Annotated in this window: 43 protein-coding genes and 1 pseudogene (1 of these 44 running past the window's edge); 27 read left to right on the forward strand and 17 right to left on the reverse strand. The window is 71.2% G+C overall.

What is annotated here, in order from left to right; genetic code table 11:
• Positions 1-91: 91 nt before the first annotated feature.
• On the reverse strand, positions 92-742 hold the full coding sequence (locus AC067Z_RS28850) for a TetR/AcrR family transcriptional regulator (RefSeq protein WP_478792558.1): 651 nt from the start codon (positions 740-742) through the stop codon (positions 92-94).
• Between the two features lie 83 nt (positions 743-825).
• Between AC067Z_RS28850 and AC067Z_RS28855 the strand changes: the two genes are divergently transcribed.
• A complete protein-coding gene (locus AC067Z_RS28855) occupies positions 826-3,027 on the forward strand; it encodes an MMPL family transporter (RefSeq protein ID WP_478792559.1) in 2,202 nt (733 codons plus the stop codon).
• 126 nt (positions 3,028-3,153) lie between these two features.
• Here AC067Z_RS28855 and meaB read toward each other — a convergent pair whose 3' ends face one another.
• Genes meaB through mutA form a run of 3 tightly spaced genes read right to left on the reverse strand, consistent with a single transcriptional unit; the run spans position 3,154 to position 8,240 of the window.
• Positions 3,154-4,143, reverse strand: coding sequence for a methylmalonyl Co-A mutase-associated GTPase MeaB (gene meaB, locus AC067Z_RS28860; protein WP_478792560.1), 990 nt, complete (start codon positions 4,141-4,143; stop codon positions 3,154-3,156).
• Between the two features lie 6 nt (positions 4,144-4,149).
• Positions 4,150-6,357: a methylmalonyl-CoA mutase gene (gene scpA / locus AC067Z_RS28865; RefSeq protein WP_478792561.1), complete on the reverse strand. Its 2,208-nt coding sequence runs from the start codon at positions 6,355-6,357 to the stop codon at positions 4,150-4,152.
• Positions 6,357-8,240, reverse strand: a complete 1,884-nt coding sequence (mutA, locus tag AC067Z_RS28870) for a methylmalonyl-CoA mutase small subunit (protein WP_478792562.1) — start codon at positions 8,238-8,240, stop codon at positions 6,357-6,359. The genes scpA and mutA overlap by 1 nt, the downstream gene beginning before the upstream one ends.
• 182 nt (positions 8,241-8,422) lie before the next feature.
• Between mutA and AC067Z_RS28875 the strand changes: the two genes are divergently transcribed.
• From AC067Z_RS28875 to AC067Z_RS28890, 4 genes are all read left to right on the forward strand, one after another.
• Positions 8,423-8,647 carry a DUF6458 family protein gene (locus AC067Z_RS28875; protein WP_478792563.1) on the forward strand — a complete coding sequence of 75 codons (225 nt, stop codon included), beginning with the start codon at positions 8,423-8,425 and terminating at the stop codon, positions 8,645-8,647.
• Positions 8,648-8,786: 139 nt separating this feature from the next.
• Complete coding sequence (locus tag AC067Z_RS28880) at positions 8,787-10,649, forward strand: transketolase (RefSeq protein ID WP_478792564.1); 1,863 nt, start codon at positions 8,787-8,789, stop codon at positions 10,647-10,649.
• A gap of 61 nt (positions 10,650-10,710) precedes the next feature.
• Positions 10,711-11,205 (forward strand): DUF6328 family protein, encoded by a 495-nt coding sequence (locus AC067Z_RS28885; RefSeq protein WP_478792565.1) that lies wholly within the window; start codon positions 10,711-10,713, stop codon positions 11,203-11,205.
• A gap of 115 nt (positions 11,206-11,320) precedes the next feature.
• Entirely contained in the window at positions 11,321-11,956 is a 636-nt protein-coding gene (locus tag AC067Z_RS28890; RefSeq protein WP_478792566.1) for an LAETG motif-containing sortase-dependent surface protein, read from the forward strand.
• Positions 11,957-12,017: 61 nt separating this feature from the next.
• On the opposite strand, the gene AC067Z_RS28895 is transcribed toward AC067Z_RS28890, so the two are convergent.
• The 6 genes from AC067Z_RS28895 to AC067Z_RS28920 form a co-directional block, all read right to left on the reverse strand.
• The gene (locus AC067Z_RS28895; RefSeq protein ID WP_478792567.1) at positions 12,018-12,914 is read right to left on the reverse strand and encodes a TauD/TfdA dioxygenase family protein; all 897 of its coding nucleotides are present in this window, start codon (positions 12,912-12,914) and stop codon (positions 12,018-12,020) included.
• A 49-nt stretch (positions 12,915-12,963) separates the two neighbouring features.
• The gene (locus tag AC067Z_RS28900; RefSeq protein WP_478792568.1) at positions 12,964-14,298 is read right to left on the reverse strand and encodes an LLM class flavin-dependent oxidoreductase; all 1,335 of its coding nucleotides are present in this window, start codon (positions 14,296-14,298) and stop codon (positions 12,964-12,966) included.
• 10 nt (positions 14,299-14,308) lie between these two features.
• Positions 14,309-15,196: an ABC transporter permease gene (locus tag AC067Z_RS28905; RefSeq protein WP_478792569.1), complete on the reverse strand. Its 888-nt coding sequence runs from the start codon at positions 15,194-15,196 to the stop codon at positions 14,309-14,311.
• Entirely contained in the window at positions 15,193-16,002 is an 810-nt protein-coding gene (locus AC067Z_RS28910) for an ABC transporter ATP-binding protein (RefSeq protein ID WP_478792570.1), read from the reverse strand. The genes AC067Z_RS28905 and AC067Z_RS28910 overlap by 4 nt, the downstream gene beginning before the upstream one ends.
• A gap of 4 nt (positions 16,003-16,006) precedes the next feature.
• Positions 16,007-17,029, reverse strand: a complete 1,023-nt coding sequence (locus AC067Z_RS28915) for an ABC transporter substrate-binding protein (protein ID WP_478792571.1) — start codon at positions 17,027-17,029, stop codon at positions 16,007-16,009.
• A gap of 255 nt (positions 17,030-17,284) precedes the next feature.
• A complete protein-coding gene (locus AC067Z_RS28920) occupies positions 17,285-17,368 on the reverse strand; it encodes a putative leader peptide (protein WP_478792649.1) in 84 nt (27 codons plus the stop codon).
• 320 nt (positions 17,369-17,688) lie between these two features.
• Here AC067Z_RS28920 and AC067Z_RS28925 point away from each other — a divergent pair, with 320 nt between their 5' ends.
• Together AC067Z_RS28925 and AC067Z_RS28930 are read left to right on the forward strand one after the other, a co-directional pair.
• On the forward strand, positions 17,689-21,168 hold the full coding sequence (locus AC067Z_RS28925; protein WP_478792572.1) for a phosphodiester glycosidase family protein: 3,480 nt from the start codon (positions 17,689-17,691) through the stop codon (positions 21,166-21,168).
• Positions 21,169-21,721: 553 nt separating this feature from the next.
• Positions 21,722-23,875 (forward strand): SpoIIE family protein phosphatase, encoded by a 2,154-nt coding sequence (locus AC067Z_RS28930; RefSeq protein WP_478792573.1) that lies wholly within the window; start codon positions 21,722-21,724, stop codon positions 23,873-23,875.
• 7 nt (positions 23,876-23,882) lie between these two features.
• Here the strand turns inward: AC067Z_RS28930 and AC067Z_RS28935 are convergent, their stop codons facing one another.
• Positions 23,883-24,935: an enoyl-CoA hydratase/isomerase family protein gene (locus AC067Z_RS28935; RefSeq protein ID WP_478792574.1), complete on the reverse strand. Its 1,053-nt coding sequence runs from the start codon at positions 24,933-24,935 to the stop codon at positions 23,883-23,885.
• 163 nt (positions 24,936-25,098) lie between these two features.
• On the opposite strand from AC067Z_RS28935, the gene AC067Z_RS28940 reads away from it, so the two are divergent.
• From AC067Z_RS28940 to AC067Z_RS28970, 7 genes and pseudogenes are all read left to right on the forward strand, one after another.
• Positions 25,099-26,265 (forward strand): serine hydrolase domain-containing protein, encoded by a 1,167-nt coding sequence (locus tag AC067Z_RS28940; protein ID WP_478792575.1) that lies wholly within the window; start codon positions 25,099-25,101, stop codon positions 26,263-26,265.
• A gap of 109 nt (positions 26,266-26,374) precedes the next feature.
• Positions 26,375-27,565, forward strand: a complete 1,191-nt coding sequence (locus AC067Z_RS28945) for an acyl-CoA dehydrogenase family protein (RefSeq protein WP_478792576.1) — start codon at positions 26,375-26,377, stop codon at positions 27,563-27,565.
• A gap of 1 nt (position 27,566) precedes the next feature.
• A complete protein-coding gene (locus AC067Z_RS28950; RefSeq protein WP_478792577.1) occupies positions 27,567-28,430 on the forward strand; it encodes an oxygenase MpaB family protein in 864 nt (287 codons plus the stop codon).
• 25 nt (positions 28,431-28,455) lie between these two features.
• Positions 28,456-28,557: pseudogene (locus tag AC067Z_RS28955) on the forward strand (IS200/IS605 family transposase); the annotation flags it as partial.
• Between the two features lie 40 nt (positions 28,558-28,597).
• Positions 28,598-29,818, forward strand: a complete 1,221-nt coding sequence (locus AC067Z_RS28960; protein ID WP_478792578.1) for an RNA-guided endonuclease InsQ/TnpB family protein — start codon at positions 28,598-28,600, stop codon at positions 29,816-29,818.
• Positions 29,819-29,906: 88 nt separating this feature from the next.
• Positions 29,907-32,168, forward strand: a complete 2,262-nt coding sequence (locus AC067Z_RS28965) for a serine/threonine-protein kinase (protein WP_478792579.1) — start codon at positions 29,907-29,909, stop codon at positions 32,166-32,168.
• An 86-nt stretch (positions 32,169-32,254) separates the two neighbouring features.
• Positions 32,255-33,787: a phytoene desaturase family protein gene (locus AC067Z_RS28970; RefSeq protein WP_478792580.1), complete on the forward strand. Its 1,533-nt coding sequence runs from the start codon at positions 32,255-32,257 to the stop codon at positions 33,785-33,787.
• A 37-nt stretch (positions 33,788-33,824) separates the two neighbouring features.
• Here the strand turns inward: AC067Z_RS28970 and AC067Z_RS28975 are convergent, their stop codons facing one another.
• Positions 33,825-35,642, reverse strand: a complete 1,818-nt coding sequence (locus tag AC067Z_RS28975) for a serine hydrolase domain-containing protein (protein ID WP_478792581.1) — start codon at positions 35,640-35,642, stop codon at positions 33,825-33,827.
• Between the two features lie 149 nt (positions 35,643-35,791).
• On the opposite strand from AC067Z_RS28975, the gene AC067Z_RS28980 reads away from it, so the two are divergent.
• The 3 genes from AC067Z_RS28980 (at position 35,792) to AC067Z_RS28990 (ending at position 39,641) form a co-directional block, all read left to right on the forward strand.
• Positions 35,792-36,901 (forward strand): NAD(P)H-dependent flavin oxidoreductase, encoded by a 1,110-nt coding sequence (locus AC067Z_RS28980; RefSeq protein WP_478792582.1) that lies wholly within the window; start codon positions 35,792-35,794, stop codon positions 36,899-36,901.
• Positions 36,898-38,448 carry an acyl-CoA synthetase gene (locus AC067Z_RS28985; protein ID WP_478792583.1) on the forward strand — a complete coding sequence of 517 codons (1,551 nt, stop codon included), beginning with the start codon at positions 36,898-36,900 and terminating at the stop codon, positions 38,446-38,448. Before AC067Z_RS28980 ends, AC067Z_RS28985 begins: the two co-directional genes overlap by 4 nt.
• An 83-nt stretch (positions 38,449-38,531) precedes the next feature.
• Positions 38,532-39,641: a calcium:cation antiporter gene (locus AC067Z_RS28990; protein ID WP_478792584.1), complete on the forward strand. Its 1,110-nt coding sequence runs from the start codon at positions 38,532-38,534 to the stop codon at positions 39,639-39,641.
• Between the two features lie 88 nt (positions 39,642-39,729).
• On the opposite strand, the gene AC067Z_RS28995 is transcribed toward AC067Z_RS28990, so the two are convergent.
• A complete protein-coding gene (locus AC067Z_RS28995) occupies positions 39,730-42,102 on the reverse strand; it encodes a penicillin acylase family protein (protein ID WP_478792585.1) in 2,373 nt (790 codons plus the stop codon).
• 145 nt (positions 42,103-42,247) lie between these two features.
• On the opposite strand from AC067Z_RS28995, the gene AC067Z_RS29000 reads away from it, so the two are divergent.
• Both AC067Z_RS29000 and AC067Z_RS29005 read left to right on the forward strand, forming a co-directional pair.
• The gene (locus tag AC067Z_RS29000; protein ID WP_478792586.1) at positions 42,248-43,759 is read left to right on the forward strand and encodes an acyl-CoA synthetase; all 1,512 of its coding nucleotides are present in this window, start codon (positions 42,248-42,250) and stop codon (positions 43,757-43,759) included.
• Positions 43,760-43,814: 55 nt separating this feature from the next.
• Positions 43,815-45,092 carry a GDSL-type esterase/lipase family protein gene (locus tag AC067Z_RS29005; protein WP_478792587.1) on the forward strand — a complete coding sequence of 426 codons (1,278 nt, stop codon included), beginning with the start codon at positions 43,815-43,817 and terminating at the stop codon, positions 45,090-45,092.
• Here AC067Z_RS29005 and AC067Z_RS29010 read toward each other — a convergent pair.
• The 3 genes from AC067Z_RS29010 to AC067Z_RS29020 all read right to left on the reverse strand — a co-directional run bounded on the left by AC067Z_RS29010 (position 45,037) and on the right by AC067Z_RS29020 (position 48,164).
• The gene (locus AC067Z_RS29010; protein WP_478792588.1) at positions 45,037-45,654 is read right to left on the reverse strand and encodes a hypothetical protein; all 618 of its coding nucleotides are present in this window, start codon (positions 45,652-45,654) and stop codon (positions 45,037-45,039) included. The genes AC067Z_RS29005 and AC067Z_RS29010 overlap by 56 nt on opposite strands.
• 316 nt (positions 45,655-45,970) lie before the next feature.
• Positions 45,971-47,266, reverse strand: coding sequence for a phenylacetate--CoA ligase PaaK (gene paaK / locus AC067Z_RS29015; RefSeq protein ID WP_478792589.1), 1,296 nt, complete (start codon positions 47,264-47,266; stop codon positions 45,971-45,973).
• Between the two features lie 118 nt (positions 47,267-47,384).
• Positions 47,385-48,164 carry an alpha/beta fold hydrolase gene (locus AC067Z_RS29020; RefSeq protein ID WP_478792590.1) on the reverse strand — a complete coding sequence of 260 codons (780 nt, stop codon included), beginning with the start codon at positions 48,162-48,164 and terminating at the stop codon, positions 47,385-47,387.
• Between the two features lie 150 nt (positions 48,165-48,314).
• Here AC067Z_RS29020 and AC067Z_RS29025 point away from each other — a divergent pair, with 150 nt between their 5' ends.
• Together AC067Z_RS29025 and AC067Z_RS29030 are read left to right on the forward strand one after the other, a co-directional pair.
• Positions 48,315-49,835: an alpha/beta fold hydrolase gene (locus AC067Z_RS29025; RefSeq protein WP_478792591.1), complete on the forward strand. Its 1,521-nt coding sequence runs from the start codon at positions 48,315-48,317 to the stop codon at positions 49,833-49,835.
• 145 nt (positions 49,836-49,980) lie between these two features.
• A complete protein-coding gene (locus tag AC067Z_RS29030; protein ID WP_478792592.1) occupies positions 49,981-50,511 on the forward strand; it encodes a VOC family protein in 531 nt (176 codons plus the stop codon).
• Positions 50,512-50,597: 86 nt separating this feature from the next.
• Here AC067Z_RS29030 and AC067Z_RS29035 read toward each other — a convergent pair whose 3' ends face one another.
• The gene (locus tag AC067Z_RS29035; protein ID WP_478792593.1) at positions 50,598-52,232 is read right to left on the reverse strand and encodes an acyl-CoA synthetase; all 1,635 of its coding nucleotides are present in this window, start codon (positions 52,230-52,232) and stop codon (positions 50,598-50,600) included.
• Between the two features lie 189 nt (positions 52,233-52,421).
• On the opposite strand from AC067Z_RS29035, the gene AC067Z_RS29040 reads away from it, so the two are divergent.
• The 6 genes from AC067Z_RS29040 to AC067Z_RS29065 all read left to right on the forward strand — a co-directional run.
• A complete protein-coding gene (locus tag AC067Z_RS29040; RefSeq protein ID WP_478792594.1) occupies positions 52,422-53,231 on the forward strand; it encodes a crotonase/enoyl-CoA hydratase family protein in 810 nt (269 codons plus the stop codon).
• 321 nt (positions 53,232-53,552) lie between these two features.
• Entirely contained in the window at positions 53,553-54,512 is a 960-nt protein-coding gene (locus AC067Z_RS29045) for a Zn-ribbon domain-containing OB-fold protein (protein ID WP_478792595.1), read from the forward strand.
• Positions 54,512-55,663, forward strand: coding sequence for a thiolase domain-containing protein (locus AC067Z_RS29050; protein WP_478792596.1), 1,152 nt, complete (start codon positions 54,512-54,514; stop codon positions 55,661-55,663). The genes AC067Z_RS29045 and AC067Z_RS29050 overlap by 1 nt, the downstream gene beginning before the upstream one ends.
• The gene (locus tag AC067Z_RS29055) at positions 55,660-56,826 is read left to right on the forward strand and encodes a thiolase domain-containing protein (protein ID WP_478792597.1); all 1,167 of its coding nucleotides are present in this window, start codon (positions 55,660-55,662) and stop codon (positions 56,824-56,826) included. The genes AC067Z_RS29050 and AC067Z_RS29055 overlap by 4 nt, the downstream gene beginning before the upstream one ends.
• Positions 56,827-56,974: 148 nt before the next feature.
• On the forward strand, positions 56,975-57,190 hold the full coding sequence (locus AC067Z_RS29060; protein WP_478792650.1) for a DUF397 domain-containing protein: 216 nt from the start codon (positions 56,975-56,977) through the stop codon (positions 57,188-57,190).
• A 60-nt stretch (positions 57,191-57,250) separates the two neighbouring features.
• A protein-coding gene (locus AC067Z_RS29065; protein ID WP_478792598.1) for a CGNR zinc finger domain-containing protein crosses the window boundary here: on the forward strand, positions 57,251-57,671 show its 5' portion. It continues 182 nt past the right edge of the window; the window shows 421 of its 603 coding nt (coding positions 1-421); it begins with the start codon at positions 57,251-57,253; the stop codon falls past the right edge of the window.

Here is a 57,671-nt window from a genome sequence, read left to right on the forward strand (position 1 = left end):
CGACATCACTCAGCACCACCGGTGGGATCTTCGGCCCAGGACGACTCGCATCAGTCACACCAGACCAACGACGAATCTCCGACTCAGGTCACTAGCGGGTGAGGCCCGCGACGATCGTGGTGAGGGTGCGTTCGACGACCGCGTCGCGGGCGTCCGCGGGGAGGCGGGCGAGCGGGCCGTCGAGGATCAGCAGCGAGACGCCGTGGACGGCCGACCATGCGGCGACCTCGGCCGCAGGCCGGTTCTCCGGCCGCATCCGGCCCGCTGCCACCAGGGTGTCGAGTGCCTCCGAGAGGAGCACGAACGCGGCGAACTCCGGCCCGGCGTCGGGAGCCTCGAGGCCGGTGAAGTCGCTGCTGTCCACCCCGGGCGTCCGGCAGAAGGCGGTGCGGTAGAGCCCCGGGTGCTCGATCGCGAACCGGACGTACCCGCGCCCTATCGCCTCCGTCCTGCGTACGGCCTCCTCGCCGGGGTCGTCCAGTCCGGGGAGTATCCGCACGGCCTCGGTCATCGAGACGGCGAGTGCCTGCTGGCCGCGGACTTTGACGGCTTCGAGGAGATCTCCCTGGCCGGTGAAGTGGCGGTACGCGGCGGTGGGCGACACCCCGACACTGCGGGCCGCCTCGCGCAGGACGACCCGCTCGGGGCCGCCTTCCGCCGCGAGTTCGACGGCTGCCTCGATCAGCGCGTTGCGCAGGTCGCCGTGGTGGTAGCGGGACTTGCCGCCGGTGATCGATCCCATGTCCCCATCCTGCCCGATGTTGACGGCATTAACATCCTGTGTCATCGTCGATGTTAACGGCGTAAACATCGGAGGCGATCACCGTGTTCGACCGCATTGCCGAGCTGGCCCTTCACCGGGGCCGACTCGTACTGACACTGACCGTGGTGGCCGTGGTCGCCATGGGGGCCATCGGCTTCGGGGCGTTCGGCAAGCTCCTGGGCGGCGGCTTCGAGGATCCGGGCGCCCCCTCGGCCCGAGCCCAGACACTCATCGACGAGAAGTTCGGCGGCGAGAGCAACCTGGTCCTGCTGGTCCGCGCCGACGACGGCGACATCGCCTCCCCGGCCGCCGAGCGCGCCGGCCGCGCCCTCACCGCGGAGCTCAAGGGCGAACCCACCGTGGCCAACGTGATCTCGTACTGGGACACCGGCTCCGCCGCCCTGACCTCCCGGGACGGGAACGAGGCGCTGGTACTGGCCCACATCAAGGGCGACGAGACCGAGCAGGGCGAGAACGCCTCGGCGGTCATCGACGAGTACACCGGCGACCGGAACGGGCTGACCGTGCGGGCCGGCGGAGGGGCCGCGGTCGGCGACGAAGTACCCACCCAGGTCGCCAAGGACCTCATGGTGGCCGAGATGATCGCCGTACCGCTGATCCTGATCCTGCTCGTGATCGCCTTCGGCAGCGTCGTCGCCGCACTGCTGCCACTCGCCATCGGGCTGATCGCGATCGTCGGCACCTTCGCCGAGCTCTATCTGATCGGCAGCATGACCAGCGTGTCGGTGTTCTCGATCAACCTCACGACCGCCCTCGGTCTGGGCCTGGGCATCGACTACGCCCTGCTCATGATCAGCCGGTTCCGCGAGCACCTCGCGGAGGGCGCCGACGTCCCCGAAGCACTCCGGCACACGGTACGGACGGCCGGGCGGACCATCGTCTTCTCCGCGGCGACCGTCGCCGCCGCACTGGCCGCGCTCCTGGTCTTCCCCCAGTTCTTCCTGCGCTCCTTCGCCTACGCGGGCATCGGCGTCGTCGCCATCTCCGCCGTCAGCGCCCTGCTCGTCATCCCGGCACTGCTCGCTGTGCTCGGCCACCGGGTCAACAAGGGCCGGCTCCCCTGGGCGAAGACTGTGCGGAGTGCCGAGGCACCCTTCTGGGGGCGCCTGGCCCGCACGGTCATGCGAAGGCCCGCCCTGACCGCACTGCCGGTCCTCGCGATCCTGCTGCTCGCCGCGAGTCCGCTGCTCGGCGTCACCTTCGGCACGCCGGACGAGCGGGTGCTGCCGGAGACCGCGCAGAGCAGGCAGGTCGCCACTGCGGTGCAGCGCGACTTCGCCGGCAGCGACGAGTCGGCGGTGCAGATCGTCACGACCGGGCCCGTGGCCCCCGCCGAGCTGCGCTCGTACGCCACCGACCTCTCACAACTCGACGGCGCGGTACGGGTCGAGACGTCCGCCGGCACATTCAGCGACGGCACGTCCACCCCGCCCGGGCCCGCCAACGCCGCACTGGGCCGGCCCGACGCCGAGCGGATCACCGTCGTCACCGACCTCACCCCCAAGTCGGGCGAGGCCCAGGACCTGGTCGAGGACGTGCGGGCGGTGGATCCGCCCGCGGGGACCGAGGCACTGGTCGGCGGCACCGACGCGCGGCTCGTCGACTCCAAGGACTCGATCGCCGACCGGCTCCCTGCCGCCATCGGCCTGGTCGTGGGCACCACGTTCGTGCTCCTCTTCCTCTTCACCGGCAGCGTGGTCCAGCCGCTGCGCGCGCTGGTCCTCAACGCCATCAGCCTCACCGCGGCCATCGGCGTCATGGTGTGGATCTTCCAGGACGGCCACCTGTCCTCCCTGCTCGGCTTCACACCGCAGCCCATGGACACCTCGATGACGGTGCTCATGTTCTGCATCGCCTTCGGCCTGTCCATGGACTACGAGGTCTTCGTGACGAGCCGGATCAAGGAGCTGCACGACAAGGGCGCCGACACGGAGACCGCCGTCACCAGCGGGCTCTCGCACACCGGGCGGATCGTGACGATGGCAGCCGGGCTGCTCGCGGTCAGCTTCTTCGCCTTCGGCACGGCCGACGTCAGCTTCATCCAGATGTTCGGACTGGGCAGCGGTCTGGCGATCCTCATCGACGCGGTCGCCGTACGCGGCGTGCTCGTGCCGGCAGCCATGCGCCTGCTGGGCCGCACGGCCTGGTACGCGCCGAGGCAGCTGCGCGCGGTCCACGGGCGGCTGGGTCTCACCGACGCCGCACCCACGGAGAAGGAGGAGCGGATCCCCGCCAAGGTCTGAGCATTCCGGAACGGCGCCGACATGCCCGAGCAGCGGCACAGCTGCTCGGGCATGTCGGCGACCGGCGGTTCGGCACCGGAGGCCGCCGCCCCGCCCGCGAGGACGGCGCCCACGTGGGAACAGGCCCTACTCGGGACGCGCGAAGGCCTCCAGGATGCGCTCCGCGGCCAGCGTCGCGGTCAGCGTCCCCTCCCGGACCTGCTGCTCCACCGACGGCGCCAGCTCCCGGACCGCCGTGTGCCGGTGCAGCCGGTCCACCAACGTGTCCCTGACCATCGCCCAGGTCCAGCCGATCTGCTGGTCCCGCCGCTTCGCCGCGAGGCGGCCCGTCGCGTCCAGCACCGCGCGATGCTGATCCAGGCGCTCCCACACCACGTCCAGACCGGTCCCCTCGCGGGCGCTGCAGGACAGCACCGGGGGAGTCCACGCCGCATCCGCCGGATGCATGAGCCGCAGCGCACCGGCCAGTTCACGCGCCGCCGATCTGGCGTCGCGCTCGTGCGGGCCGTCAGCCTTGTTGACGGCGATGACGTCGGCGAGTTCCAGCACGCCCTTCTTGATGCCCTGAAGCTGGTCCCCGGTGCGGGCGAGGCTGAGCAGGAGGAACGAGTCCACCATGTCCGCGACCGCCGTCTCGGACTGGCCGACGCCGACGGTCTCCACCAGCACAACGTCGTGGCCGGCCGCCTCCATCACGATGATCGTCTCGCGGGTCGCCTTGGCGACGCCGCCCAGCGTGCCCGCGCTGGGCGAGGGGCGCACGAACGCGGCCGGGTCCACCGCAAGGCGCTCCATCCGGGTCTTGTCACCCAGGATGGACCCACCGGTACGGGTGGACGACGGGTCCACCGCGAGCACCGCGACCCGGTGGCCGAGTCCGGTCAGCATCGATCCGAGCGCATCGATGAACGTGGACTTGCCGACGCCGGGCACACCGCTGATGCCCACCCGCCGGGCGGCACCCGCGTACGGCAGCAGCTCGGTGAGCAACTGCTGTGCGAGCACCCTGTGGTCGGGGCGGGTGGACTCCACCAGCGTGACGGCACGGGCGACGTACGCCCGCGACCCGTCCCGCACGCCCTTGACATAGGCGTCGATGTCGATCTTCGGCGGCATGACGTCCTAGAGCTCGTGGCCGAGCGAACCGGCCAGCGTGTGCACCAGGTCCCGCGCGGCATCGGGGATCACCGTGCCCGGCGGGAACACCGCCGCCGCGCCCGCGTCGTGCAGCGCCTGCACGTCCTGGGGCGGGATCACACCGCCGACCACGATCATGATGTCCTCGCGTCCCTCGGCCGCCAGCTCCTCGCGCAGCGCGGGCACCAGCGTCAGATGCCCCGCGGCCAGCGACGAGACGCCGACGATGTGCACGTCCGCCTCGACCGCCTGCCGGGCCACCTCGGCCGGCGTCTGGAACAGCGGGCCGACATCCACGTCGAAGCCCAGGTCGGCAAAGGCGGTCGCGATCACCTTCTGGCCGCGGTCGTGCCCGTCCTGGCCCATCTTGGCGACCAGGATGCGCGGCCTGCGGCCCTCCTCCTCCTCGAAGCGGTCGACGAGGGCGCGGGTGCGGTCCACGGACGGCGACTCCCCTGCTTCGTTGCGGTACACGCCCGAGATCGTACGGATCTGGCCCGCGTGCCTGCCGTACACCTTCTCCAGGGCGTCGGAGATCTCCCCGACCGTCGCCATCGCGCGGGCCGCGTCCACGGCCAGCGCCAGCAGATTGCCCTCCAGGCCGCCGCCGCGCACCGGACCGGCCTCCGCGGCCGCGGTCAGCGCGCGCAGCGCGTCCTGACAGGCCGCCTCGTCGCGGTCCGCGCGCAGCCGGCGCAGCTTCTCCACCTGCTGCGCGCGCACCTGCGAATTCTCGACCTTGAGCACGTCGATCTGCTCGTCGGTCTCCACCCGGTACTTGTTGACACCGATCACCGGCTGCCGGCCCGAGTCGATGCGGGCCTGCGTACGGGCCGCGGCCTCCTCGACCCGAAGCTTCGGGATGCCCGCGTCGATGGCCTGGGCCATCCCGCCGGCGGCCTCGACCTCCTCGATGTGCTGCCAGGCCCGGCGCGCGAGATCGTGCGTCAGCTTCTCGACGTAGGCGCTGCCGCCCCACGGATCGATGACCCGGCACGTGCCCGACTCCTGCTGGAGCAACAACTGGGTGTTGCGGGCGATGCGCGCGGAGAAGTCCGTCGGCAGCGCCAGCGCCTCGTCCAGGGCATTGGTGTGCAGCGACTGGGTGTGCCCCTGTGTCGCGGCCATCGCCTCGATACAGGTGCGGGTGACGTTGTTGAACACGTCCTGCGCCGTCAGCGACCAGCCCGACGTCTGCGAATGGGTGCGCAGCGACAGCGACTTGGGGCTCTTCGGGTCGAACTTCTTCACCAGCTTCGCCCACAGCAGGCGCGCGGCGCGCAGCTTGGCGACCTCCATGAAGAAGTTCATGCCGATCGCCCAGAAGAACGACAGCCGCGGCGCGAACGCGTCCACGTCCAGACCCGCTTCGATACCGGCCCGCAGATACTCCATGCCGTCGGCCAGCGTGTAGGCGAGCTCCAGATCGGCCGTCGCCCCGGCCTCCTGGATGTGATAGCCGGAGATCGAGATCGAGTTGTAGCGCGGCATCTTCTGCGAGGTGTACGCGAAGATGTCCGAGATGATCCGCATCGAGGGGCCGGGCGGATAGATGTAGGTGTTGCGGACCATGAACTCCTTGAGGATGTCGTTCTGGATGGTCCCGGCCAGCTTCTCGGGCGGTACGCCCTGTTCCTCGGCAGCGACGATGTACAGCGCCAGCACGGGCAGCACCGCGCCGTTCATCGTCATCGACACGCTCATCCGGTCCAGCGGAATCCCGTCGAACAGCTGCCGCATGTCGAGGATCGAGTCGATCGCCACGCCCGCCATGCCGACGTCGCCGGTCACCCGCGGATGGTCGCTGTCGTACCCGCGGTGCGTGGGCAGGTCGAAGGCGACCGACAGACCCTTCTGACCGGCCGCGAGATTGCGCCGGTAGAAGGCGTTGGACTCCTCGGCCGTGGAGAAACCGGCGTACTGCCGGATGGTCCAGGGCTGGTTGACGTACATCGTCGGGTACGGGCCGCGCAGGAACGGCGCGACGCCCGGATAGGTGGACAGGAAGTCCACGCCCTCCAGATCCCGGTCCGTGTACAGCGGCTTGACCGGGATGCCCTCGGGCGTCTCCCAGGCCAGATCGCCCGTGTCCTTGCCGACGGCCTCCTCGACCGCCGCCCGCCACTGATCTTCGTCAGCCGGTCCGGCCGCGGCCGGACCCAGCTCGATTCCCGCGAAATCCGGGATGCCCATCACGCCACTCCGATCCGGTCGAGGACGGAAGTAAGGACGGCGACCGCGTCGCCGCCCGCGACGACGAATTCGTCGACTCCCGCCCTCTCGTACGTCTCACGCTGCTCTCCGGGACGGCCGGCGAGGAACACCCGCAGCGCGCCCGCCGCCTTCAACGCCTCGGCCACCGGCCCGGCCTGCTCCGCGTACAGCGCGTCGGCGGAGCAGATGCACGCCACCCGCGCCCCGCTCGCGGTGAACCCCGCCGCTGCGGACGACGCGTCCACGGTCACCGGGTCGTGCACCGGCTCGATACCGCCCGCCTGGAACAGGTTCGCCGCGAACGTGGCCCGCGCGGTGTGCGCCGACGCGGGACCCAGCGCCGCCAGGAACACCTTCGGCCGGGCACCCGTCGCGGCAAGATGCGCGTCCGAACGGGCCCGCAGCGCCTCGAACGCCTCGTCGCGGCGCACCACCGGCAGACCGCCGGCCGGCCGCACCGGGGCGGGATCGCGCTTCACCGACGCCTCGGACAGCAGCGGGAACTCGCTCACTCCGGTGACCGGTTCACGCCGCGCGGCCAGCTTCCGGCTGCGCTTGTCCCACGCATCGCCGATCCGCTCGCCGATCAGCCCGTCGCGCAGCGCGGCCACCAGGCCGCCCGCACGCTCGATCTCCTGGAACCACTCCCACGCCGCGCCCGCCAGCTCGTCCGTGAGCTGCTCCACGTACCAGGAGCCGCCCGCCGGATCGACGACCCGGCCCATGTGCGACTCCTCCAGCAGGATCGTCGACGTGTTGCGCGCGATACGGCGGGCGAACGCGTCCGGCAGTCCCAGTGCGTGGTCGAACGGCAGCACGGTCACCGAGTCGGCCCCGCCCGCGCCCGCGGCCAGCGACGCCACCGTGGTGCGCAGCATGTTCACCCACGGGTCGCGGCGCGTCATCATCACCGAGGACGTCACCGCGTGCTGACGCTGCGCCCCTGCGCCGTCGGCCGCTCCGCACACCTCGGCGACGCGCGACCACAGCCTGCGCGCGGCGCGCAGCTTCGCGATCGTGAGGAACTGGTCGGCAGTGGCCGCGTAACGGAACTCCAGCTGCCGGCAGGCCGCGTCCACGCCGAGGCCCGCCGCGGTCAGCTCCCGCAGCCAGGCGACACCCGTGGCAAGAGAACAGCCCAGCTCCTGCGCCGTCGTCGCGCCCGCCTCGTGGTACGGCAGCGCGTCCACCGTCACCGCACGCAGACCGGGGTACGACGCGTCACAGCGCGCGGCGAGCGAGGCCGCGGCGGCAATCCGGGCGTCCAGACCGTCGTAACCGCCCGTGCGTGCCGCGAGCCCGAACGGGTCGGCACCGAGATTGCCGAGCGCGGCCCCCGGGGCCACCCCCCGCTCGTCGTACAGGCGCAGCAACGCCTCTGCCGCCGCCTCGTATTCGGCGCCCGCGTCGAGCACGACCGGAGCCAGATCGAGGAGTACGCCCTCCAGCGCAGTACCGAGCGCGTCGACGGGCACCCCGCCCGCACCGACCGTCAGCCACAGCGAGGTGACGCCGTTCTCCAGATCGGCGAGAACCGCCTCGTTCGTACGCGCGGGATCGGGCCGGTCGTGGCGCTGGCGCACGTCCCAGCCGGACCCCGAGCCGCCTTCCGGCCTGCCACCCCGGGTGAACGGAGCGAAGCCGGGAAAACCGGATACCTGCGCACCGTCACGGGCCGTGTAGAGGGGACGGGTGGTGATCCCGTCCTCCAGGGCCGTGGACAGTGCGTCCTCGGCCGCCGTGCCCTGGGCGTCCTTGCCTGCTTTGCGCAGCACGCCGTCGACCAGGCGCTGCCACTGTTCATGGGTCGCATCCGGGAACTCGGCGGCCAGTGAAAACCCGTCATCGGGGAGGACCGTCATGCTCAGATGCTAGGCCAGCGGCACAAAGGTGCAGCAGAGGAGAAGGCTGTGACCTTGCCCTCTCCGGACCGCTCTTGATCCATTGCACTCCGTGCCCTATCCGCGGGCATGTCCGTACCTCGGTCGGGTACGCGACCAACCGACAGGCCGGCGCAGAGTACCGACAGATTGAGGTGAGTCGCATGGGTCTGGGCGGGTGCATCATCCTGATCGCCGCCGGGGCGATACTGACGTTCGCCACCGACTGGGAGGTCGAGGGGGCGAACCTCGACGTGGTGGGCCTCATCCTGATGGCCGTCGGCCTCATCGGCGTCGCCACCTTCACCAGCATCGCCAAGCGCCGCCGCGTCGTGGTGCCCCCACAGTCGCCGGTCGTCGACGCGCAGCGGGACCGCAACTACGAGTGACCTGCCGTGTCCGGCGGACACGACCGCCCGGATGTGCGCGGCGGCAGCCCGCGGCAGCGCGGTTTGACGGCCGGCTCCGCGGGCACTCGCACACCGCTCCCGCGCGCACATCGCGCCCTCGACACCAAGGAGCGACGAGATGCGAACCCCCTCTGCCCAGGACGAACAACTGGCGGAACTTGCACAGCAGTTGCGTGTCGACGCCGTGCGCGCGGCCGACGCCGCAGGCTCGGGGCACCCGACGTCCTCGATGTCCGCGGCCGAAATCGGCGCCGTGCTCCTGGCACGCCATCTGCGGTACGACTTCTCCCGGCCGGAGCACCCCGGAAACGATCGGCTCGTGCTCTCCAAGGGACATGCCTCGCCCCTGCTGTACGCCCTCTACCGGGCCGCGGGCGCCATCGACGAGGACGAACTGCTCACGTTCCGTAAGCGCGACAGCCGCCTCGAAGGCCATCCGACACCACGCCTGCCCTGGGTGGACGTCGCCACCGGATCGCTCGGACAGGGCCTGCCGATCGGCGTCGGCATGGCACTCGCCGGCCGGAAACTGGACCAGATCCCCTACCGGATCTGGGTGCTCTCCGGCGACAGCGAGATGGCGGAGGGCTCCGTCTGGGAGGCCGTCGAACACGCCGCGTACGAGCACCTCGACAATCTGACGCTCATCGTCGACGTCAACCGGCTCGGCCAGAGCGGGCCCACCCGCTTCGGCCGGGACCTCGAGGCCTACGCGCGTCGGCTGGAGGCATTCGGCTGGCACACCCTGCGCATCGACGGGCACGACACCGCCGCGGTCGACGCCGCCCTGACGGACGCCGCCGCCACGACCGGCCGGCCCACCGCCGTGCTCGCCGCCACCGACAAGGGACGCGGCGTAGCCGCCGTGCAGGACCAGGAAGGCAAGCACGGCAAACCGCTGCCGGACGCCGAGGCGGCCATCGCCGAACTCGGAGGCGTCCGGTCCGCCCGCATCCCGGTCGCGCCCCCGCCCGACGTGCGGGTCCTGCACGCGCGGCGCAGCGGCGGACTGAACCTGCCGGTGTACGACACGGGCGACGAAGTGGCCACCCGCACCGCGTACGGGCAGGCGCTCACCGCACTCGGCTCCGCGCGCACCGACGTCGTCGCGCTCGACGCCGAGGTCGGCGACTCCACACGCACCGAGTACTTCGCCGAGGAGCACCCGGGGCGCTACTTCCAGTGCTACATCGCCGAACAGCAGCTCGTGGCCGCCGCGGTCGGCATGTCGGCACGCGGCTACGTCCCCTTCGCCTGCACCTTCGCCGCGTTCCTGACCCGCGCACACGACTTCATCCGCATGGCCGCGGTCAGCCGGGCCTCGATCAACCTCGTCGGCTCCCACGCGGGAGTCGCCATCGGTGAGGACGGGCCTTCGCAGATGGGTCTCGAGGACCTCGCGATGTTCCGCGCGGTGCCCGGCAGCACCGTGCTCTACCCCTGCGACGCACCGCAGACCGCCCGGCTCGTCGCTGCGATGGCCGATCTGCCGAACATCAGCTATCTGCGCACCAGCCGGTCCGACATGCCCGTGCTCTACGGCCCCGACGAGGACTTCCCCGTCGGCGGCTCCAAGGTGCTGCGCAGCTCCGAACGCGACCGCGCCTGTGTGGTGGCCGCCGGCATCACCGTGCACGAGGCGCTGACCGCCGCGCGCATGCTCGAACGCGAAGGCATCGCCGTACGCGTCGTGGACGCCTACTCGGTCAAGCCCGTGGACACGGCCACGCTCCAGACGGCCGCCGACGACACCGGCTGCCTGATCACCGTCGAGGACCATCACCCCGAGGGCGGACTGGGTGACGCGGTGGCCGAGGTGTTCTCCGACGGCCGGCCCGTGCCCCGGCTCGTACGGCTCGGGGTCAGGGGCGTCCCCGCATCGGCCACCCCAGCGGAGCAACTGCACGCCGCGGGCATCGACGCCGAGTCGATCGCCGCTGCCGTGCGCCTCCTAGTCGCGGAAGCGATGGTGAATCCATGACCGCACTCGCGCGGAGCGTTGGATGCGGTCGGGCGCTGCACCGTGCCGAGGGAGCCCGATGATGGAACAGAGCGAATCCGACAACCGCCGCGGACGTGACGAGACCGAGGAGGAGCGGGCCGACCGCCAATGGGCCGATCTGCTCCAGGAGTTGCGCGTGGCCCAGACGGGCGTGCAGATCCTCTTCGGATTCCTGCTCACCGTCGCCTTTCAGCCACGCTTCGCCGAACTGTCGGGGACCGACCGTGCCATCTACACCGTGACCGTGCTGCTCGGCGCCGCGACGACCGGAGTCCTCATCGGGCCGGTCTCCTTCCACCGCATGCTGACCGGCAAACGCCTCAAGCCCCAGACCGTGGAGTGGGCATCGCGCCTCACGAGGTTGGGGCTGGTGCTCCTGCTGTGCACCATGGCGTCCGCCCTGCTGCTCATCCTGCGGGTCGTGATCGACAACTCGGACGCCGCATGGCTCGTCGTGGCCATGGTGGTGTGGTTCGTCCTGTGCTGGTTCGTTCTGCCCTTCTGGACGAGAGAGAAGGAACGCTCCGGAGACTGACGCGTTTTGAGCCGCCCCACCCGTGTAGGGGTGGGGCGGGGGAGGACCACTGATGCCCCAGCGGTAGGGTGCGCGCACCGCCAGCAGTGGTGGCGTGTCTCTCGTGGAGGAATCAGTGACAGAAAACAACAGAACGCGGCTGCGTTCGGGGGCTCTCATAGCCGCCGCCGCGGCCGGCGTCCTCGGGGCCGGACTCGCTGCCGCCCCGGCCGTCGCACACACCCCGACGTGGTCGGTGACCTGCGACGAGGTCAGCCTGAACCTGACCAACTACGGTCGCGACTCGCAGAACACCGTGACCGTCACCGTCGACGGCAAGGACCTGCTGCCGACCGAGTCGTTCGGCAACGACTTCAGCCGCACGCTCGAACTGCCCGAGCACGACAAGGAGGTCACCGTCCGCCTCGTCCTCAAGGCGAGCGACGGCGACAAGTACAACCGCGACGAGACGAAGACCGCCCCGGTCTGCGAGGAGGAGTCCCCGAGCCCCTCCACGCCGCCGAGCGAGCCGACGCCGAGCGAGCCGACTCCGAGTGCCACGCCCAGCGACACGCCGAGCAGCACGCCCAGCGACACCCCGAGCTCCGACGCGTCGGCCCCCGCGCCCGCGCCGAGCACCGACACGCCGGACCTCGCCGAGACCGGCTCCTCCAGCTCCACCCCGCTGATCGCGGGCGCGGCTGCCGTGGTCCTCGTGGCCGGCGGCGGCATCATGTGGGCCGCGCGCAAGCGCCGCGGCGCCCAGAGCTGACCCTTCGCAGTACCGCGCGGAGCGGCCGGGCCGGTGACGGCCCGGCTGCTCCGTCGTCGTATCAGGCCGCCGCCGGCGTGTAGTGGCTCGCCTCGCCCCCTTCGAGCACCCGGCTCGAACTGCCGTCGACCCCCACCGGAACATCTCCGGCCACCGTCACCCGGTGCAGCAGACGCGGCAGGTCGCCGTAGTCGTCGGGCGCGTAGTGCTGGGTGATGCGGTTGTCGAACAGCACCAGGTCGCCGGGCGCCCACGTCCAGCGCACCACGTTCTCGGGGCGGGTGACGTACGACTGGAGGATGCGCAGGATGTCACGGGACTCCGACGCGGACAGGCCCACCAGCGACTGTGCGAACCCGCCGATGAACAGGCCGCGTTCACCCGACTCGGGGTGCACCCGCACCACCGGATGCTCGGTGCGGTACTTCGTGGACACGAACCGGCGCCGGTGCTCCGCCGCCTTCTCGGTCTTCGGCTCGGCGTAGTCGTACGCGTTGCTGTGCACGGCCCACAGCCGGTCGGCCAGCTCGCGCAGCGCGTCCGGCAGATCCCGGTAGGCGGCTGCCGAGTTCGCGATCAGCGTGTTCCCGCCGTACGGAGGCACGACGAGACTGCGCAGCGTGGACGCCTTCGGCGGAGTGCGTACGAACGTGACGTCCGTGTGCCACTGGTTGGCGCGGATGCCCTCGTCGCCGTCGACGGGCAGGATGTTCGGCTGCCCGTCGACCGACGGGACGGTCGGATGCGCGGTGGTCAACTCCCCGAAGAGCGAGGCGAAGCGGATCTGCGCCGCGTCGTCGAGCTGCTGGCCACGGAAGAAGAGTGCCTTGTGCTCGACGAGCGCCGCACTGATCTCGGCGACGACGGCGGGTTCGAGCTCGCGCGAGATGTCGACCCCGAGGATCTCCGCGCCGATACGGCCTCCGACGCGGCGGATGTCGAAACCGGTGGTGGTCATGGTGAAACCTCTCTTGTGATGTCCGTCCGGAACTGTGGTGGCGCTGCGGTCAGGCAGGCACGGCTGTACGGCCCGCGGGGCGCTGGAGTCCGTAGTGGTCGCGCAGCGTGAGGCCCGTGTACTCGGTGCGGAACAGGCCGCGGCGCTGCAGCAGGGGCACGACGTGGTCGACGAAGTCCTCGAGCCCGCCCGGCAGATGGGGCGGCATGATGTTGAATCCGTCGGCCGCGCCTTCGGTGAACCACTCCTGGAGCTGGTCGGCGATCTGCTCGGGCGTACCGGCGAACACCCGGTGGCCCCGCCCACCGCCGAGCCGCGCGATCAGCTGCCGGATGGTGAGGTCCTCGCGCCTGGCCAGTTCGGCGACCAGCGTGAAGCGGGACTTGTTGCCGTTGATGGCGCCCTCGCCGGGCAGCTCGGGCAGCGGGCCGTCGAGCGGGAGTCCCGTGAGGTCGGTGCCCAGCATGCCGGACAGCTGCTGCAGTCCGTACTCGGGCACCTGAAGCTCCGTGAGCTCCGTCTCCAGGGCACGTGCCTCCGCCTCGGTGGCACCTATCACGGGGCAGATTCCCGGCAGGATCTTCAGCTCGTCGCCGTGCCGGCCGTACTTCGCGAGCCGGGACTTGAGGTCCTTGTAGAAGGTCTGGCCGTCGGCGAGCGTCTGCTGTGCCGTGAACACGGCCTCCGCGTACCGCGCGGCGAACTCCTTGCCGTCCTCCGACGAACCGGCCTGCACCAGCAGCGGATGGCCCTGCGGCGAACGCTGCACGTTCAACGGCCCGTCCACCCGGAAATGGGTGCCGCGATGCCCGATCGGCCGTACCGCGCCCTCCTCCGTGTACACGCCGCGGGCACGGTCGACGACGGGCGCCCCGTCCGCCCAGCTGTCCCACAGCTGCTTCGCCACATCGACGAACTCGGCGGCACGCTCGTAGCGCAGCGCGTGATCGGGATGGTCGTCGAGGCCGAAGTTGCGTGCCTCGGCGACATTTCCGGAGGTGACGATGTTCCACCCCGCCCGGCCGTCGCTGAGATGGTCGAGCGAGGCGAACTTGCGGGCCACGTGGTACGGCTCGTTGAACGTGGTGGACACGGTGGCGATCAGCCCGATGTGCTCGGTGGCGACGGCGAGCGCGGACAGCAGGGTCAGCGGTTCGAAACCGCCGACTGCGTTGTACCGGGCGTTGCCCCACACGGTGAGACCGTCGGCGAGGAACAGCGAGTCGAGTCTGCCGCGCTCGGCGGTGCGCGCCAGCTCCTGGAAGTACGAGAGATCGGTGACCCGTTCGGGTTCGGTGCGCGGATGCCGCCAGGCGGCGTCGTGATGGCCTGCGTTCATCAGGAACGCATTGAGATGGAACTGCCGCGGGGATGGTGCGGGCATGGCACGGTCCTCAGTTTCCGGTCGGGGTGCGCCAGGAGGTGAAACGCCTCTCCAGGGCCACCAACAGCTGGTTGAACGTGACCCCGATGGCGGAGATCGTGATGATCCCTGCGTACATCTCGGGGATGGCGAAGTTGTACTGGGAGGCGTTGACGAGATAGCCGAGACCGGCCTTCGCCCCGACCATCTCCGCGGCCACCAGGACGAGGATCGCCACCGCGCCCGCCAGCCGGATGCCGGTGAAGACGGACGGCACGGACGCCGGCAGGATCACCTTCTGGAAGATCCGCGGCGCGGGCAGGTCCATCGACCTGGCCAGCCGCAGCAGGGTCGGGTCCACGCTGCGCACCGCACTGATCGTGTTGAGCAGCACCGGCCACGTGCAGGCGTACAGCACGATCGAGATCTTCGACGTCTCCCCGATCCCCAGCAGCAGCACGAACACCGGCAGCAGTGCCAGCGCTGCCGTGTTGCGGAACACTTCCAGCAGCGGCCCCAGCAGGTCCGCCACCGGCCGGTACCAGCCGATCAGCAGGCCCAGCGGCACGGCGACTGCCACCGCGAGTCCGAACCCCGTGAACGAGCGGCCCAGACTCGCCCAGGTGTGCTCGGCCAGTTGCCCGTCCTGCGCCAGCTGCCACCAGGCGACGGCGACCTCGGAGAACGGTGGCAGGAACGTCCGGTCGACCAGACCGGCCCGCGGCGCGGCCTCCCACACCGCGAGCAGCAGCAGAATCGCAGCCGTGCGGGTGAGGGCGCCGAGCAGGGCGCGGCCCGTGCCGCGGAACGCTCGCGACGCCCGCGAGGGCCCTTTGGGCACGGCAGGCGCGGGTGCGGCCCGTGTGACCCCGGGACGGGTTGCCGGTGCCGTCGTCTTCTCGGTGGTGATGCTGCTCATGACGCCGCGATCTCCCTCTCCTGCTCCTGGGCCCTGCTGACCTCGTCGCGCAGCAGGCTCCAGATCTGGTGGCGGTGGTGCGCGAACTCCGGCCCGGATCGCGGGTCCTCGTCGGGTCCGGGGTCGCCCAGCCGGATCGGCACGACCTCCTTGATGCGGCCGGGCCGCGAGGTGAGCACCGCGACACGCTGTCCGAGCCGGACCGCCTCGTCTATGCCGTGCGTGATGAACACGATCGTCTTGCCCGTGCGCTGCCAGATCCGCAGCAGTTCGTCCTGCAACGACTCCCTGGTCTGGGCGTCGAGCGCCGCGAACGGCTCGTCCATCAGCAGCACATCGGGGTCGTAGGCGAGACTGCGGGCGATCGCCACCCGCTGGCGCATCCCGCCCGACAGCTCGTGCGGATGCCGGTCCTCGAACCCGGTGAGGCCGACGAGCGCCAGATACTCCCTGGCGCGCTCCGCCCGCTTGCGCCGCGGCACACCCGTCGCCTCGAGGCCGAACTCCACGTTTCCCTGAGCGGTCCGCCACGGCAGCAACGCGTACTGCTGGAAGACGATGCCGCGGTCCAGCCCCGGTCCGCGCACCGGCTCACCGTCCAGCAGGATCTCTCCGGTGGTCGGCCGGGCGAGCCCGCCCAGCAGATCCAGCAGCGTCGACTTGCCGCAGCCGCTCGGGCCGACGACGACCGTGAACTCACCGGCCGCAATGTCGAGATCGATGCCGTCGAGGGCGACGACGTCCTCCCGCTTGCCCTTGACGGAGAACGTCTTGCCCACGCCCCGGAAACTGATCTTCGCGGTCATGGGTTCACCGGCCCTTCGCGGCGCCGGCACCGGCGTTGAACTCGTTGGTGTACAGAGACTCGACGTCCCCCTGGCCGCGCTCGATGTCGCCGCGCTCGGTCAGCCAGTCGGCCCAGACCTGCAGTTCGGGCGCCGCGATACGGCCGCCCGGCACCGCGACCCCGAAGGAGCGCCAGTACTTCAGGGCGTCGGCGCTCTCGTTGCGGCCGCGCTTGCCCACGATGTCCGTCATCCGTGACACGACCTCGTCGCGCGGTGTGCTGCGGGACCAGTCGAGTGCCCGGCCCACCCCCGTCACGAACGTGCGCACAGTTTCCGGGTTCCGGCGGACGAAGCTCTCGGTGAGGACATAGGTGCCGGCGCTGAACGCCCCGCGCAGGTCGTAGTCGCTGAACAGCTTGCGCACCCCGCCGTTCTCCAGCGCCTTGTCGCGCAGGATTCCGCTGAGCACCGCCACGTCGATCTGCCCGCGGCGCAGGGTCTGCTCGGTGTTCACGGGAGGGACGACGATCCGCTCCACCCGGTCGGCCTCGGCGCGGCTCAGCCCGTGCTTCCTGAGATAGATGTCGAGCATCGCCTCGCTGTGCGCGCCCAGGGTGTTCATGCCGACCTTCTTGCCGATCAGGTCGCGCGGGGACCGTACGGGGCTGTCGGCTGCGACGTAGTAACCGCTGTACGCCTCCTTGTCGGAGCCGTAGTAGCTGATGACCGCCTTGACGGGGGCGTTGCGGGCGGCGAGCTTGACGACGGCACCGTTGAACGCGCCACCGAAGTCGACCTGGCCGGAAGCGGCGGACTGGATGTCCTGCGGGCCACTGATGGTGTTGCCCACCCAGTCGAGCTTCAGGTCCTCCAGATACCCGAGGTCCGCGGCCAGTTCGGCAGGCGTCACCTGACCGGCCCAGCCCTGGTAGCGCAGGGTCCGGGTGTTCCGCGCACCGCTGCCGTTCGCCGTGCCGCAGCCGGCGGCCGCGAGCGCGGTCAGGCCGGTGAGTGCGAGAAATGTGCGTCGGGATGTGGAATGCACGTCGAATTCCTTCAGTGGCTACGGGAAAAGGGTGAGTGACGGGAATGGCGAATTGAATGCACGCAGGGCGGCGCCATGGACCCGTCGGGGTGGAAATGAGAATTCGGGCAGCCGGTGGCGGCGGCGAAGCCCGTGACGACCGCGAGCCGGGAGGGGTGCGGGGATGCAGCCCCGGGACGCCGATTCAGCCCGGCCGGAGTCCCTGGAGATCAGGGATGGCAGGGCATCTGCGGGGAGAGGTCAGCAGCGCATGTCTCAGCGGCCGGCGGCACAGAGTGCGCTGGCGTGCCGTCGAAGATCGACGTGCAGACGCGAAACGAGAATCTCGGCTTGACTCACGGGACCGAGAATGTCAGCGGTATCCGGTCACGTCAATGCGGCCGGGAAATCGTCTCGCATGGTGAATTGTTTCAGATTTCTTTCGCGAGGTGACGGGGTGTCGGCCGCGGCCGTGGCGTCCGGTCGGAGCAACGCCTCGCCGACGTCTGTGTGGTGACGCCGAAGCAGTGCACCGGGTGCGCGAAGATGCCGGGAAATCGCGTCGGCCCCTGTTCTCCTGTGCGTTCCCCGCACCCTCTGGTGCGGAGGGACCGGGGCCGCGATGCTGTCCGCCGACAGCGCTTTCTACGTGCTCAACCAGCCGGACTCCAGGAGAAGTTGTGGGCATTGGAAGAGCAAGACACACCGTCGCGCTGCTCGCGACGCTGTCCGCGCTGGTGGCGGGAGCGATCACTCCCGCCGCCGCCGACTCCAGTCCCGACCCGCCGCCGCGTGACACCTCCGACATACTGCGGCCCATCGCACCCCCGCCCGCGAGCGACGCCGAAGGCGGCTCCGAGCCCGTGGTCGACGAGGACGGCATCGAGACCGCCCGTGGCTCACGGCCCGTCGCACCCGGAGTCCGGCTCACCTCCTACGACCGGCTCGAATCCGCCAAGTGGCTGCGTGTCGACGAACTTTCCGTGGACCTCGGCGGCGGCCACGTGAAGGCCGACTACCTGTCCTCCGGCAAGGTCGCCGACCGGCACAGCGTCTCCGACCTCGCCGCGCGCCACGACCCGGGCAAGGGCAGACGCACCATCGCCGCCATCAACGCCGACTTCTTCGACATCAACCAGACCGGCGCACCACAGGGCGCGGGAATACGGGACGGCAGTATCACCCAGTCACCCGCCCCCGGCGCCAACCGTGCCGTCGGCATCGGCCCCGAAGGAGCCGGGCGCGTCCTGCAGCTGTACTTCGAAGGCACCGTGACCCTGCCGACCGGTACGCATCCCCTCGGCGCATACAACGCCGCGAACGTGCCCGCCGGAGGCATCGGCGCGTACACCTCCGCGTGGGGCGAGGCCGACCGCGCGCTCACCGTCGACGCCGCCACCCCCGTCGCCGAGGTCCACGTGCGCGACGGTGCGGTGGTCTCCGTCCATGACCGGCCCGGCACCGGGCCCGTCCCCGACGGCACAACCGTCCTGATCGGACGCGAGACGGGCGCCTCCACGCTGAGCGCCCTCCGGCCCGGCGACCAAGTGTCCACGGAGTACCGGCCCCGCACCGACAGGGGACCCGTCCCCCGCACGGCGGTCGGCGGACGCGAACTCCTCGTCGTCGACGGCGTACCGCAGAACCACGACGGCGAGGGCAACAACACCGCCGCGCCCCGCACCGCCGTCGGTTTCACCAAGGACGGCCGGGCGATGCACATCATCACTGTCGACGGGCGGCAGGCCGACAGCGGCGGCGTCACCCTCACCGAACTCGGCCTGATGATGAAGAAGGCCGGCGCGTACAGCGCTCTCAACCTCGACGGCGGCGGCTCCTCCACCCTCGTCGCCCGCGAACCCGGCAGCGACGACCTCCAGGTGGAGAACAGCCCCTCCGACGGCAGCGAACGCGACGTCCCCAACGGCCTCGCTCTCACGGCCCCCGACGGCAGCGGACACCTGCGCGGCTACTGGGTCGAGACGGCTGTCTCCGCAGCCGCCGCCCCGACCGCCGACCCGGTCCGGGGCGGCCATCCCGAGCGCGTGTTCCCCGGGCTGACCCGCAGGCTCACGGCAGCCGGCTACGACGAGACCTACGGCCCCGCTGCCGGGGCGCCGCGCTGGCACGCACGCCGGCCGTCCGTCGGCCGCGTCGACAGCGACGGCGTGTTCCGCGCCCGCGGCAGCGGCACCACAGAAGTACGTGCCGAACGGGCGGGCGCCCACGGGAGCATCACCCTGACCGTCCTCGGCGACCTCGCCCGTATCGAGCCGACCGTACGGCGTGTCGGACTCGCCGACGCCTCCGCGACCGGCGTGTTCGGCATCGTCGGCCACGACGCCCAGGGCAACACCGCACCCGTCGAACCGGACGACGTCCGGCTCGACTACGACCGGGACATGTTCGACGTCCGCCCCGACGGCCACGGCTCGTTCACGGTCACCTCCCGCACCGGGAACGGAAGCGCAGGCCGGATCACCGTGACCGCGGGCGGGCTCACCGCCGTCCTCGCGGTGAGCGTGGGCCTCACCGAACAGGCCGTCACCGAGTTCGACGACGCGGCGGACTGGAAATTCAGCCAGGCCCGGGCCGACGGATCGATCGCCGCCACACCCGACGGGCACGCCGGGACCGGCCTCGAGCTGACATACGACTTCACCCGGTCGACGGCGACCCGAGCCGCGTACGCCGCGCCCCCGGCGCCCGTCGTCGTACAGGGACAGCCGCAGACCTTCACCCTCTGGATCAACGGCGACGGCAACGGCGCCTGGCCCACCCTCCACCTCAAGGACGCCGCAGGATCCGACCAGTTGCTGCGCGGCCCCTACATCACCTGGACCGGCTGGCAGCAGGTGACCTTCGCCGTGCCGCCGGGCGCGGCCATGCCTCTGTCGGTGTACCGCATCTACCTCGCCGAGACGGCCGCGAACCGGCAGTACACCGGGCGGATCGTCATCGACGGGCTGAGCGCCCAGGTCCCGCCGAGCGTCGACCTCCCGGAACCTCCACGCGTCACCGACCCGCTGATCGACCCCGCGGCCGTGACGGGCGCACGCGACTGGAGATTCGCGGTGATGTCCGACGCGCAGTTCGTCGCCCGCGACCCGGACAGCGCGATCGTGCGGCAGGCACGCCGCACGCTCCAGGAGATCAAGGCCGCACGGCCCGACTTCCTCGTCATCAACGGCGACCTCGTCGACGAGGGCTCACCGGCCGACCTCGCCTTCGCGCGGCGCGTACTGACGGAAGAACTCGGGGACGAGCTGCCCTGGTACTACGTGCCGGGCAACCACGAGGTGATGGGTGGGAAGATCGACAACTTCGTCGCCGAATTCGGTGCGGCGCACCGGGTGTTCGACCACCGCGGCACCCGTTTCGTCACCCTGGACACCTCCAGCCTCAGCCTGCGCGGGGGCGGCATCGCCCAGATCAAGGCACTGCGCGCGCAGCTCGACGCAGCCGCGAACGACCCGGCGGTCGACTCCGTGATGGTCGTGGAACACGTGCCGCCGCGCGACCCCACCGTCCAGAAGGGCAGCCAGCTCGGCGACCGCAAGGAGGCCGCGCTCGTGGAGGACTGGCTCGCGCGGTTCCGCCGGACGACGGGCAAGGGCGCGGGGTTCATCGGCAGCCACGTCGGCGTCTTCCACGCCGCGCACGTCGACGGCGTGCCGTATCTCGTCAACGGCAACTCCGGGAAGAACCCGGCCGCGCCGACGGACGAAGGCGGCTTCACCGGCTGGTCGCTCGTCGGCGTCGACGAGATCTCCGGCGCCGAGCAGGCGGCGGCGCGGCGGGCGCCGTGGGGCCCGCGGCCCGACTGGGTCTCGGTCCAGACCCGCGCCCACGCCGACGCGGTGCTGCTGGATACGCCCGTGGTCCTGGAGCCCGGCGAATCGGCCGACGCGCGGGCGACGGTGCTTCAGGGCGTGCGACAGGTCCCGGCGGCGTGGCCGGTGAGCGTGGACTGGACGGGCTCGCCGAACCTGCACATCGGGGACGTCGCGGATGCGCGGCACCGGCACGTGGCGTCGTTCGATCCGTCGACGGGGCGCCTGACGGCGCTGCGGGCGGGCACGTTCACGCTGGCGGTCTCGGTGAACGGCACGACGCGATCCGTGACGGTCACGTCGTTGGGGGTGAGGTCGGTGGCGTAGCGCCCCGTGCCGTGCCGTGCCGTCCCCTGCCGGGCCGGGGGCCGGGGGCGGGTGGTGGGTGCGGGGGCCGGGGCCTCCGGAGGGGGGTACCCGGACTGCTTTCCCGTACTTGCCGGTCCCCTGCTCACGACGCCTTACGTCCGGGCACCCCCCTCCTGCGACCCCGTCCCCCTCACGCCGACATCGCTGTTTCGCCCGGTGGTCGTCGCCGATGGCGGATTCGCCCCCGTCGAGGGCGGGTGCGGACAGCCGCCCACGGGGCGGGAGCGAGACGGCCGGGACCGGGGAGGGGGACGCGCAGGGGGCGTGTTCGGGACGTAAGGCGTCGTGAGTCTGGAGTGGCGCAAGTAAGGGAAAGCAGTCCCGGACATGCCCCCGGAGCGGCACCCGGACGCCACGCACCCGGCCCGGGTCACGCCCACGCACACGCACGTGACGCCCACGGGCCCGGCCACGCTCGGCAGCGTGACCCGGGCCGCCGCCCGCCCCAGGGCATGCGGGACGGCCCCGTAACGGGCAGCCTTGGACCTGAGCGTCCCGAGGAGGTGGTCCCGTGCCCGATCGGCCCGCCTCCGGGGCTGCGCCGGCGGACGGGGGAGGCGAGGGCTCCCACCCGCTGCTCTCCTTCGCGCTGGCCGGGATGATGGATGACGTCCGGGCCCACGCCGGGGCCGTCTATCTCCTCGAGCGTGCCGAGCAGGTGCTCGAGATGGCCGTCATGGCCGGGCTTCCCCGCGCGTTTGCCGCCCCGTGGGAGCGCGTCGCGCTGTCCTCACCGATTCCCGTCGCCGACGCCCTGCGTGAGCGGCGGCTCATCTGGGTGCCGGGCGAGGAGGAGATGGCCCGCCGCTATCCGCGGATCTCCGTCGTGCTGCCGTACCCCTTCTCGCTGGCCGCGCTGCCGATCGCCACCGCGGACGCTGCATACGGAGCGGTGTTCGTGACCTGGCCCGGCACCCACCCGCCCGAGATCTCCGCAGTCGAGCGCGCCCGGCTGGTGTCCGCATGCGACCGGCTCGCACAGCGGCTCGAGCGGGCAGCGGCACGTGGGCACACGGTCAGTCCCGAGGCCGATTTCGCCGGTACGGCTCCCATGGCGGGCGACATCGGCGTGGTCGAGGCGGTGCAGATGGTCGCGCGGGTGCCGGAGGGGATGTGCTCGCTCGATGTGAACGGCCGGGTCACGTTCGCCAATCCGGCGATGGCCGAGTTCGTAGGGGTGCCGGTCGCCGAGCTGCTCGGCGCTCAGTTGTGGGCCACCCTGCCGTGGTTGAACGACCCCGTGTACGAGGACCGCTACCGCGCCGCCCTGTTCAGTCAGCACAGCACGTCGTTCGTGGCGCTGAGGCCGCCCCAGGACTGGCTCATGTTCCACCTGCACCCGAGCCGCAGCGGTATCACCGTGCAGGTCACCAGGGCGAGCGGAACGGTCCAGGACGTGCAGCCGGACAGGCCCCCCGGCAGCCGGCCCGCCGGCCTGGTCGCCATCTCGCACCTTCTCGCCCTGGCGAGCGCGCTCACCGAGGCCGTGGGGGTGTCGGACGTGGTCGAGCTGGTCGCCGACGAGATCATGCCGGCGGTCGGCAGTCGCGCTCTGGTGATGCTGGCCGCCGACGCAGGACGGCTTCGTGTGCTGGGGTACCGCGGCTACGACGACCCGGTGATCGTCGAACGCTTCGACGGCACCCCGCTCACCGCGCACACGCCCGGCTCGCACGCCCTGGCGACCGGTGTGCCGTCGTTCTTCGAGTCACGTGCGCAGCTGGAGCACATCTACCCGAGCCGCAGTGCGACGCCGGACGGCATGTCCGCCTGGGCGTATCTGCCGCTGATCGCGTCCGGCCGTTCCGTCGGGACCTGTGTCCTCGGCTACTCCGAGCCGCACCACTTCACCACCGAGGAACGCACGATGCTCACCAGCCTCGGCGGTCTGATCGCCCAGGCGCTGGAGCGGGCCCGGCTCTACGACGCCAAACACCGACTTGCCCACGGCCTGCAGTCGGCGTTGCTGCCGCACAGCCTGCCGAGGCTGCCCGGTCTGGAGGTCGCCGCACGCTATCTGCCCGGCACCCAGGGCATGGACATCGGCGGCGACTTCTACGACCTGATGCGGACGGCCACGGGCGGTGAAGCGCCCGCCCGGGCGGACGCGGCCGCCGTCATCGGGGACGTACAGGGACACAATGTCGCCGCCGCCGGGATGATGGGCCAGGTACGCACCGCGGTCCGGGCGTACACGGCCGTCGGCCAGTCGCCGGGCCGGGTGATGGCGAGCACGAACCGGCTGCTCATCGACCTGGACGCCGAACTGCTGGCCAGCTGCATCTATCTGCACCTCGACCTGCCGGACCACCGGGCGCTGCTTGCCCGGGCCGGTCATCCGCAGCCGCTGCTGCGCGATCCGGACGGGCGCGTGCATGTGCTCGACATCGCGGGCGGGCCGCTCCTCGGCATCGACCCGTCCTCGGTCTATCCGACGACCTCGGTGCCGCTGCGCCCCGGTTCCGTGCTGGTGCTCTACACGGACGGACTCATCGAGCGCCCCGGTACGGACATCGAGGACGCCCTGGCCGATCTGGCGGCCCGGCTGGCACGGGGGACCGACATGTCCCTGGAGGCGCTGGCGGACAGCCTGCTGGACGACAGCTCGCCGAGCAGGTCGCGCGGCGACGACACCGCGCTCCTGCTGCTGCGGGCCCAGCGCTGAGCCGGGATCAGCCGGTGAGCCCCAGGGTCCCCTCCGCGACGGGCCCGAAGTGGCGCTCCACCTCCGCGCGTGACACCCCCGAGAGCAGCGCCGGGGACCAGCGCGGGTCGCGGTCCTTGTCGACGACCTGGGCCCGGATCCCCTCGACCAGGTCCGGCGAGGAGAGTGCTGCGCACGAAACGCGGAACTCCTGTTCGAGGACGGGCTCCAGGGCGCCCAGTGACCTCGCCCGGCGCATCGATTCCAGGGTGATCTTGAGGGCGAGCGGGGAGCGGCCGAGGATCGTCGCGGCGGTTTCCTTGGCCTCGCTCTCGCCGCACTCGTGGAGGCGCTCGACGATCTCCTCGACGGTGTCCGCGGCGTAGCAGTGGTCGATCCATCCGCGTGCTTCGGCGAGTGCGGGCGCCGGAGCGGGTTCGGCGTGCCGCCGCACCGCTTCGGCCGCGCCGACGGACGTCACGGCCGAGGCGAGTGCCGCCAGCCGTGCGGACGGCACATAGTGATCGGCGAGTCCCAGCAGCAGCGCATCGCCCGCGCCCACCGCGCTGCCGGTCAGCGCGAGGTGGGTGCCGAGCTCTCCCGGCGCCTGCGCCAGCAGATGGGTGCCGCCGACGTCGGGGACGAAGCCGATGCCGGTCTCCGGCATCGCGATCCTCGACCGCTCGGTGACGATCCGGACGCTTCCGTGCGCGGACACGCCGACCCCGCCGCCCATCACGATGCCGTCCATCAGGGCCACGTACGGCTTGGGGTAGCGGGCGATGCGGGCGTTGAGCCGGTACTCGTCGCGCCAGAACGCGACCGAGGCGCGTCGGCCGGAGCGTGCGTCGTCGTGGATGGCGCGGATGTCGCCGCCCGCGCACAGGCCGCGTTCGCCGGCGCCGGTGATCAGCACGGTGTCGACCGACTCGTCCTGCTCCCAGCCGGCCAGGGCGGCGTCGATGGTGCGGACCATCGCATGGGTGAGGGCGTTGATGGCCCGCGGGCGGTTGAGCGTGATGCAGGCGGCGCGGCCCTCGGTCCGCAGCAGTACGGTGTCGTCGTGTTCACCGGGGGCCATCTTTCGTCCTTCCGAGGGCGTTTCGGGGATCTTCCCGGTGCCATCCTCGCGCACCGGCCGGCCTGTTCCGTACGGCCCCTTCCCCTTCAGTCCGACCAGTCGGTATGTTCGCTGGAACCGGGCGCGGCGGGTCCGGCAGGCATCCAGGCGACGGAGGGTCCCCATGACGGAGAGCGCACCCCGGATCGAAGGCCACTGCGACGAGCGGTTCGCGGCCGTACGTGCCGCGTTCGAGGAGAACTTCCGCGAGCGGGGCGAGCTCGGCGCCGCCGTCACCGTCCTGGCGGGCGGCGAGCCGGTAGTCGATCTGTGGGGCGGCTGGGCCGACGCCGGGCGTACCAGGGCATGGGAGCGGGACACCCTGGTCAACGTGTGGTCCACGACCAAGGGCCCGACCGCGCTGTGCGCCCACCTGCTCGCCGACCGCGGGCTGCTCGACCTGGACGCGCCGGTGGCCGCGTACTGGCCCGAGTTCGCCGCGTCGGGCAAGGAGAAGGTGCTCGTGCGCCATCTGCTCTCGCACCGTGCGGGACTCGCCGGACTGCGCGAGCCGCACTCGCTCGACGAGCTGTACGACTGGGAACTGACCTGCGCACGGCTGGCCGCGACGGAGCCCTGGTGGGAGCCGGGAACGCGCTCCGGCTACCACGCCATGACCTACGGCTTCCTGGTGGGCGAGGTCGTGCGCCGGATCTCCGGGCAGCTGCCGGGGGACTTCCTGCGGCAGGAGATCACGGAGCCGCTCGGGATCGACTTCACCGTCGGCCTGCCCGAGAGCGAGAGCGGCCGGGTCGCGGAACTGGTGCATCCCTCGGCCGCGCCCACCAGCGAACAGGCCGCGATCTTCGCCCAGTTGGAGCCCGTGGCGCTCGCCGCCCTGCTCAACCCCTCGACCGGCGCCGACGCCGCCAACTCGCCGGCCTGGCGCGCCGCCCACATCCCCGCCGCCAACGGGCACGGCACCGCCCGCGCCGTCGCCGCCCTCTACGGGATACTCGCCGGGCGCGGGGAGCTGGCCGGCCGCAGGGTGCTGAGCGCCGAGGCCGCGGAACGGGTGCGCGAGGGACAGGGCGCCTGCCGGGACATCGTCCTCGGCGCCGGATTCGCGCACGAGACCGAGGTGGCGCTCGGTCTGTGGCTCAGCGGCGAGAACGGTTCGTACGGCCCCAACCCCAGGGCGTTCGGCCACGACGGCTTCGGCGGTTCCTGCGGGCTCGCCGACCCGGAAGCGCACCTCTCCGTCGGGTACGTCATGAACCGCATGGGCCCGCACATCGCCGACGACCCGCGCAAGATGGCGCTCGTGGACGCCGTGTACCGCTCCCTCTAGGCCCTGTCCGGGTGCACGCACGCGCACGGCCCTTCCGGATTCTTGCAACAGGTTCTACTGTGTGCGCGCCGCCGCGCATGTCACGGACCGCGAGACGCCTGGAGGCGCCGTGCACCTTCACTACACGCCGCAGCAACAGCAGTTGCGCGCCGAGCTGCGCACGTACTTCGCCGAGCTGGTCCCCGCCGACGCCCATGCGCGGTACGCGGAGCCGAGCGCCCAGAAGCGGTTCTACCGCGAGACGATCCGCACACTCGGCACGGACGGCTGGCTCGGCGTGGGCTGGCCCGAGGAGTACGGCGGCCGCGGGCTGAGCCCCATGGAGCAGTTCATCTTCTTCGACGAAGCCGCCCAGGCGGGCGTGCCGCTGCCGCTGATGGCCCTGAACACCGTCGGCCCGACGCTCATGCGGTACGGAACCGAGGAGCAGAAGGCGACGTTCCTGCCGAAGATCCTGTCCGGTGAGATCGACTTCGCCATCGGCTACAGCGAACCCGACGCGGGCACCGACCTCGCCGCGCTGAAGACCCGCGCGGTGCGCGAGGGCGACGAGAGAGACGGCCACTACACGGTCAACGGCCAGAAGATATGGACCACCAACGGCGACACGGCCGACTGGGTCTGGCTCGCCGTGCGCACCGACCCCGAGGCCCCGCCGCACAAGGGCATCACCATGCTGCTCGTACCGACGTCGGACCCCGGCTACTCCTGCACGCTGATCAACACCCTCGCCTCCCACGACACCACCGCCAGCTATTACGAGAACGTCCGCGTGCCCGCGTCCCACCGTGTCGGGGAGGAGAACAAGGGCTGGCGGCTGATCACCAACCAGCTCAACCACGAACGCGTCACCCTCGCCGCCCACGGCACCATGGCCATCCGGGCGCTCCACGACGTCCAGCGCTGGGCCGCCGGGACCAAACTCGCCGACGGCCGCCGCGTCATCGACCTCGGCTGGGTCCGCGGCCGGCTCGCCCGCACCCACGCCCGCCTCGACGCGATGAAGCTCCTCAACTGGCAGATGGTCAACGCTGTCCAGAACGGCACCCTCACCCCTCAGGACGCCAGCGCCGTCAAGGTCTACGGTTCCGAGGCCCGGCGCGACGCGTACGCCTGGCTGATGGAGATCGCCGGCGCCGCCGGTCCCCTCAAGGAGGGCTCGGCCGGAGCCGTGCTCCGCGGCGAACTGGAGCGCGGCTACCGCTCCGCCGTGATCTTCACCTTCGGCGGCGGCAACAACGAGATCCAGCGCGAGATCATCTCCTGGATCGGACTGGGGATGCCGCGGGTACGACGTTGATATGACAGAAGCCGACCCCGGGCTGTTCGGACCCGACTCCGTCACCTGGAACATCCACGGCGACCCGGTGATGTGGATCGCGGGCGTCCGCGCGCTCTATCTGCAGGCGCTGCACCCCCGCGCCGTCCGCGGCGTCATGCAGAACAGCGACTTCCAGCGTGACGCCTGGGGCCGGCTCATGCGCACCGCGAACTTCGTCGGCACCATCACCTACGGCACCTCCGCGGCCGCGGAGAGGGCGGGTGCCCGGGTTCGCCGCATCCACGCACACCTGGGGGTCACCGACCCCGCGACGGGCGGGCGCTACGGGGTCGACGAGCCCGCGCTGCTGCTGTGGGTGCACTGCGCAGAGGTCGCCTCCTACCTGGAGGTGGCACGGCGCTCCGGGCTCCCGATCGACGGCGTCCACGCCGACCGGTATCTCGACGAGCAGCGCGAAGCCGCCCGGCTGGTCGGCCTGGACCCCGCTGCAGTCCCCGCCGACCGGGCGCAGCTCGCCGCCTACTTCGACCGCGTGCGCCCCGAGCTCTCCGCCGGACCCGAAGCGCGGGAGGTCGACGCCTTCCTGCGCCGACCTCCGATCGGCCCACTGCTGGTCCCCGTTCGCGAGGTGCTGTGGCGGCACGTCGCACGGCTCGCCTATGACGCACTGCCGCCGTTCGCCCACGAGCTGTACGGCAGACCGGCCCCCGCGCCCGACCGCGTCGACCACCGGCTCGTCGCCACGGCCAATCTGCTGCGCTGCATCCCCTCCCGGATACGCTGGCAACTACCGCCCGGTCACATTCTGAAAGCGATGTCACGACTCGGGCCCGGCACACGCCCCACCCCGTACAAACTCCGCAGACAGGCTGCGATCAGATAGCTGGCGAAGGGACCACTGGATGCATAATCTGAAGTCGCGGATGCCCACGCTCTCGTCGTCTTTCTTCGTCGCGTGGGCCCGTGCGGTCAACGCGGACACGGTGGCGAGGTACATCAACACGCAGTGAGAACGCCCCTGGACGAAGAAGTAGAAGGAGGAGGCCGACCGTGCATCGGGCGTACAAGTTCCTCCTCCGTCCCACTGTCCGCCAGGCCGCCGCGCTCGGCGAGATGCTGCGGGATCACTGTTCCCTCTACAACGGCGCGTTGCAGGAACGCCGGGACGCCTACCGGCATGTCTCCAAGACGGGCATCAAGTACGGGCAGCAGTCCGCTCAGCTCAAGGAGATCCGGGCGTTCGACCCCGAGCGGCAGGGCCGGTGGTCGTTCTCGTCACAGCAGGCGACACTTCGCCGTCTCGACAAGGCATTCCAGGCGTTCTTCCGCCGACTGAAGGCGGGGGAGAAGCCCGGGTACCCCCGCTTCCGGGGTGTGAACTGGTTCGACACGGTGGACTTCCCGAAGGACGGTGACGGCTGCCGCTGGGGCTCCACGCCGCACGACCCGGTTACCCGCGTCCGGCTGCAAGGTGTCGGGCATGTCCGCGTCCACCAGCACCGGCCGGTGAAGGGCCGGGTCAAGACCGTGAGCGTCAAGCGCGAGGGGCGGCAGTGGTACGTCATCCTCGCCTGTGACGAGGTTCCTGCCGAACCGCTGCCCACTACCGGCGCCGTGACCGGCATCGACATGGGCATAGCCCACTTCCTCACCACCTCCGAGGGTGAGCACCTCGCCAACCCGAGGCACGGCCGGCGCAATGCTGAAGCTCTCGCCGATGCCCAGCGCGCCCTCAAGGCGTTCCCGCGGCGCAAGCGGGAGAACCGCAGCGTCAAGCACCGCCGGGCGGTTGAGAAGGTCGCGGGGCTGCATCGCAAGGTGCGCCGTCAGCGCACCGACCACGCGCACAAGACCGCTCTTGCACTGGTCCGCGCCTACGACGTGATCGCGCACGAGCGGCTGAGCATCGCGAACATGGTCCGCGCACCCAAGCCGAAGCCCGACCCTGAGCAGCCCGACAGCTTCCTGCCGAACGGCGCTGGCGCGAAGGCTGGGTTGAACAAGTGGATCCACGATGCGGGTTGGGGGGTGTTTCTGGGCATCCTCGCGCAGAAGGCTGCAAGCGCCACTCGTGCTGTGATCCCGGTGGACCCCCGCAACACCTCCCGCACCTGCCCCGCCTGCGGGCATGTGTCCGGCGAGAACCGCACCACCCAAAAGAAGTTCGAGTGCACCCGGTGCGGGCACACCGCCAACGCCGATCAGGTCGGTGCACTCAACGTCGCCATCAGGGCCGGGCTGGCCCTTCCTGACGGTGGCCTGGGCCACTGACGCGAGAAGCCGTCCGGATATATTCGGAGGGAGGAGTCACACTGGACGGGCCGGGGAGGCAGGACAGCGACGGGGGCGACAGCACGAGATGGCGGAAACCAGGCTGATCCACGGCCGGTACCGACTGCTCGATCTCATCGGGCGCGGCGGCATGGGCGAGGTGTGGCGGGCACGCGACGAGTCGCTCGGCCGCCGCGTCGCCGTCAAGTGCCTCAAGCCGATGGGCCATCAGCACGACCAGTCGTTCACAGGAGTCCTGCGGGAACGCTTCCGCCGGGAGGCGCGGGTGGCGGCTGCGCTCCAGCACCGCGGGGTCACCGTCGTCCATGATTTCGGCGAGAACGACGGGGTGCTCTACCTGGTGATGGAGCTGCTGGAGGGCCGCAACCTCAGCCAGCTGATGGAGGACAGCGCACAGCAGCCGCTGCCCGTCCCTGACGTCGTCGACATCGCCGACCAGATCGCCGACGCCCTCGCGTACACCCATGAACAGGGCATCGTGCACCGCGACCTCAAGCCCGCCAACATCATCCGGCTCGGCAGCGGCGCGGTGAAGATCTGTGACTTCGGCATAGCGCGCCTCGGCGCCGACATCGGCTTCACGTCCAAGCTCACCGGCACCGGCATCGCCATGGGAACCCCGCACTACATGTCGCCGGAACAGATCGGCGGGGGCGCGGTCGACCACCGCAGCGATCTGTACTCGCTGGGCTGCGTGCTCTACGAACTGGCCACCGGCGCCCCGCCGTTCGACCTCGACGATACCTGGGCGATCCTCGTCGGGCACCGCGACACGGCCCCCAGGCCGCTGCGTGAACTGCGGGCGGAGATCCCCGAGTTCCTGGAGCGGATCGTGCTCGATCTGCTCGCCAAGACCCCCGGCGAGCGGCCCGCGGACGCGGCCGATCTGCGCCGGCGCATCGGGACCGACGGCCGTTCCGGCACCGCCCGCCCGCCGGTGCCCGCGCAGCGCGTGCCCGTGCGTCCCGACCGGGATGTCGGCATGCCGGACTGGACGCGGGGCATGACGACCGGACTCAAGGCCACCGGCACCCAATCCGCGAGGACGTGCCTGCCCGATCACGCCGCAGCCCTCACCGGCGCGTGGACCAACCCCCCGGCGGTCGACCGCATCCCTGCGCAGTCCGGCCCCCGGGCCCTGGCGACCGGAACCCACGGTGCTGGGGAGCGTCCCACCCCTCCGCCCGAACTCCTTGCCGTCCTCGCCAGCCGGCACAGCGCGGGTCTCAGCCTCGGCCGGCTCGGCCGCTGGGACGAGGCGGGCGAGGTCCACCGTGCGGTTGCGGCCGAACGGGCCTCCCTGCTCGGCCCCGACCATCCCGACACCCTCTCCAGCCGCTACGAAATGGGATTCACTTTCAGCCGCACCGGGCGAGCCGCCGCCGCACTGGGGGAGTTCGGGCATGTCACCGGCGGCCGGGAGAGGGCACTCGGGCCCGACCACCCCGACACCCTCGCGGCACGCCAGGAGACCGCCTACGTGCTCGGCCAGCTCGGCCGCCACGCCGAGGCGCACCGCGTGTACGAGACGGTCCTCGAATCCCGCGAACGCACCATGGGCCCCGACCATCCCGACACGCTGCGCTGCCGCCACAACCTCGCGTTCAACCTCAGCAGGCTCGGCCTGGTCGAGGAGTCGTACCGCATGGCCGACGACGTGGCGAACGCCCGCGCCCGTGTCCTCGGTGCGGGGCATCCCGACACGCTCGTCACCCGCTACGAGGTCGCCTACGCCCTCGGCCGGCTCGGCCGCTGGCCGGAGGCGCTCGCCACCTACCGCGACGTCGCCGGCGCACGCGCGCAGGCGCTCGGAGCCGACCACCCCGACACCCTCGCAGCCCGGTACGAGATCGGTATCAGTCTGGGCCGGCTGGGCCGCAGCGCCGAAGCGCTGGACCTCTTCAGGGGCCTGGTCGACGACCGCACGCGGGTCAACGGCCCCGCCGACCCCGAGACGCTTCGGGCCCGGCACACGCTCGGGGTGAATCTGGGGCGGCTCGCCCGCTGGCAGGAAGCGTTGGCGGAGGCACGCGAGGTGTGCGCCCTGCGTGAGCAGGTGCTCGGTGTTGACCATCCCGACACGCTCGTCAGCCGCCGCGAGGTCGCCGTGGGCCTCGGCTGGCTGGGCCGCTGGCACGACGCGCACGCCGCCTACCGTCAGGTGGCCTCGGCGCGGGAGCGGGTGCTCGGCCCCGAGCACCCGGACACCCTTGCCAGCCACAACGACGAGGCCCACTGCCTGGAGCAGCTGGGGCGGCACGCCGAGGCCGTCGAGCTCTACCGGCGCGTGGCCGCGCTGCGGCAGCAGAACGACGCCCCGGGGCGCTGAGGGGCCTGATGGGCATGCGCCGCCGGCAGTAAGGCGTGGCCGGACCGGGTCGCGCGCCCTGGACCGTTACCGGCTAGGGTCCGGCCATGCCTGCACACGCCTCGTACGACGTCGTCATCGTCGGTGGCGGCCACAACGGCCTGGTCGCCGCCGCCTACCTCGCCCGTGCCGGGCGCTCCGTCCTGCTGCTGGAGCGCCGCGCGATCACCGGGGGAGCGGCCGTGTCCACCCGCCCCTTCCCCGGGGTCGACGCCCGGCTGTCGCAGTTCTCCTACCTCGTCTCGCTGTTGCCCGACAAGATCGTGCGTGATCTGGAGCTGGACTTCGCCGTACGCAAGCGGACCGTTTCGTCGTACACGCCGAGCGGCAGCGGCGGACTGCTGGTCGGCGGCGCCGGTACGGCCGAGTCGTTCGCCCGGATCACCGGAGGGCACCGGGAGTACGCGGCCTGGCAGGAGTTCTACGGCACCACGCGTGAGGTGGCCGAGCGCGTGTTCCCGACGCTCACCGAACCGCTTCCGTCACGGGAGGCGCTGCGTGAGCGCGTCGGGGACGAGGCGGCCTGGCGGATGCTGTTCGAGGAGCCGATCGGTGTCGGGATCGAGAAGAGGTTCGCCGACGACCTGGTCCGGGGCGTGGTGCTCACCGACGCGCTGATCGGCACGTTCGCCGACGCCCATGACCCGTCGCTGCTGCAGAACCGCTGCTTCCTGTACCACGTCATCGGCGGCGGCACGGGCGACTGGGACGTGCCCGTCGGCGGCATGGGGGCGCTCACCGACGCGCTCGCGGGCGCGGCACGCAAGGCCGGTGCGGAGATCGTCCTCGAACACGAGGTGACCGGGATCGAGACCGACGGGGCACGGGCCGAGGTCACCTTCACCGCCCCCGGCGGCGAGGGGACGGTCGCCGCGGGCCAGGTGCTGGTGAATGCCTCTCCGCAGGCGCTGGCCACGCTGTTCGGCACGCAGCCGCCCGAGCCCGCCGAGGGCGCGCAGTTGAAGGTGAACATGCTGCTTCGGCGGCTGCCGCGGCTGCGTGACGCCGGTGTCGACCCGAAGGACGCGTTCGCGGGGACGTTCCATGTCTCCGAGGGCTACGAGCAGTTGGCCGTGGCGTACCGGGAAGCGGCGTCGGGCCGGCTGCCGAGCGCGCCGCCGTCCGAGATCTACTGCCACTCGCTGACCGACCCCTCGATCCTCGGCCCTGAGCTGGTGGCACAGGGCTACCAGACCCTGACGCTGTTCGGGCTGCACACCCCGGCCCGCCTCTTCGCCGCCGACAACGACGCGACGCGCGCCGAACTGCTGGCAGCCACACTCGCCGAGCTCGACAAGCACCTCGACGAGCCGATCGCGGACTGTCTCGCCCGCGACGCGAACGGCGAGCCGTGCATCGAGGCCAAGACACCGCTCGACCTCGAACACGAACTGCGGCTGCCCGGAGGCCACATCTTCCACCGCGACCTGTCGTACCCGTACGCGACCGGGGAGACCGGGCGCTGGGGTGTGGAGACCGCGCACGCCAATGTGCTGCTCTGCGGCGCCGGAGCCGTGCGCGGCGGCGGCGTCAGCGGCGTGCCCGGCCACAACGCCGCGATGGCGGCGCTGGGCCGCTGATCCGGACGCAGTGGACCGGCGGGGCCCTCCCGGGACGTCAGTCCCGGGAGAGCGCCCAGCCGGACGCCTCGATGCGCGCGGCGTCCGCGGGGCGTGCCTCGTCGAAGAGTGCGCGGCCCCGGTCGTCCTCGACGCGGAGCCCGTCGACGTAGGCGCCGCGTCCGACATAGAGCTGGTCTGTCGTGTACCGCCAGCGCAGCCGCGTCCCGGAGCCGTGCCACGCCGACAGGTCGGCCACGAGCCGGTGCCAGCGGCGCCCGGACCAGCCGGTCACCGAGCCCGCGGGATGCGTCTGCTCCCCTTCGCCGGCGAGCGCCGTGGTGAACGGCACCGGCTGCCAGGTCGTGCCGCCGTCCGTCGATGCCTCCAGGAACAGTGCGTCGGCGCCCGGTTCCGTGTCCCACCACACAGAGCAGCGCAGTCGGGCCGCCGGACCGAGTGGCGGCAGCGTGAGCGTCGCGGACGTCGCAGCGGCCATGCCGGAGAACCAGGACGTGCGCCCGTGAGCGGGGCGAACGGCGACGGCACGGGCCATGTTGTTCGCGGCGGCCACCCGCGGTGCGCTGCCCGAGCGCCAGCTGCGCACCGGATGCACGGAGTTGCCGAGCACGATCAGGAACGAGTCGGTGGTCGGGTCGAGGACCAGGCTGGTGCCGGTGAACCCGGTGTGGCCCGCGGTCCGCGGTGTGGCCATCGCCCCCATGTACCAGTGCTGTTGGAGCTCGAAGCCGAGTCCGTGCTCGTCACCGGGGAACGCGGTGTTGAAGTCGGTGAACATCAGCTCGACCGACGCGGACCGCAGGATCCGCGAGCGGCCGTAGACACCGCCGTTGAGCAGGGTCCGCGCGAGGATGGCCAGATCCCAGGCGCACGAGAACACTCCGGCGTGGCCCGCGACGCCGCCGAAGCTGTACGCGTTCTCGTCGTGGACCTCGCCCCACACCAGCCCCCGTTCCAGCCCTGACCACGGCAAGCGGGCGTCCTCGGTGGCGGCGATCTTCGGCTTCCACTCCGCGGGCGGGTTGAAGCGTGTGCGGTGCATCCCCAGCGGAGCGGTGATCTCGTCGTGGAGCAGTGCATCCAGGGGGCGGCCCGTGATCTTCTCCAGGACGAGCTGGAGCGAGATCAGGTTCAGGTCCGAGTACAGGTAGCGGGTGCCCGGCGAGCTGGTGGGCGCCTCGTTCCACAACAGCCGCAGCCTGCCCTCCTGTGTGGGCTCCTTGAAGAGCGGGATCCAGGCACGGAAGCCCGAGGTGTGGGTGAGCAGCTGACGGACGGTGATGTCCTGCTTGCCCGCGGCCGCGAACTCGGGCAGATACGAGGCGACCGTCGCCTCCAGCCCCAGAGCGCCGCGCTCGATCTGCTGCACGGCAAGGATCGAGGTGAACAGTTTGGACACGGACGCGAGATCGAAGACGGTGTCCTCGCGCATCGGGATCTGCTGCGTGGCGGGCAGCTCCACGGCCGTGTCGGTCACCTCGTCGTACGAGGAGTAGCGCAGGGCGCGGCCGATCCCCCGGTGCAGGGCGACCGTGCCGCCGCGCCCGGCCAGCAGTACCGCCCCCGCGTACCAGGGGTGCTTGGGGGAGGGGGCCAGGAACGCCTCGGCGTCGGTGACCAGTTGGTCGAGGTGCGTGGCGAGCAGCCCTGCTCGTTCGGGGGTGCCGCGCCGCAGAGTGGGCCGGTGGACGGGGCCGCCCCCGCCGGAACCGGAGCCCGAGGACTCATCGGTGGCCGATGCCGCGGCGAACGGGATCGGCGCGAGGGTGAGCGCGCCGCCCAGCGCCAGCATGCCGCCGCCCAGCCGCCGCCTGCTGATTCCCCTGCTCCCTCTGTGCGGTGCGTCCTCGGTCATCCGGAATCCTTCCTGAAAGTATCTTTCGGATCTTCCGCGACAGATGAAACTTTCTTGCGGGACGGCCCGAGTGTCAACCGTCGAAAGAATCTGACGCTGCATCAGAAAAGGTCTTCCCTCGTCCGGCGGCCTACGGCATCCTGCGCTCCATGGAGACGGAGCTGAGCAGACAACTGGGAATCGAGCACGCCATCTTCGGCTTCACACCGTTCCCCGCGGTGGCTGCCGCCATCAGCCGCGCAGGCGGCCTCGGCGTCCTCGGCGCCGTGCGCTACACCGCCCCCGACGACCTCGAACGCGACCTCGACTGGCTCCACGGCCACACCGACGGCAAACCGTACGGCCTCGACGTCGTCATGCCCGCCAAGAAGGTCGAGGGCGTCACGGAGGCCGAAGTGGAGGCGATGATCCCCGAGGGCCACCGCCGGTTCGTCCGCGAAACCCTCGCCAAGCACGGCGTCCCCGAACTCGCCGACGGAGAGACCTCCGGCTGGCGGATCACCGGCTGGATGGAACAGGTCGCGCGCAGCCAGCTCGACGTCGCCTTCACCTACCCGATCGCCCTGCTCGCCAACGCGCTCGGCTCCCCGCCCGCCGACGTCGTCGAACGCGCCCACGCACACGGCGTCCGCGTCGCCGCCCTGGCGGGCAGCGCCCGTCACGCCCGGCACCACGCCGAGGCGGGCATCGACATCGTCGTGGCGCAGGGATACGAGGCAGGCGGTCACACCGGCGAGATCGCCTCCATGGTGCTCACCCCCGAGGTCGCCGACGCCGTCGCCCCGCTTCCCGTGCTCGCCGCAGGCGGCATCGGCAGCGGCGAACAGATCGCCGCCGGGCTCGCACTCGGCGCTCAGGGAGTGTGGCTCGGCTCCCTGTGGCTCACTACCACCGAAGCCTCGCTCGGTTCCCGCGCGCTCACCGCGAAACTGCTCGCCGCGGGCTCCGGCGACACCGTCCGCTCGCGCGCGCTGACCGGCAAACCGGCCCGCCAGCTGCGCACCGAATGGACCGACGCCTGGGACGACCCGGCCGGCCCCGGCACCCTGCCCATGCCCCTGCAGGGCCTGCTCGTCGCCGATGCCGTCTCCCGTATCCAGCGCCACGAGGTGGAGCCCCTGCTCGGAACGCCGGTCGGCCAGATCGTCGGCCGGATGAACTCCGAACGCTCCGTCCAGCAGGTCTTCGACGACCTCACCCGTGGCTTCGAGCGGGCCGTCGACCGCATCAACCGCATCGCCGGGAGGCAATCGGCATGACCGAACCCCGCAACGGCTTCTGGGCCCAGGCCACGGCAGACCCCGGCCGCACGGTCCTCACCGCACCGGACGGCGAGCAGTGGCAGGCCGGACGGCTGCACGCAGACGTCAACCGGCTCGTGCACGGGCTGAGGGCAGCCGGCCTGCGGCGCGGCGACGCGTTCGCCGTGGTCCTCCCCAATTGCGCCGAACTGATCACTGCCGCGCTCGCCGCCGGTCAGGCCGGGTTCTACCTCGTCCCCGTCAACCACCATCTCGTCGGTCCGGAGATCGCCTGGATCGTCTCCGACTCCGGGGCCAAGGTGCTCCTCGCCCACGAACGGTTCGCCGACGCGGCCGCGTCCGCCGCCGACGAGGCGAAGCTGCCCGTCGAGCACCGTTACGCCGTCGGCAACGTGGCCGGATTCCGCCCGTACGCGGAGCTCCTCGACGGGCAACCGGCCCACCCGCCGGAGGACCGCACCCTCGGCTGGGTCATGAACTACACCTCCGGCACCACCGGCCGCCCCCGCGGCATCCGCCGCCCCCTGCCCGGAAAGCTGCCCGAGGAGACCTATCTCGGCGGATTCCTCGGCATCTTCGGCATCAAGCCGTACGACGGCAACGTGCATCTCGTCTGCTCGCCGCTCTACCACACCGCCGTGCTGCAGTTCGCGAGCGCCGCCCTGCACATCGGCCACCCGCTCGTCCTGATGGACAAGTGGACGCCCGAGGAGATGCTCCGGCTCATCGACGGCCACCGGAGCACGCACACCCACATGGTGCCCACCCAGTTCCACCGGCTCCTGGCCCTGCCCGACGAGGTGAAGAAGCGGTACGACGTCTCCTCGATGAGGCACGCCATCCACGGAGCGGCCCCCTGCCCCGACCATGTGAAACGAGCCATGATCGAGTGGTGGGGGAACTGCGTCGAGGAGTACTACGCGGCCAGCGAGGGCGGAGGCGCCTTCGCCACGGCCGACGAGTGGCTCGCGCGGCCCGGAACCGTCGGCAAGGCGTGGCCCATCAGCGAACTCGCCGTCTTCGACGACGACGGGAAGCGCCTGGCACCCGGCGAACTCGGCACCGTCTACATGAAGATGACAACCGGCGGCTTCAGTTACCACAAGGACGAGACCAAGACGAGGAACAACCGCATCGGTGACTTCTTCACCGTCGGGGACCTCGGCCATCTCGACGAGGACGGCTACCTCTACCTGCGCGACCGCAAGATCGACATGATCATCTCGGGCGGCGTGAACATCTACCCGGCCGAGATCGAGTCCGTGCTGCTGACCCACCCCGCCGTCGCCGACGCGGCCGCCTTCGGCGTTCCCCACGCGGACTGGGGCGAGGAGGTCAAGGCCGTGATCGAGCCGGCCGACGGCCTCGAACCCGGCGAGGCCCTGGCCGCCGACATCCTCGCCCACTGCGAGAGCCGGCTCGCCGGCTTCAAGCGGCCCAAGTCCGTCGACTTCGTCACCGCGATGCCTCGGGACCCGAACGGCAAGCTCTACAAGCGCAGGTTGCGGGAACCGTACTGGGAGGGGTACGAGCGGCCCCTCTGACACCACCGGCGGCAGCCCGGCGGCCGGGGCGCGCGGGCCCGCTCGTCGCGCGGGAGGCGCCGGGCGCTGGCAGCCTGGCACGCATGAGCGCGGTGAACCTCATGTCCGTCTTGCAGCGGTGGACCGTCTGGGTTCCGCTGCTCGCGATCGTCGCACTGGTGCTCAGCTGGGGCCGCGACCTGCCGCTCGCGGCCGTCGTGGCAGTCGCCGCCTGCCTCGCGGGAGCCGTGCTCGCCGCCGTGCACCACGCCGAGGTGGTCGCCCACCGGGTGGGGGAACCGTTCGGCTCACTGGTGCTCGCCGTCGCCGTGACCGTCATCGAGGTCGCGCTCATCGTCACCCTGATGGTCGACGGAGGACCCAAATCCGCGTCGCTCGCACGGGACACCGTCTTCGCCGCCGTCATGATCACCTGCAACGGGATCGTCGGACTCGCGCTGCTGGTCGCCGCGCTGCGCAACCGCGTCGCCGTCTTCAACGCGGAGGGGGCCGGCGCCGCACTGGCCACCGTGGCCACCCTTGCCACGCTCAGCCTGGTGCTGCCGACCTTCACCACCAGCAAGCCGGGGCCCGAGTTCTCCCAGGCCCAACTGACGTTCGCGGCCGTCGCCTCTCTCGGGCTCTACGGCCTGTTCGTCGGCGTGCAGACCATCCGCCATCGCGAGTACTTCGTCTCCGTCGCCCACGACGGGGAAGTCAGGGACGACGCGGACGACGGCCACGTGGAAGCTCCCGGCCGCTCGGCCGCCGTGCTCAGCCTCGTACTCCTGGTCGTCGCCCTCGTCGCGGTGGTGGGCGACGCCAAGGCGGTGTCGCCCACCATCGAATCGCGGGTGGAGTCCGCGGGACTTCCCCAGGCGGTGGTCGGTGTGGTCATCGCGCTGCTCGTGCTGCTGCCCGAGACGCTCGCCGCCGTACGCGCCGCCCGCCGGGGTCACGTGCAGACGAGCCTGAACCTGGCGCTCGGCTCGGCGATGGCGAGCATCGGACTGACGATCCCGGTGATCGCGCTCGCGACCATCTGGCTGGAGGGGCCGCTGGTGCTCGGCCTCGGGGCCACCCACATGGTGCTGCTCGCGCTCACCGTCGTCGTCGGCGCGCTGACGGTGGTGCCGGGCCGGGCAACGCTGCTCCAGGGCGGGGTGCACCTGGCGATCCTCGCCGCGTACATCTTCCTCGCCGTGAGCCCGTGAGCCCGTGAGCCCGTGAGCCCGTGAGCCCGTGAAAGCCCGTGAGTCCGTGAGCCCTCGGGGCTGCTGCGCCCGGCCCGGCCGGGCCGCCTCAGCGCCGCTCGCGCACGCGCACCACCTCCAGTTCCGGCGAGCGGAGAATGTCCCGCTCGCAGAACCGCGACGTCACCCACCGCTCGTCGGAGAACAGCGCCGTCTGGTCCCGGAAGTGCGCCGACGCCGGATTCGACGACTGCGCGTACGTCAGCAGCGTCCGCGCCACCGGGCAGCGACTGCCGTCCCAGCCGACCGCCTGGATGTGGCTGGAGCCGTGCGCCACCTCGGGATAGCCACCGCCTGCCGTGTTCCACGCCGCCTCGATCTTGTTCCACACGCCCAGCGCTTCCGTGCCGCCGTGCACCGGGAACCGCTTGCCGCCCCGGACGACGAACTGGTGCTCGCCGAGCGGCGCGTCCAGCGGGATGCCGGCCGTCCGCAGCTCGGCCACCGCACCCGTCAGTGCCGTGGCGAAGGCGGGCGAGGCGGTGTTCAGGGTGTGCGGTGTGCCCACCGGATCGGTGGCGGAGAACGGGACCTTCCACAGCCCCGACGCCGGCACCGAAGCGGTCAGCGCACGCCAGAACCGGTCGAACAGCAGCGCGCCCCGGCTGCCGGTGTCCGCCCTGCGGTCCCAGCGCTCCAGCACGCCGCACGCCTCCGCCAGGTCGTCGGAGAGCTCCTCACAGGCGCGCACGGTGTCGGCGACCGCGAGATCCGCGGCAGGCACCCGGTTGGCGAACTGCTGCCGTTGCAGGTCCGCGACCGTCAGCCGGCCCCGGTCCGCCATCGCGGCCACGTCCTCGACCGCACCGCGCGTCCGCAGCGACCTCGGCGTGCCGATGTTCCCGAAGACCCGTTCGTAGCCGGTGACCGGAGTGTCGGCGTTCGCCAGCCAGGCGCTGTCGTTGGAGTTCTCGGCGTACGCGGCGTCCTTCAGCACCGGCATCCGGGACGGCCCGAAGATGCCCGGCTGCACGGCGTCCCGGTCCCGGCCGAGCCCGCAGTCGCTGCGCGAGCCGTCGAGCACCGCCACACCCGACGCCGGATACGTCACCCGCCCCAGCGGCGTCGAACAGTTCTGCGCCAGCTCGTCCGTGATGCGCGGCAGCACCTGCGACTGCGTGAACAGCGAGTGGCCGCCCGCGTCGGCGGCGATCGTGTTGACCCACGGCAGTCCCTGAGTGCGCCGCAGGCCCCTGACGATGTCGTCGGTGGAGCGCGCCCTGCCGAAGGCCAGTGCGGTGTCGGAGGCGCGCATGTTCGCCGCGTTCGGGTCGTTCAGCGCGTACGCGGCCGTCGCCGACCACGGCAGCGGAAGCGACGCGCCGAGCGAGGTGAGCACCGGTCCGTACCGCGTCCAGTACTGCGTCCGCGTGACGGGATCACCGCCCTTGACGGACACGGTGACTGCCCGGCGGATCATTCTCTCCCGTTTGCCGTCCACCAGGTACACCGTCGGATCGGCCGGATCCAGCGTGAGTTGATGCAGATTGAGTGTGACGCCCGTCGCCACGGTGTGACTCCAGGCGACCCTGTCGTTGAAGCCGATGTTGACGACGGCGGTGCCGAGCAGCGAGGCACCCGAGACGTTCAGCTCCCCGGGAATCGTCTGCTGCGACTGCCAGAAACGGCGGCCGCCCTGCCAGGGATAGTGCGGATTGCCGAGCAGCAGGCCGCGGCCTCCCGCCGTCACGTCCCCGCTGAACGCGACCGCGTTCGAGCCCATGTCCGCGCTCTCCGCTGCGAACAGCTCCCGCGCCGCACGCGCCGTCGTGTCCGCGTCGGGGGCGCCCACCGGGGCGGTGCCCGGCGGCTGCGCAGCCGTGATGCCGTCGATGCCGCGGCCCTGACCGCCGAGGACGGAGACGGCGAATCCGCGCCGTGCGACGTCCAACGTGCTCACCGGCTCCACCCAGTCGGCGCCCCGGCACGCCGGATCGGTGACGGGGTTCTGCTTCAGCCAGGCGTTGTAACCGGCGGCCCAGCCGCGCATCAGCTCCTTCACCTGCCGCCCAGGGCCGGCCGGTGCGGGGGTGGCGAGCAGCATCTCGACCGTGCGGGCCTCGCGTATCCCGCGGAAGTACAGATCACTGGAGAGGTTCTTCGTCGCGGAGGAGAGCGAGCCGTCGGGCGCCGCGTCGGCGCCGAAGCGGCGCGAGCGCTCGCCACGCACCGTCACGAACCCGTCGGCCAGCACGCACACCTGGTCGGCGGCCTGTGCCCAGCCGGTGCCGAAGCCGAGGTTCGCGTAGTCCTTGGCGACGATGTGCGGGATGCCGTACTCGGTGTAGCGGATGACGGCGGACAGGCCGCCGCCCGACGGGTGCCGGTCGCGGCTGTCGGCGGCCGCGGGCGGTGGCACGGCGGCCGCGGCGGTCAACAGCGCGACACCGGTCAGAGCGAGCCGTCCAAGGCGGGTGCGCAAGAGCAACGTGCCTCCCAACGGGACTGCGGAGCAAGCGGGTTGGTAGCCGGTCGGTATATGCAGTCAGCCGCGGGCGGCGCTGTCAACATTCCGTTCGGTATCCGACGTCTTGACCGCCCGGCCGCCTGCCGCAGAAGATCACGCCATGACAGGCGCTCACAGCAGCACGGTCGACTCCCTCGTACGCCGCACCGCCCGGCGCACCCCGGACCGCATCGCGGTGCGCTACGCGGACCGCACCTGGACCTACGCCGGGCTCGACGAAGCCGTCACCACCGCGGCGGCCGTCCTCACCGACCACGGGCTGCGCCCGGGCGACCGGGTCGCCTCCTACGGGCACAACTCCGACGCCTACCTGATCGTCTTCCTCGCCTGCTCACGGGCCGGGTTCGTGCACGTTCCGGTCAACCAGAACCTGACCGGTGACGATCTCGCGTACATCCTCGGCCAGTCCGGCAGCTCGCTCGTCCTCGCCGACCCGGACCTCGCGGCGCGGCTGCCCGACAGCCCACCGGCAGTGCCGCTGCGCGACGGCGAGGGCTCGCTGCTGGCGGAACTGGCCTCGCCCCGCGCCTTCACCCCCGCACGCGAACCGCAATCCGAGGATCTCGTCCAGCTGCTGTACACCTCCGGCACGACGGCCCAGCCCAAGGGCGCGATGATGACCCATCGCGCGCTTGTCCACGAGTACGTCAGCGCGGTCACCGCGCTCGATCTGAAGCCCGGTGACCGGCCCGTCCACTCGCTGCCGCTGTACCACTCTGCCCAGATGCACGTGTTCCTTCTGCCGTACCTCGCCGTCGGCGCGGAGAACACCATCCTGGACGCGCCCGACGCCGGCCGGATCTTCGACCTCGTCGAGGCCGGGCGTGCGGACAGTCTGTTCGCACCGCCCACGGTCTGGATCGGCCTGGCCAACCACCCCGAGTTCGCCGCCCGCGACCTCGGCGCCCTGCGCAAGGCGTACTACGGCGCCTCGATCATGCCCGTGCCCGTACTGGAACGCCTGCGCGCACGCCTGCCCGGCCTCGGGTTCTACAACTGCTTCGGCCAGTCCGAGATCGGACCGCTCGCCACCGTCCTCGGCCCGGACGAGCACGAGGGCCGCATGGAATCGTGCGGTCGCCCGGTGCTGTTCGTCGAGGCGAAGGTGGTCGACGAGGACGGCGAGGAGGTCGCGGACGGCACGGCCGGTGAGGTGGTCTACCGCTCGCCGCAGCTGTGCGAGGGCTACTGGGACAAGCCCGAGGAGACCGAAGAGGCGTTCAGGGGCGGCTGGTTCCGTTCCGGGGATCTGGCCGTGCGCGACAGCGAGGGGTACTTCACCGTCGTCGACCGGGTGAAGGACGTCATCAACTCCGGGGGAGTGCTGGTCGCCTCGCGTCAGGTCGAGGACGCCCTCTACACCCATCCCGCGGTCGCCGAGACGGCGGTCATCGGCCTGCCCGACGAGCGGTGGATCGAGGCGGTCACCGCTGTGGTCGTCGTACGCGAGAAGGTCAGCGAGGCCGAACTGATCGACCACGCACGGGAGAAGCTCGCCCACTTCAAGGCCCCGAAGAAGGTCCTCTTCGTGGACGGCCTCCCGCGCAACGCCAGCGGCAAGATCCTCAAGCGCGAACTGCGCGACCGGTTCAGCGCCTCGTCGCGTCCATGAGGGGTGGCCGGGGAATTGTTGGGCGGACCATGCATCCGACCGGCATCATGTCACCATGAACGACCGGCACGACGACCTCCCAGGCGCCTCCACAGCGGGCCGGGCCACGGACTGGATCACCACACCCATCACTCCTGACCTTCTTCGCGGTGCCCTGGAACTGGAGCGCACCGAGCACGGCCTGCTGCCGCACCGGCTGCCCGCCCGGGCCCGTGCGCAGTGCGCCGACGAGCAGCTGGCCAGGGCGGAGGCCCAGCCGTCGGGCGTACGGCTGGTGTTCCGTACCCGGGCCACCGCGGTCGAACTGGACACGCTCCGCACCAAGATGGCCTATGAGGGCGTGCCGCCCCGTCCGGACGGTGTGTACGACCTGCTCATCGACGGCCGCCTGGCCGGACAGGCCAGTGTGACCGGCGGCAACATCCTCATGATGGACATGACCACCGGGTCCACGGAAACCCGGCCCGGCCCGGTCGGCACCGTCCGGTTCTCCGGCCTGCCCGACCGCGCCAAGGACATCGAGATCTGGCTGCCCCACAACGAGATCACGCAGCTTGTCGCCCTGCGTACGGCCGCACCCGTCGAGCCCGCGCCGGACCGAGGCCGCAGGACGTGGTTGCACCACGGCAGTTCGATCAGCCACGGATCCGACGTCGCGAGCCCCAGCACCACCTGGCCGGCGCTGGCCGCCTCGCTGGGCGGCGTGGAGGTGACCAACCTGGGCCTGAGCGGCAGCGCCCTGCTCGACCCGTTCACCGCCCGCGCCCTGCGTGACACCCCCGCGGACCTGATCAGCGTCAAGATCGGCCTCAATCTCGTCAACACGGACCTGATGCGCCTGCGCGCCTTCGGTCCCGCGGTGCACGGCTTCCTCGACACGATCCGCGAGGGCCACCCCACCACGCCGCTCCTGGTCGTCTCGCCCATCCTGTGCCCCATCCACGAGGACACCCCGGGTCCCAGCGCCCCGGACCTGAGCAACCTCAGTGAGGGAAGACTCGAGTTCGTGGCCATGGGCGACCCCGCGGAACGGGCAGGCGGGAAGCTGACCCTGGGCGTCATCCGGGACGAACTGGCCCGCCTGGTGAAGCAGCGCGCGGTCGACGACCCGAACCTGCATCACCTCGACGGCCGTGACCTCTACGGCGAGGCGGACTTCGCCGAACTGCCGCTGCCCGACCAGATCCACCCGGACGCGGCCACACACCGCCGCATGGGCGAACGCTTCGCCGCCCTGGCCTTCGGCCCCGGAGGGCCGTTCGCCGCCGAAGGCGCCGTTACATCGGCCGATAGGAAAGGACAGGATCCGCCCACCCACCGAGCCGACGGCTGATGCCGAAGCGCGACGGGAGCCACCGACGCCTTCGGATGTGCCTCTCGGTGACGGCTGACCACCGGGGACCCGACAGGTATTCCACACCCCACCACGTCTTCACCGCTTTGCCGCCGTTCAGATTCAGCAGCGGCCAACGTGGCAGATGCAGTCCTACGAAGAACATCGACACGTCATCGCCGCACTTGGTCGTGTAGAAGTACTTCTCGGCGTCCGTGTAACTGGCACCCAGTCCACATTCCAGGCCCATCGTTCCACCGAGCCACGTGAGAGCCAGCTTTCCACCCACAGGGATCGACGGGACGAGCACAGGATTGAACCACTGCTCTCCGTTCAAGCCGCGTGTGAGCGCTGTCCGTTCGGCCTGGGCGACGACGATATTGGTGGCAGGGCCGGTCCCGACGTTGACCAGCCACCACTTCGGTTCCCCGGAACCGCCTTGTCCGCTGTCCCACATGAACTGGAGGACAGGCATGTGGGACCGGCGGTTGGAGGCGTAGGCGACACCCAACGATCCCAGCGAGACAAGAACGGCCACGATAGAAACCAGGAATGCCAGCACTGTTGCTCCCCCACGCGACAACGTCTCCATCAGGGATACCCATGGGAGACGGCCGAACCCCCGCGTTACACGCGGCCGTTGCCGCTGCTCGGCCCGGCGCTGTCACTGAAATGCTTCGCCGGCAAGGCGATGTGCACCTAGCGGTACAGCTGCACTCCCCGCCGGTGGACGGGCATGCTCGAGCGTTGCGGCTTCCACGACGTCGATGTCCGCGTCGTTCCAGCACCCGAGCCCGGATACATCGGCACACTCGTTGCCCAGGCCTCCCCGTTGATCACTTCGCCGGTCACGTCCGCGCGTGGGTTGCGCGGCCCGTTCAGCGTCCCGTCGCGTCCCTCAGGTCCACGATTCGCTTGATCTTGCCCACCGAGCGCTCCAGCGTCTCCGGGTCCACCACCTCGACGGCGACGGACACTCCGATGCCGTCCTTCACGGCCGCGGCGATCTCGCGCCCGGCAGCCGTCCGTTGTTCGGGCGTCGCCTCCGCCCGTGCCTCGGCCCGTACGGTGAGCGCGTCCAGACGCCCCTCGCGCGTGAGGCGGAGCTGGAAGTGGGGTGCCACGTGCGCCGTGCGCAGCACGATCTCCTCGATCTGGGTGGGGAAGAGGTTCACCCCGCGCAGGATCACCATGTCGTCGCTGCGTCCGGTGACCTTCTCCATCCGGCGGAAGACCCTCGCCGTGCCCGGCAGCAGCCGGGTCAGGTCGCGGGTGCGGTAGCGGATGACGGGCATGGCCTCCTTGGTCAGCGAGGTGAACACCAGCTCACCCTGCTCCCCGTCGGGCAGCACCTCGCCGGTGAACGGGTCGACGACCTCCGGATAGAAGTGGTCCTCCCAGATATGCAGGCCGTCCTTGGTCTCCACGCACTCCTGTGCCACGCCGGGGCCCATGACCTCCGACAGGCCGTATATGTCGACCGCGTCGATGGCGAACCGGTCCTCGATCTCGCGGCGCATCTCCTCGGTCCACGGCTCGGCGCCGAAAACGCCGACCTGCAGTGACGTGCTCCGCGGATCGACGCCCTGGCGCTCGAACTCGTCGAGGATGGTGAGCATGTACGAGGGGGTCACCATGATGATCTCGGGGCGGAAGTCCTGGATCAGCTGGACCTGGCGCGCCGTCATACCGCCCGAGGCGGGAATGACGGTGCAGCCGAGCCGCTCGGCACCGTAGTGCGCGCCGAGGCCGCCGGTGAACAGCCCGTATCCGTAAGCCACATGGACCTTGTGCCCGGGACGGGCGCCGGCGGCGCGCAGGGACCGGGCCACCACATCGGCCCAGGTGTCGAGATCGCGGTCCGTGTAGCCGACGACCGTGGGCCGGCCGGTCGTGCCGCTGGACGCGTGGATACGGCGGACCTGCGACTGCTCGACGGCGAACATGCCGAATGGGTAGTGGTCCCGCAGGTCCGTCTTGGCGGTGAACGGGAAACGTGCGAGGTCGGCGAGCGTACGGCAGTCCTCGGGGTGCAGCCCCGCCTTGTCGAAGGCGTCGCGGTAGAAGGCGACGTTGTCGTACGCGTGGCGCAGCGTCGCCCGCAGTCGCTCGAGCTGCAGCGCTCCGAGCTCCTCGCGATCGAGCCGCTCCGCCGCGTCCAGCAGGTCCGTCATTCGCGCACTCCCGTCCCAAACCGGACGACCGATCATTCGGTCGTGCTGTTTCGGGATCAGTTATTCAGCCCGCCCGGCCGCCCGTCAAGGCGTCTGCGGCCCCCGGCTCGGGGCGTGGTCACCGCGGGGCGGGGTCCGCGAGAGCGGCTGCGGTGGCGTGCGCGAAGGCCTTGGGATTGTCGAGCATGATGTTGTGCCCGCAGTCGGGGATCGCGACCACGGACACCCCTGCTGCGACGAGCTCCTCGGTGCCCGGCAGCGGACCGTCGGCCTCGGGCAGCAGGAAGGTCCGCGGGATCGGCAGGTCCAGCAGGAGTTCGCGCATCGTGGGGACGCTCCCGCGGACGAGATGGACGGCACTGCGGTGCAGGGCCTCCAGGCCGGCCAGACGCATGGTGGACCACCACTGTGGCCCGACCCGGTCGCGGACCTCCTTCCAGCCGCCCGCCAGGAACTCCTCCTCGGACCAGGCGGCGATACCGCTGCTGCCGCCGCTGCCGGGTGTGCGCGGCAGGGGGTCGAGATTGGCATCGACCAGGACCAGGCGTGACACGAGCCGGGGGTGCCGCGCGGCCAGGACGATGGCCACCGAGCCGCCCATGCTGTGCGCGATCAGTTGGGCACCTGTGACGTTCGCGGCGGAGAGAGCGGCGGCGAGGGCGTCGGCATGCGATTCCAGGGTGTAGTCGAAATCCGTCGGCCGGTCGCTGATGCCGTGCCCGAGCATGTCGATCAACAGCGAACGGTGTCCGGACAGCAAGGGGTCCACGGCTGCTTCGGCGAAGTACGCGGGCGAGGTCGCCCCCAGCCCGTGCACGTACACGCGGGCGGGTTCCCGGCCCGGCAGCTCGACCCAGCGGATCCGGTCCTGGCCGGCCGTCACAACGGCGTTGCGCACTATCTGCTCCCCTGAAGTCGCGATCTTCGGACTGCCGAGGGTAGCCACGGATCCCGCTCCGAGGGCAGGGAGTGGGGCATCGGGCGTCAACCGGTGCGCTGTGGGCGGAACTTCGTTGCCTCGCCCACGACGGCCGGTGAGGATCACCCCATGGGGACTTATCAGGCGCACGACGGGACCGAACTGGCCTACCACGTCACCGGGGAGGGCGAACCGCTCATCTGCCTGCCGGGCGGGCCGATGCGTGACTCGGCCTACTTCGGGGACCTGGGCGGACTGTCCCGGCACCGGCAGTTGGTGCTGCTCGACCTCCGTGGCACCGGCGCCTCGGCCGTTCCGGCCGACAAGGGAACCTATCGCTGCGACCGCCAGGCCGACGACGTCGAGGCGCTCCGCGAGCACCTGGGTCTCGACGGCATCGACCTGCTCGGGCACTCGGCCGCCGCAAGCCTGGCCGTCGTGTACGCGGCCCGGCACCCGGAGCGGGTGCGCTCCCTGACCCTGGTCACTCCGGCCACGGACGCCGTCGGCATCGACGCCACCGACGACGAGTTGCGGCAGGCAACCGCCCTGCGGACGGGCGAGCTCTGGTACGCGGAGGCGCTTGCCGCGCTGGAGGAGATGCGGAACGGGCGTCCTCCGCGCGAGGTGTGGGACGCGATCCAGCCGTTCATGTACGGAAGCTGGGATGCGGCAGCGCGTGCGCACACGGCTGAGCGGGCCGCCCGGTCGTACCCGGAGGCAGCGGAGATCTTCAACGCTGCGGGCGCCTTCGATCCCGCCGTGACCAGGGCTGCGCTGTCGGCCGTGCAGGCGCCGGTCCTGGTGCTCGGCGGCGAGCTGGACCTCGGCCCGCGTCCGGAGCGTGCCGCCGCGCTCGCAGCCCTGTTCCCCTCCGCACGGACCGTGGTCCAGCACGGCGCCGGACACTTCCCATGGGTCGACGACGCGGGAGCTTTCACCCGCACCGTTGCCGCTTTCCTCGACCCGGCCGTCCACACTGTGCAGGCCGGCGGCGTCCGGCTCGCCTACCGATTGTGGGGCGAGGCGGACGCCCCGCCCGTCGTCCTCGCGCACGGCCGTGGCGGTGACAGCAGCGACTGGACGCAGATCGCCGAGCACCTCGCCGTCACCCGCCGCGTCTACGCACTCGATTTCCGTGGCCACGGCCTCAGCGACTGGCCCGGCGACTACGGTTTCGGGGCCTTCCGGGACGACCTGTGTGCCCTCATCCGGGCACTCGACGCCGGGCCCGTCGATGTCGTCGCGCACTCCATGGGCGGCGCGGCCGCCCTGCTGCTGGCCCAGGAGGAGCCGGGTCTCGTGCGGCGTCTGGTCGTCGAGGAGCCGCCACCCCTGGTACCTCTGGATCCGCCGCGCCCGCCGGCCGTGCGGCCCGACGGCCCGCTCGGCTTCGACTGGCCCGTCGTACCGGCGACCGACAGCGAGCTGAACAAGCCCGACCCCGCCTGGTGGGAGCGGCTGGCCGAGGTGCCGCACCCGACCCTGGTGATCGCGGGTGGCCCCGACAGCCACGTCTCCCAACGGCTGCTCGCGGACCTGGCCGCGCGGATCCCCGACGCCCGTCTGGTCACCGTCGACGCCGGTCACCTGGTCCACGAGAGCGAGCCGGAGCAGTTCCTGGCGCTGCTCGCACAATTCGGCATGTGACCGCCGACGGGCCGGGGCAGGGCTGGTACGTACGGACGATTGGGGCCGCTTCCCGCGTCCGGGGACGCGGGAAGCGGCCGGAACGGGGGAAGATGACCGGGAGAGAAGTTGAATCCCGCATTAACCCCGAGCCGAGGAGCCCGCGATGTCCCAGCCCGAAGGAGCTGCCCTCGAGGCCGTCCGTGCCCGCCGGGAGGAGCTGCGGCAGCGCTATCTGCAGGAACCCGGCGACCGGCCCGCCGGCACCGCACACGGCATCCATCATGTGGCGTTCATCTGCCGCGACGTCGAGGAGACCATCCGCTTCTACCAGGAGTTCCTGGGCTTTCCGCTCGTGGAGATCGTGGAGAACCGCGACTACCGGGGCTCGACCCACTTCTTCTTCGACATCGGCAACACCAACCTGCTGGGCTTCTTCGACTTCCCCGGCCACGAGCACCCGCCCGCGACCGAGACCGTCGGCGGCGTCCAGCATCTGGCGCTGTCGGTCGACGCGCAGCAGTACGCGGCCGCGCGCAAGGCGCTCGACGAGGCCGGTGTCACGTACGTGGGTCCCGACCGGGGCGTCGAGGACAGCCTCTACTTCCGGGATCCGAACGGCGTGCCGCTGGAGCTGTACCGGGAGCGGCTCGGCATCTTCAACGGTGAGCAGATCCTCGACACGGCCACCGACTGACGCGCGGCCGCCGCGCGCCGGCTTCTGTCCGGCGAGCACGCCGTCCGTACGGACCGACCGCACGGGACGGGACGGGGCGCCGGGACTCAGCCCCGGTCGGAGCGCTCGGCCGACTCCGCAGCCACCGCCCGCGCCCAGCGGTAGTCCGCCTTGCCGCTGGGCGAGCGCTGGATCTCGCTGGTGATCACCAGCTGCCGCGGGATCTTGTAGCCCGCGAGCCGGCTGCGGCAGTGTGAGCGGATGCCCTCCAGTGTCGGCGTGGGCGCTCCCTCACGCGGCTGGACGACGGCCGCCACATGATTGCCCCAGGTGCTGTCAGGGACGCCGGCGACGAGCGCGTCGTACACATCGGGGTGCGACTTGAGCGCCTGCTCGACCTCCTCCGGGTACACCTTCTCGCCGCCGGTGTTGATGCACTGCGAGCCGCGGCCGAGGACCGTGACGATCCCTTCCTCGTCCACCGTCGCCATGTCGCCGAGCAGCACCCACCGCTGGCCGTCGCGTTCGAAGAACGTCTCCGCCGTCTTCGCCGGGTCGTTGTAGTAGCCGAGCGGGACATGGCCGCGCTGGGCGATGCGCCCGGCCTCACCCGGCTTCACCGGATCGTAGGTCGCCGGATCCACCACCGCGGTACGCGCGTTGACCCGCAGCCGGAAACCCCGGTCCGGGCCCGAGTCGTCGGTCGCGGTGCCGTTGAAGCCCGACTCGGACGAGCCGAAGTTGTTGAGCAGCATCACGTTCGGGGCAAGCGCGGCGAACTGCGCGCGCACGGTCTCCGACATGATCGCCCCCGAGCTGGAGACGCTGAACATCGACGAAAGGTCGCAGCCCTTCAGCGGACCGTTCAGTGCGTCGATCAGTGGCCGCAGCATGGCGTCGCCCACCAGGGACACACTGGTGACCTTCTCCCGCTCGATGGTGCGCAGTACCTCGTGCGGCACGAACTTGCGGTGCAGCACGACCCGTTGTCCGAAGTGGAAGCCGATGAAGGCGGTCAGCGTCGAGGTGCCGTGCATCAGCGGGGGAGTGGGGAAGAAGGTGATGCCGTCGCCGCCCGCGGCGACCCGCTCCGCCAGCTCCTCGGGCCGCGAGACCGGCTCCCCGGTCGGCGCGCCGCCGCCGAGGCCCGAGAAGAACAGGTCCTCCTGGCGCCACATCACCCCCTTGGGCATCCCCGTGGTGCCACCGGTGTAGATGATGAACTGGTCGTCGCCGGAACGCGGGGCGAACCCCCGTTCCGGCGAGGCCGCGGCCTCCGCGTCCGCGAAGGCCACCGCGTGCGGCCCGGGCTCGCCGTCGGGCGCGGTACCCACCCGTACGAGATGGCGCAGCCTGTCGGTGCGGGGCAGGGCGGCGGCGACGCGTCCCGTGAACTCGGCGTCGAAGACGAGCGCCGCGAGATCCGCGTCGCGGTAGAGGTAGACCAGCTCCTCCTCCACGTAGCGGTAGTTGACGTTCACCGGCACGATGCGTGCCTTCAGACAGCCGAGCACGGTCTGCAGGTACTCGATGCCGTTGTAGAGATGGAGCCCGAGATGCTCGCCCGGCTCGAGCCCCGCGTCGAGCAGGTGGTGGGCGATGCGGTTGGCCGCGGCGTCCAGTCCTGCATAGGTGAGACGGCGTTCGGTGCCGGTGCCGGGGTGGTCGATGTACACCAGCGCCTCGCGGTCCGGGACCACGTCGACGACCGATTCGAACAGATCGGCAAGGTTGTACTCCACCGTTCCTCCTGACCCCGGCGCAGCTCCGGTGCATCCACGGCGAACTTCGGCTCGGCCGTCATTAGAGCGCCGGTCGGCGGAACTGGGAAGGCCTGCCGCGCAAGAAATCTGACTGACTGTCAGTAAACTATTGAACTGCTCCGTCGCCTGCTGCAACCTGTTCCACGTCACCGGACGGGAGGCCCGCACATGGGACGAGACGGCGGTACCGAACACCTCACCGTGCGGCGCGAAGGCGCCACACTCGTGCTCACCCTCAACAGGCCCGAGGCGAAGAACGCCCTGTCGATGGCCATGCTCGTCGGCCTTCACGACGGCTGGCTGGAGGCCGACGAGGACGACTCCGTACGCTCCGTGGTACTCACCGGCGCGGGGGGCTCCTTCTGCGCCGGCATGGACCTCAAGGCGCTGGCAGGGCAGGGAATGGCAGGGCAGCAGTACCGGGACCGGATGGACGCCGACCCCGATCTGCACTGGAAGGCGATGCTCCGCCATCACCGCCCGCGCAAGCCGGTGATCGCCGCCGTCGAGGGCTACTGCGTCGCGGGCGGCACCGAGATGCTGCAGGGCACCGACATACGCGTCGCCGGACAGAGCGCCACCTTCGGGCTGTTCGAGGTCCGGCGCGGGCTCTTCCCCATCGGGGGCTCCACGGTCCGGCTGCCGCGGCAGATCCCGCGCACTCACGCGCTTGAGATGCTGCTCACCGGCCGCCCCTACAGCGCCGACGAGGCGTGCCGGATCGGCCTGGTGGGCCGCGTCGTCCCCGACGGCACCGCCTTGGAGGCGGCGCTCGGCATCGCGGAGCAGATCAATGCGTGCGGTCCGCTGGCCGTCGAGGCGGTGAAGGCGTCCGTGTACGAGACGGCGGAGATGTCCGAGACCGAAGGGCTGGCGGCCGAACTGAAGCGGGGATGGCCGGTCTTCAACACGGACGACGCGAAGGAGGGGGCGCGCGCATTTGCCGAGAAACGGGATCCGGTGTACCGCCGGTCGTGACGTTCCCCTCCCCGCCCCATTCCTGGAACCGGGCCGCCCCCGGCCCCGGGACAACGCTTCGCGCGGTGTTTCGGGGGCGCTGCCCCGGGCCCCCGCCTCTCGAACTCCCCCTACGGCCTGGCGACCGTGGGTGGGGTACCCGGACGGAGTCCGGGGGAGTTCCCCAGCGGGGCCGACGTGTCGGCCCGCCTGGGGATCCCCCTACGCCGCAGGGCGTAGAGGAGTTCGAGGACACCGCGCGGAGCGCGGTACCGGGCCCGGGGCCTGCCCCGGTTCGGGGCCCCGCGCACGTCCCCGCCCCCAGACGAAGGAGCACCGCCCATGACCCCCGCAGCCGCGCCGCAGGCGCTCCGCGCACCGCTGGTCGTCGAGTTCCCTTTCACCAGGTCCCTGGGGCCCGTGCAGAGCGCCTTCCTCACGGGCCTGCGCGAGCGCACCCTGCTGGGGGTGCGTACCGGCGACGGCACGGTTCTCGTCCCGCCGGTCGAGTACGACCCCGCGACGGCCGACGAACTTCGGGATCTGGTCGAGGTGGCCGCCACCGGCACCGTCACCACGTGGGCCTGGAACCCGCGGCCGCGCCGGGACCAGCCGCTGGCCACCCCGTTCGCCTGGGTGCTCGTACGCCTCGACGGCGCCGACAGCTCCCTGCTCCACGTCCTCGACGCGCCCGGCCCCGACGCCGTGCACACCGGAATGCGCGTCCGTGTCCGCTGGGCGGCCGAACGCACCGGTGCGATCACCGACATCGCCTGCTTCGAACCGTTCGCGTCCGAGCCCGCCTGCGCCGCCCGTGATCACGACGGCGCCTTCGACGACCCGGTCACCGGCATCGTCGCCCCGGCCCGGCTCGACTACACGTACACGCCCGGCCGTGCCCAGAGCGCCCACCTCGCCGCTCTCGCCGAGCGCCGCACGGTCGGCGAACGCTGCCCGCAGTGCCGCAAGGTCTACGTCCCGCCCCGCGGTGCCTGCCCCACCTGCGGAGTGGCCACCGAGGAACGGGTCGAGGTCGGCCCGCGCGGCACGGTGACCACCTTCTGCATCGTCAACATCAAGGCGAAGGGCCTGGACATCGAGGTGCCGTACGTCTACGCGCACATCGCCCTCGACGGCGCCGGCCTCGCCCTCCACGCGCGCATCGGCGGCATTCCGTACGACCAGGTGCGCATGGGGCTGCGCGTCGAACCGGTCTGGCGCGACGGCGCGCGCCACCCCGACCACTACCGGCCGGTGGACGAACCCGACGCCGACTACGACACCTACAAGGAGCTGCTCTGATGCGGTACGCCAGGGACGTCGCCATCGTCGCCTTCGCCCAGACCGACCACCGGCGCCGCACCGACGAGGTCTCCGAGGTCGAGCTGCTGATGCCGGTGCTCCACGACGTCCTCGGCCGCACCGGCCTCACGACCGCCGACATCGGCTTCACCTGCTCCGGCTCCAGCGACTATCTCGCCGGACGTGCCTTCTCCTTCACCATGGCGCTCGACGGCGTCGGGGCGTGGCCGCCGATCTCCGAGTCGCACGTCGAGATGGACGGCGCCTGGGCGCTGTACGAGGCATGGGTGAAGCTGCTGACCGGCGAGGCGGACACCGCCCTCGTCTACGCCTTCGGCAAGTCCTCACCCGGCGAGATACGCGATGTGCTGACCCGTCAGCTCGACCCGTACTACCTCGCCCCGCTCTGGCCCGATTCCGTCTCCCTCGCCGCGCTCCAGGCACAGGCGGTCCTCGACGCCGGCCTTGCGGACGAGCCCGCCTTCGCGGCGGTCGCCGCCCGCAGCCGCGCCGATGCGCGTGCCAATCCTCATGCTCAGCTCCAGGGCGAGTTCCCGGCGGGCGACCACCTCGTGGGGCCGTTGAGGGTTGCCGACTGCCCGCCCGTCGGTGACGGCGCGGCCGCGGTGATTCTCGCGGCCGGTGACCGGGCCCGCGAACTGTGCCCGCGACCCGCGTGGATCCGTGGCATGGACCATCGCATCGAAGCCCATGCGCTCGGTGTCCGCGACCTCACCGACTCGCCCTCGACCCGTCTCGCCGCCGAGCGCGCCGGAGCGTTCGAAGCGCCTGTGGACACCGCGGAACTGCACGCCCCGTTCAGCTCGCAGGAGATCGTTCTGCGGCGGAGTCTCGACCTCGACGAGAGCGTGAGGGTCAACCCGTCCGGCGGAGCGCTCGCCGCCAACCCGATCATGGCCGCCGGACTCATCCGGCTCGGCGAGGCCGCCGCCCGCATCCACCGCGGCGAGTCCGACCGGGCACTCGCGCACGCCACGTCCGGTCCCTGCCTCCAGCAGAACCTGGTCGCCGTCCTCGAAGGGGACCCGCAGACGGACGACACTCCCGCGGCCGCGGCGCCGCAGTCGAGCGCGACGCCCGCACCCCTGCACCGCCCGGTCGGAGAACCGAACAAGGAGGAGCACAGGTGAGCAAGGAGCCCGTGGCCGTCGTCGGCATCGGCCAGACCAAGCACGTCGCCGCCCGGCGCGACGTCTCCATCGCCGGCCTGGTCCGCGAAGCCGCCCGGCGTGCCCTCGACGACGCCCAGCTCACCTGGGCCGACATCGACGCCGTCGTCATCGGCAAGGCCCCCGACTTCTTCGAGGGCCTGATGATGCCCGAGCTGTATCTCGCCGATGCGCTCGGCGCCGTCGGCAAACCGATGCTCCGTGTCCACACCGCGGGATCGGTCGGCGGCTCCACCGCCCTCGTCGCCTCGAACCTCGTGGCGGCGCGCGTCCACTCCACCGTCCTCACCCTGGCCTTCGAGAAGCAGTCCGAGTCCAACGCCATGTGGGGCCTGTCCCTGCCGGTCCCCTTCCAGCAGCCCCTTCTCGCCGGGGCCGGCGGCTTCTTCGCCCCCCACGTACGGGCGTACATGCGACGCACCGGCGCCCCCGACACGGTCGGCTCCCTCGTCGCCTACAAGGACCGGCGGAACGCGCTCAAGAATCCGTACGCGCATCTCCACGAGCACGACATCACCCTCGAGAAGGTCCAGGCCTCGCCGATGCTGTGGGACCCCATCCGCTACTCCGAGACCTGCCCGTCGTCCGACGGCGCCTGCGCCATGATCCTCACCGACCGGGCGGGCGCGGCCCGTTCACCCCGCCCGCCCGCCTGGCTGCACGGCGGGGCCATGCGCAGCGAGCCGACCATGTTCGCGGGCAAGGACTTCGTCTCCCCGCAGGCGGGCAAGGACTGTGCCGCCGACGTCTACCGTCAGGCGGGGGTCACCGACCCGCGGCGCGAGGTCGACGCGGTGGAGATGTACGTGCCGTTCTCCTGGTACGAGCCGATGTGGCTGGAGAACCTCGGCTTCGCCGCCGAGGGCGAGGGCTGGAAACTCACCGAGTCGGGCGTCACCGAACTCGACGGTGATCTTCCCGTCAATCCGTCGGGCGGCGTGCTGTCCACCAATCCCATCGGGGCGTCCGGGATGATCCGCTTCGCCGAGGCGGCTCTCCAGGTGCGCGGACAGGCAGGCGAGCACCAGGTCGACGGCGTCCGCCGTGCGCTGGGTCACGCCTACGGCGGCGGATCACAGTTCTTCTCGATGTGGCTCGTGGGCGCCGAACCGCCCCCCGGCTGATGAGAACCGGCCGCCAACCGGCGGCAGTACGGCGCGGCGCGTCCCGGGCCCCTGTCCGGGACCGAACGCCGTCGCTAGGCTGGCCCGGGAGTCGAGCGGGAGGAGCACGGACGTGGCCGAGAGCACCACCACCACCACTACCACGCAGATGTTTTCGAGCTGGGACAAGCCGGAGCTGGACCTCAGCAGTGCCGACTGGCAGTCGGGCAGCCAGGGAGTGGGTGACGTACAGATCGCTTTCGTCGAAGGCTTCATCGCGATGCGCAACCGCCGCCGGCCCGACAACCCGTCCTTGATCTTCACCCCCGCCGAATGGCGTGCCTTCGTGATCAACGCGCGCAGCGGGGAGTTCGACCTCACCTGACCTCGCGGGTGATCGCCATGCCCGGCATCTAACGCCTGGCGTCGGGGTTACCGTTACCCCATGGCTGTGCACGCGCACTCACTTGTCCTCGATCTCGCCCTCACTATCCGCCACGACGGACACGGGGGTGTGGCCGACGACCTCGACGAAGCCGCAGGGCTGACCGCATGGGTGGGTGAGCACGCGACCCTCCTCGACGCGGTGTCGCAGCCGTTCGACGCGGACGCGCGAAGCCTGGCCGCCGTGCGCGAGCTCCGGGCGGCCGTACGTTCGCTGTTCGCGCGTGCCGTACTGCCCGGGCTGCCCAGCCCGGCCGACGCCCTGCGGCTGCGGCCCGCCGGGGAGGCACTGGCCCTGATCAATGCCGCGGCGGCGGCCGTGCCTTCGGTGCCCCGGCTGGAGTGGCCCGACGACGGCGAGCCCGTCGCTCGTGTCCGCCCCTCCGCCGAGGTGCCGGCCGCAACGGCCCTGACCGCCGCCC

The organism is Streptomyces sp. NPDC043812, assembly GCF_056436245.1.

Excerpts from the sequence above, each read along its gene's own strand:
- AC067Z_RS28850 (WP_478792558.1), bottom strand. The coding sequence starts at position 742 with ATGGGATCGATCACCGGCGGCAAGTCCCGCTACCACCACGGCGACCTG.
- meaB (WP_478792560.1), bottom strand. The coding sequence starts at position 4,143 with ATGCCGCCGAAGATCGACATCGACGCCTATGTCAAGGGCGTGCGGGAC.
- scpA (WP_478792561.1), bottom strand. The coding sequence starts at position 6,357 with ATGGGCATCCCGGATTTCGCGGGAATCGAGCTGGGTCCGGCCGCGGCC.
- mutA (WP_478792562.1), bottom strand. The coding sequence starts at position 8,240 with ATGACGGTCCTCCCCGATGACGGGTTTTCACTGGCCGCCGAGTTCCCG.
- AC067Z_RS28875 (WP_478792563.1), top strand. The coding sequence starts at position 8,423 with ATGGGTCTGGGCGGGTGCATCATCCTGATCGCCGCCGGGGCGATACTG.
- AC067Z_RS28880 (WP_478792564.1), top strand. The coding sequence starts at position 8,787 with ATGCGAACCCCCTCTGCCCAGGACGAACAACTGGCGGAACTTGCACAG.
- AC067Z_RS28885 (WP_478792565.1), top strand. The coding sequence starts at position 10,711 with ATGGAACAGAGCGAATCCGACAACCGCCGCGGACGTGACGAGACCGAG.
- AC067Z_RS28895 (WP_478792567.1), bottom strand. The coding sequence starts at position 12,914 with ATGACCACCACCGGTTTCGACATCCGCCGCGTCGGAGGCCGTATCGGC.
- AC067Z_RS28900 (WP_478792568.1), bottom strand. The coding sequence starts at position 14,298 with ATGCCCGCACCATCCCCGCGGCAGTTCCATCTCAATGCGTTCCTGATG.
- AC067Z_RS28905 (WP_478792569.1), bottom strand. The coding sequence starts at position 15,196 with ATGAGCAGCATCACCACCGAGAAGACGACGGCACCGGCAACCCGTCCC.
- AC067Z_RS28910 (WP_478792570.1), bottom strand. The coding sequence starts at position 16,002 with ATGACCGCGAAGATCAGTTTCCGGGGCGTGGGCAAGACGTTCTCCGTC.
- AC067Z_RS28935 (WP_478792574.1), bottom strand. The coding sequence starts at position 24,935 with ATGGCCCCCGGTGAACACGACGACACCGTACTGCTGCGGACCGAGGGC.
- AC067Z_RS28940 (WP_478792575.1), top strand. The coding sequence starts at position 25,099 with ATGACGGAGAGCGCACCCCGGATCGAAGGCCACTGCGACGAGCGGTTC.
- AC067Z_RS28950 (WP_478792577.1), top strand. The coding sequence starts at position 27,567 with ATGACAGAAGCCGACCCCGGGCTGTTCGGACCCGACTCCGTCACCTGG.
- AC067Z_RS28965 (WP_478792579.1), top strand. The coding sequence starts at position 29,907 with ATGGCGGAAACCAGGCTGATCCACGGCCGGTACCGACTGCTCGATCTC.
- AC067Z_RS28970 (WP_478792580.1), top strand. The coding sequence starts at position 32,255 with ATGCCTGCACACGCCTCGTACGACGTCGTCATCGTCGGTGGCGGCCAC.
- AC067Z_RS28975 (WP_478792581.1), bottom strand. The coding sequence starts at position 35,642 with ATGACCGAGGACGCACCGCACAGAGGGAGCAGGGGAATCAGCAGGCGG.
- AC067Z_RS28980 (WP_478792582.1), top strand. The coding sequence starts at position 35,792 with ATGGAGACGGAGCTGAGCAGACAACTGGGAATCGAGCACGCCATCTTC.
- AC067Z_RS28985 (WP_478792583.1), top strand. The coding sequence starts at position 36,898 with ATGACCGAACCCCGCAACGGCTTCTGGGCCCAGGCCACGGCAGACCCC.
- AC067Z_RS28990 (WP_478792584.1), top strand. The coding sequence starts at position 38,532 with ATGAGCGCGGTGAACCTCATGTCCGTCTTGCAGCGGTGGACCGTCTGG.
- AC067Z_RS29000 (WP_478792586.1), top strand. The coding sequence starts at position 42,248 with ATGACAGGCGCTCACAGCAGCACGGTCGACTCCCTCGTACGCCGCACC.
- AC067Z_RS29005 (WP_478792587.1), top strand. The coding sequence starts at position 43,815 with ATGAACGACCGGCACGACGACCTCCCAGGCGCCTCCACAGCGGGCCGG.
- paaK (WP_478792589.1), bottom strand. The coding sequence starts at position 47,266 with ATGACGGACCTGCTGGACGCGGCGGAGCGGCTCGATCGCGAGGAGCTC.
- AC067Z_RS29025 (WP_478792591.1), top strand. The coding sequence starts at position 48,315 with ATGGGGACTTATCAGGCGCACGACGGGACCGAACTGGCCTACCACGTC.
- AC067Z_RS29030 (WP_478792592.1), top strand. The coding sequence starts at position 49,981 with ATGTCCCAGCCCGAAGGAGCTGCCCTCGAGGCCGTCCGTGCCCGCCGG.
- AC067Z_RS29040 (WP_478792594.1), top strand. The coding sequence starts at position 52,422 with ATGGGACGAGACGGCGGTACCGAACACCTCACCGTGCGGCGCGAAGGC.
- AC067Z_RS29045 (WP_478792595.1), top strand. The coding sequence starts at position 53,553 with ATGACCCCCGCAGCCGCGCCGCAGGCGCTCCGCGCACCGCTGGTCGTC.
- AC067Z_RS29050 (WP_478792596.1), top strand. The coding sequence starts at position 54,512 with ATGCGGTACGCCAGGGACGTCGCCATCGTCGCCTTCGCCCAGACCGAC.
- AC067Z_RS29060 (WP_478792650.1), top strand. The coding sequence starts at position 56,975 with ATGTTTTCGAGCTGGGACAAGCCGGAGCTGGACCTCAGCAGTGCCGAC.